Annotated in this window: 52 protein-coding genes and 1 tRNA gene (2 of these 53 cut by a window edge); 11 read left to right on the top strand and 42 right to left on the bottom strand. The window is 64.3% G+C overall.

Going from position 1 to position 57,671, the window contains the following annotated elements; all coding sequences use genetic code 11:
• Together hisD and ACSVIE_RS02090 are read right to left on the bottom strand one after the other, a co-directional pair.
• Positions 1–997, bottom strand: the 5' portion of a protein-coding gene (gene hisD, locus ACSVIE_RS02085; protein ID WP_442422861.1) for a histidinol dehydrogenase. Its footprint begins 368 nt before the window's first position; 997 of the gene's 1,365 nt are visible here — the first part of the coding sequence; it begins with the start codon at positions 995–997; its stop codon lies beyond the left edge, outside the window.
• 4 nt (positions 998–1,001) lie between these two features.
• A complete protein-coding gene (locus ACSVIE_RS02090; RefSeq protein WP_426007009.1) occupies positions 1,002–1,535 on the bottom strand; it encodes a hypothetical protein in 534 nt (177 codons plus the stop codon).
• A 133-nt stretch (positions 1,536–1,668) separates the two neighbouring features.
• On the opposite strand from ACSVIE_RS02090, the gene ACSVIE_RS02095 reads away from it, so the two are divergent.
• Positions 1,669–2,169 carry a flavin reductase family protein gene (locus ACSVIE_RS02095; protein WP_426007008.1) on the top strand — a complete coding sequence of 167 codons (501 nt, stop codon included), beginning with the start codon at positions 1,669–1,671 and terminating at the stop codon, positions 2,167–2,169.
• Between the two features lie 33 nt (positions 2,170–2,202).
• Here the strand turns inward: ACSVIE_RS02095 and dnaE are convergent, their stop codons facing one another.
• The 23 genes from dnaE to dinB all read right to left on the bottom strand — a co-directional run bounded on the left by dnaE (position 2,203) and on the right by dinB (position 29,633).
• A complete protein-coding gene (gene dnaE, locus ACSVIE_RS02100) occupies positions 2,203–5,760 on the bottom strand; it encodes a DNA polymerase III subunit alpha (protein ID WP_426007007.1) in 3,558 nt (1,185 codons plus the stop codon).
• A 58-nt stretch (positions 5,761–5,818) separates the two neighbouring features.
• A complete protein-coding gene (locus tag ACSVIE_RS02105; protein WP_442422862.1) occupies positions 5,819–6,745 on the bottom strand; it encodes an RluA family pseudouridine synthase in 927 nt (308 codons plus the stop codon).
• Positions 6,738–7,328: a signal peptidase II gene (lspA, locus tag ACSVIE_RS02110; RefSeq protein ID WP_426007005.1), complete on the bottom strand. Its 591-nt coding sequence runs from the start codon at positions 7,326–7,328 to the stop codon at positions 6,738–6,740. The genes ACSVIE_RS02105 and lspA overlap by 8 nt, the downstream gene beginning before the upstream one ends.
• 98 nt (positions 7,329–7,426) lie before the next feature.
• A complete protein-coding gene (locus ACSVIE_RS02115) occupies positions 7,427–8,125 on the bottom strand; it encodes a DivIVA domain-containing protein (protein WP_426007004.1) in 699 nt (232 codons plus the stop codon).
• Between the two features lie 158 nt (positions 8,126–8,283).
• On the bottom strand, positions 8,284–8,571 hold the full coding sequence (locus tag ACSVIE_RS02120; RefSeq protein ID WP_426007003.1) for a YggT family protein: 288 nt from the start codon (positions 8,569–8,571) through the stop codon (positions 8,284–8,286).
• A gap of 105 nt (positions 8,572–8,676) precedes the next feature.
• The gene (locus ACSVIE_RS02125; RefSeq protein ID WP_442422863.1) at positions 8,677–9,210 is read right to left on the bottom strand and encodes a cell division protein SepF; all 534 of its coding nucleotides are present in this window, start codon (positions 9,208–9,210) and stop codon (positions 8,677–8,679) included.
• An 85-nt stretch (positions 9,211–9,295) separates the two neighbouring features.
• Positions 9,296–10,057 (bottom strand): YggS family pyridoxal phosphate-dependent enzyme, encoded by a 762-nt coding sequence (locus tag ACSVIE_RS02130; RefSeq protein ID WP_426007001.1) that lies wholly within the window; start codon positions 10,055–10,057, stop codon positions 9,296–9,298.
• Positions 10,041–10,763: a polyphenol oxidase family protein gene (locus ACSVIE_RS02135; protein ID WP_442422864.1), complete on the bottom strand. Its 723-nt coding sequence runs from the start codon at positions 10,761–10,763 to the stop codon at positions 10,041–10,043. The genes ACSVIE_RS02130 and ACSVIE_RS02135 overlap by 17 nt, the downstream gene beginning before the upstream one ends.
• A gap of 26 nt (positions 10,764–10,789) precedes the next feature.
• Complete coding sequence (gene ftsZ / locus ACSVIE_RS02140; RefSeq protein WP_426006997.1) at positions 10,790–12,013, bottom strand: cell division protein FtsZ; 1,224 nt, start codon at positions 12,011–12,013, stop codon at positions 10,790–10,792.
• A 214-nt stretch (positions 12,014–12,227) separates the two neighbouring features.
• Positions 12,228–13,196, bottom strand: coding sequence for an FtsQ-type POTRA domain-containing protein (locus ACSVIE_RS02145; RefSeq protein WP_442422865.1), 969 nt, complete (start codon positions 13,194–13,196; stop codon positions 12,228–12,230).
• Positions 13,189–14,562: a UDP-N-acetylmuramate--L-alanine ligase gene (gene murC, locus ACSVIE_RS02150; RefSeq protein ID WP_442422866.1), complete on the bottom strand. Its 1,374-nt coding sequence runs from the start codon at positions 14,560–14,562 to the stop codon at positions 13,189–13,191. Before murC ends, ACSVIE_RS02145 begins: the two co-directional genes overlap by 8 nt.
• On the bottom strand, positions 14,559–15,677 hold the full coding sequence (gene murG / locus ACSVIE_RS02155) for an undecaprenyldiphospho-muramoylpentapeptide beta-N-acetylglucosaminyltransferase (protein ID WP_442422867.1): 1,119 nt from the start codon (positions 15,675–15,677) through the stop codon (positions 14,559–14,561). The genes murC and murG overlap by 4 nt, the downstream gene beginning before the upstream one ends.
• 10 nt (positions 15,678–15,687) lie before the next feature.
• Positions 15,688–16,986 carry a putative lipid II flippase FtsW gene (gene ftsW, locus ACSVIE_RS02160; protein ID WP_426006993.1) on the bottom strand — a complete coding sequence of 433 codons (1,299 nt, stop codon included), beginning with the start codon at positions 16,984–16,986 and terminating at the stop codon, positions 15,688–15,690.
• Positions 16,987–16,988: 2 nt separating this feature from the next.
• Positions 16,989–18,578: a UDP-N-acetylmuramoyl-L-alanine--D-glutamate ligase gene (gene murD / locus ACSVIE_RS02165; RefSeq protein WP_426006992.1), complete on the bottom strand. Its 1,590-nt coding sequence runs from the start codon at positions 18,576–18,578 to the stop codon at positions 16,989–16,991.
• On the bottom strand, positions 18,560–19,669 hold the full coding sequence (gene mraY, locus ACSVIE_RS02170; RefSeq protein WP_426006991.1) for a phospho-N-acetylmuramoyl-pentapeptide-transferase: 1,110 nt from the start codon (positions 19,667–19,669) through the stop codon (positions 18,560–18,562). Before mraY ends, murD begins: the two co-directional genes overlap by 19 nt.
• The gene (locus ACSVIE_RS02175) at positions 19,666–21,156 is read right to left on the bottom strand and encodes a UDP-N-acetylmuramoyl-tripeptide--D-alanyl-D-alanine ligase (protein ID WP_426006990.1); all 1,491 of its coding nucleotides are present in this window, start codon (positions 21,154–21,156) and stop codon (positions 19,666–19,668) included. Before ACSVIE_RS02175 ends, mraY begins: the two co-directional genes overlap by 4 nt.
• Positions 21,157–21,162: 6 nt before the next feature.
• On the bottom strand, positions 21,163–22,797 hold the full coding sequence (locus ACSVIE_RS02180; RefSeq protein WP_442422868.1) for a UDP-N-acetylmuramoyl-L-alanyl-D-glutamate--2,6-diaminopimelate ligase: 1,635 nt from the start codon (positions 22,795–22,797) through the stop codon (positions 21,163–21,165).
• Positions 22,798–22,899: 102 nt separating this feature from the next.
• Entirely contained in the window at positions 22,900–24,696 is a 1,797-nt protein-coding gene (locus tag ACSVIE_RS02185; RefSeq protein WP_426006988.1) for a peptidoglycan D,D-transpeptidase FtsI family protein, read from the bottom strand.
• Positions 24,697–24,738: 42 nt separating this feature from the next.
• The gene (locus tag ACSVIE_RS02190) at positions 24,739–25,389 is read right to left on the bottom strand and encodes a hypothetical protein (RefSeq protein ID WP_442422869.1); all 651 of its coding nucleotides are present in this window, start codon (positions 25,387–25,389) and stop codon (positions 24,739–24,741) included.
• Positions 25,386–26,384, bottom strand: a complete 999-nt coding sequence (rsmH, locus tag ACSVIE_RS02195; RefSeq protein ID WP_442422870.1) for a 16S rRNA (cytosine(1402)-N(4))-methyltransferase RsmH — start codon at positions 26,382–26,384, stop codon at positions 25,386–25,388. Before rsmH ends, ACSVIE_RS02190 begins: the two co-directional genes overlap by 4 nt.
• 164 nt (positions 26,385–26,548) lie before the next feature.
• On the bottom strand, positions 26,549–26,980 hold the full coding sequence (gene mraZ, locus ACSVIE_RS02200; RefSeq protein ID WP_426006986.1) for a division/cell wall cluster transcriptional repressor MraZ: 432 nt from the start codon (positions 26,978–26,980) through the stop codon (positions 26,549–26,551).
• Positions 26,981–27,803: 823 nt separating this feature from the next.
• On the bottom strand, positions 27,804–28,175 hold the full coding sequence (locus tag ACSVIE_RS02205; protein WP_426006984.1) for a DUF3040 domain-containing protein: 372 nt from the start codon (positions 28,173–28,175) through the stop codon (positions 27,804–27,806).
• Between the two features lie 240 nt (positions 28,176–28,415).
• Positions 28,416–29,633, bottom strand: coding sequence for a DNA polymerase IV (gene dinB / locus ACSVIE_RS02210; protein WP_442422904.1), 1,218 nt, complete (start codon positions 29,631–29,633; stop codon positions 28,416–28,418).
• A gap of 119 nt (positions 29,634–29,752) precedes the next feature.
• On the opposite strand from dinB, the gene ACSVIE_RS02215 reads away from it, so the two are divergent.
• Both ACSVIE_RS02215 and ACSVIE_RS02220 read left to right on the top strand, forming a co-directional pair.
• Positions 29,753–30,319, top strand: coding sequence for a hypothetical protein (locus tag ACSVIE_RS02215; protein WP_442422871.1), 567 nt, complete (start codon positions 29,753–29,755; stop codon positions 30,317–30,319).
• Complete coding sequence (locus ACSVIE_RS02220) at positions 30,316–31,410, top strand: polyprenyl synthetase family protein (RefSeq protein ID WP_442422872.1); 1,095 nt, start codon at positions 30,316–30,318, stop codon at positions 31,408–31,410. The genes ACSVIE_RS02215 and ACSVIE_RS02220 overlap by 4 nt, the downstream gene beginning before the upstream one ends.
• Before the next feature lie 79 nt (positions 31,411–31,489).
• Here ACSVIE_RS02220 and ACSVIE_RS02225 read toward each other — a convergent pair whose 3' ends face one another.
• The gene (locus ACSVIE_RS02225) at positions 31,490–31,843 is read right to left on the bottom strand and encodes an Rv2175c family DNA-binding protein (RefSeq protein WP_426006980.1); all 354 of its coding nucleotides are present in this window, start codon (positions 31,841–31,843) and stop codon (positions 31,490–31,492) included.
• Positions 31,844–32,105: 262 nt separating this feature from the next.
• Between ACSVIE_RS02225 and ACSVIE_RS02230 the strand changes: the two genes are divergently transcribed.
• Positions 32,106–33,449: a LysM peptidoglycan-binding domain-containing protein gene (locus ACSVIE_RS02230; protein ID WP_442422873.1), complete on the top strand. Its 1,344-nt coding sequence runs from the start codon at positions 32,106–32,108 to the stop codon at positions 33,447–33,449.
• Between the two features lie 79 nt (positions 33,450–33,528).
• Positions 33,529–35,625 (top strand): Stk1 family PASTA domain-containing Ser/Thr kinase, encoded by a 2,097-nt coding sequence (gene pknB, locus ACSVIE_RS02235; RefSeq protein WP_442422874.1) that lies wholly within the window; start codon positions 33,529–33,531, stop codon positions 35,623–35,625.
• Positions 35,626–35,681: 56 nt separating this feature from the next.
• Here the strand turns inward: pknB and ACSVIE_RS02240 are convergent, their stop codons facing one another.
• Both ACSVIE_RS02240 and ACSVIE_RS02245 read right to left on the bottom strand, forming a co-directional pair.
• Positions 35,682–37,085 carry a class II 3-deoxy-7-phosphoheptulonate synthase gene (locus ACSVIE_RS02240; protein ID WP_442422875.1) on the bottom strand — a complete coding sequence of 468 codons (1,404 nt, stop codon included), beginning with the start codon at positions 37,083–37,085 and terminating at the stop codon, positions 35,682–35,684.
• A gap of 72 nt (positions 37,086–37,157) precedes the next feature.
• On the bottom strand, positions 37,158–37,940 hold the full coding sequence (locus tag ACSVIE_RS02245; protein ID WP_442422876.1) for a lysophospholipid acyltransferase family protein: 783 nt from the start codon (positions 37,938–37,940) through the stop codon (positions 37,158–37,160).
• Positions 37,941–38,046: 106 nt separating this feature from the next.
• Here ACSVIE_RS02245 and ACSVIE_RS02250 point away from each other — a divergent pair, with 106 nt between their 5' ends.
• Genes ACSVIE_RS02250 through ACSVIE_RS02260 form a run of 3 tightly spaced genes read left to right on the top strand, consistent with a single transcriptional unit; the run spans position 38,047 to position 40,197 of the window.
• Positions 38,047–38,835: an alpha/beta hydrolase gene (locus ACSVIE_RS02250; protein ID WP_426006973.1), complete on the top strand. Its 789-nt coding sequence runs from the start codon at positions 38,047–38,049 to the stop codon at positions 38,833–38,835.
• On the top strand, positions 38,832–39,635 hold the full coding sequence (locus ACSVIE_RS02255; RefSeq protein ID WP_426006972.1) for an alpha/beta hydrolase: 804 nt from the start codon (positions 38,832–38,834) through the stop codon (positions 39,633–39,635). Before ACSVIE_RS02250 ends, ACSVIE_RS02255 begins: the two co-directional genes overlap by 4 nt.
• A complete protein-coding gene (locus tag ACSVIE_RS02260; protein WP_426006971.1) occupies positions 39,622–40,197 on the top strand; it encodes a hypothetical protein in 576 nt (191 codons plus the stop codon). The genes ACSVIE_RS02255 and ACSVIE_RS02260 overlap by 14 nt, the downstream gene beginning before the upstream one ends.
• 105 nt (positions 40,198–40,302) lie before the next feature.
• On the opposite strand, the gene ACSVIE_RS02265 is transcribed toward ACSVIE_RS02260, so the two are convergent.
• Positions 40,303–41,361: an ROK family protein gene (locus ACSVIE_RS02265; RefSeq protein WP_426006969.1), complete on the bottom strand. Its 1,059-nt coding sequence runs from the start codon at positions 41,359–41,361 to the stop codon at positions 40,303–40,305.
• Positions 41,362–41,548: 187 nt separating this feature from the next.
• On the opposite strand from ACSVIE_RS02265, the gene ACSVIE_RS02270 reads away from it, so the two are divergent.
• Positions 41,549–43,360, top strand: a complete 1,812-nt coding sequence (locus ACSVIE_RS02270; RefSeq protein WP_442422877.1) for an AMP-dependent synthetase/ligase — start codon at positions 41,549–41,551, stop codon at positions 43,358–43,360.
• Positions 43,361–43,438: 78 nt separating this feature from the next.
• On the opposite strand, the gene ACSVIE_RS02275 is transcribed toward ACSVIE_RS02270, so the two are convergent.
• Positions 43,439–46,834: a pyruvate carboxylase gene (locus ACSVIE_RS02275; protein WP_426006967.1), complete on the bottom strand. Its 3,396-nt coding sequence runs from the start codon at positions 46,832–46,834 to the stop codon at positions 43,439–43,441.
• Between the two features lie 303 nt (positions 46,835–47,137).
• Here ACSVIE_RS02275 and ACSVIE_RS02280 point away from each other — a divergent pair, with 303 nt between their 5' ends.
• Complete coding sequence (locus ACSVIE_RS02280) at positions 47,138–47,947, top strand: ParA family protein (protein ID WP_442422878.1); 810 nt, start codon at positions 47,138–47,140, stop codon at positions 47,945–47,947.
• A gap of 94 nt (positions 47,948–48,041) precedes the next feature.
• Here ACSVIE_RS02280 and ACSVIE_RS02285 read toward each other — a convergent pair whose 3' ends face one another.
• The 6 genes from ACSVIE_RS02285 to ACSVIE_RS02310 all read right to left on the bottom strand — a co-directional run bounded on the left by ACSVIE_RS02285 (position 48,042) and on the right by ACSVIE_RS02310 (position 52,617).
• Positions 48,042–48,635 carry a MerR family transcriptional regulator gene (locus ACSVIE_RS02285; RefSeq protein ID WP_426006965.1) on the bottom strand — a complete coding sequence of 198 codons (594 nt, stop codon included), beginning with the start codon at positions 48,633–48,635 and terminating at the stop codon, positions 48,042–48,044.
• A gap of 239 nt (positions 48,636–48,874) precedes the next feature.
• A complete protein-coding gene (locus ACSVIE_RS02290) occupies positions 48,875–49,378 on the bottom strand; it encodes a bifunctional nuclease family protein (RefSeq protein ID WP_442422879.1) in 504 nt (167 codons plus the stop codon).
• Positions 49,378–50,094, bottom strand: coding sequence for a transcriptional regulator FtsR (gene ftsR / locus ACSVIE_RS02295; protein WP_426006961.1), 717 nt, complete (start codon positions 50,092–50,094; stop codon positions 49,378–49,380). Before ftsR ends, ACSVIE_RS02290 begins: the two co-directional genes overlap by 1 nt.
• Positions 50,095–50,117: 23 nt before the next feature.
• On the bottom strand, positions 50,118–50,594 hold the full coding sequence (locus ACSVIE_RS02300; RefSeq protein WP_426006960.1) for an FHA domain-containing protein: 477 nt from the start codon (positions 50,592–50,594) through the stop codon (positions 50,118–50,120).
• 141 nt (positions 50,595–50,735) lie between these two features.
• Positions 50,736–51,122 (bottom strand): glycine cleavage system protein GcvH, encoded by a 387-nt coding sequence (gene gcvH / locus ACSVIE_RS02305; RefSeq protein WP_426006959.1) that lies wholly within the window; start codon positions 51,120–51,122, stop codon positions 50,736–50,738.
• 295 nt (positions 51,123–51,417) lie between these two features.
• Positions 51,418–52,617, bottom strand: coding sequence for an MFS transporter (locus ACSVIE_RS02310; RefSeq protein WP_442422880.1), 1,200 nt, complete (start codon positions 52,615–52,617; stop codon positions 51,418–51,420).
• Positions 52,618–52,787: 170 nt separating this feature from the next.
• Here ACSVIE_RS02310 and ACSVIE_RS02315 point away from each other — a divergent pair, with 170 nt between their 5' ends.
• Positions 52,788–53,234, top strand: a complete 447-nt coding sequence (locus ACSVIE_RS02315; protein WP_426006955.1) for a MarR family winged helix-turn-helix transcriptional regulator — start codon at positions 52,788–52,790, stop codon at positions 53,232–53,234.
• A gap of 64 nt (positions 53,235–53,298) precedes the next feature.
• Here the strand turns inward: ACSVIE_RS02315 and ACSVIE_RS02320 are convergent.
• The 6 genes from ACSVIE_RS02320 to ACSVIE_RS02345 all read right to left on the bottom strand — a co-directional run.
• A tRNA-Pro gene (locus ACSVIE_RS02320) sits at positions 53,299–53,375 on the bottom strand.
• 129 nt (positions 53,376–53,504) lie between these two features.
• Positions 53,505–55,055: a ribosome biogenesis GTPase Der gene (gene der, locus ACSVIE_RS02325; protein WP_426006954.1), complete on the bottom strand. Its 1,551-nt coding sequence runs from the start codon at positions 55,053–55,055 to the stop codon at positions 53,505–53,507.
• Positions 55,056–55,065: 10 nt separating this feature from the next.
• Positions 55,066–55,827: a lysophospholipid acyltransferase family protein gene (locus ACSVIE_RS02330; RefSeq protein WP_442422881.1), complete on the bottom strand. Its 762-nt coding sequence runs from the start codon at positions 55,825–55,827 to the stop codon at positions 55,066–55,068.
• Positions 55,817–56,530 carry a (d)CMP kinase gene (cmk, locus tag ACSVIE_RS02335; RefSeq protein ID WP_426006952.1) on the bottom strand — a complete coding sequence of 238 codons (714 nt, stop codon included), beginning with the start codon at positions 56,528–56,530 and terminating at the stop codon, positions 55,817–55,819. Before cmk ends, ACSVIE_RS02330 begins: the two co-directional genes overlap by 11 nt.
• Positions 56,530–57,636 carry a prephenate dehydrogenase gene (locus tag ACSVIE_RS02340; RefSeq protein WP_426006951.1) on the bottom strand — a complete coding sequence of 369 codons (1,107 nt, stop codon included), beginning with the start codon at positions 57,634–57,636 and terminating at the stop codon, positions 56,530–56,532. The genes cmk and ACSVIE_RS02340 overlap by 1 nt, the downstream gene beginning before the upstream one ends.
• Positions 57,637–57,639: 3 nt before the next feature.
• Positions 57,640–57,671 carry the 3' portion of a pseudouridine synthase gene (locus ACSVIE_RS02345; protein WP_442422882.1) on the bottom strand. 1,180 nt of this gene lie beyond the right edge of the window, so only the last 32 of its 1,212 coding nucleotides appear in the window; the start codon falls outside the window, past its right edge; the stop codon is at positions 57,640–57,642.

Below are 57,671 nucleotides of genomic sequence, written 5' to 3' on the forward strand. Positions count from 1 at the left end.
CACCCGATTGCGGACCCGACAGCGCTTCCAAGACACGCGCGCTGTGCCTGGTGGCCGCTGCCTGCCGCCGGAGTTCATCCACGACGGCGTCCGCCAGGTCCCCGGAGTCCGTCACCAGGACGGAGGCCGCCTTGGGATCGTGCTCCGCCTGGCTGATCAGGTCTGCCGCCACCAGAGCGGGCTTGGCTGTGGAATCGGCAAGAATGGCGATTTCGGTGGTCCCGGCCTCCGAGTCGATGCCCACCACGCCCTTGACCAATCGCTTGGCCGTTGCCACAAAGATGTTCCCCGGGCCGGTGACCACATCAACCGGCTCGATGGGAAGCCCGTCCTGTGACCCGGGAACGCCGTAGGCGAACGAGCCAATCGCCTGGGCACCGCCAATAGCGTAAACCTCGTCGATTCCCAGCAGGGCTGCAGCGGCCAGGATCGTCGGGTGCGGCAGGCCACCCCATTCCTTCTGCGGCGGGGACGCCAGCGCAATCGACTCAACGCCGGCAGCCACGGCCGGAACGACGTTCATGATGACCGAGGATGCCAGCGGCGCCAAACCGCCAGGGACATACAGGCCGACCCGGCCCACGGGAATCCAATTCTGGCTGACGGCGGCCCCGTCTGCCAGCGGCACCTCAACATTCGCAGGGCGCTGGCGTTCAGCAAACTGCCGGGCACGCTTGATGGACTCCTCCAACGCTGCCCGCACCTCCGGATCGATCCCGGCCAGGGCTTCGGCGAGTGCCTCTGCGGGGACCCGCGGGTGCGACTGGTCAACGCCGTCGAACTTCCTGGCGAGGTCGGTGAGGGCTGCGAAGCCGCGGTTGCGGACATCGGCGATGATGTCCAGGACCTTGCTTTCGGCATCCGCCATCGTTTGATGCTTCGCCCGGGGAACTGCGGCGCGCAGTTCGGCCAGCGAAAGGTGGCGTCCACGGAAATCGATGCTGCGGAAATCCAGGGACGATGCGGCAGGAACGGAAGTGTCCGAAGAAAGAGTCACGCCGCTATTTTACGGGTTTACCCGTAAGAACCCCGAACAACGCCAGGACGAACGTCACGAAGGCCACGGCACCGGGCCACAACGGAAGAACGGCGTACGACCTGAGCGTGAACCCATACTCGGCTCCGAGGGCAGGGTCTGGAGCGACGCCCCACACCACGGCGGCCAGCAGCCCCGTCAACCATGCAAGCACCGCACCGGCGGCACCACCGGCCACCGCAAATCCGAACCGTCGTCCTGCGCCTTGGCCCTCCAGCTTTCCATCCAGGGTGAGTCCGGCTGCACACCCGGCCACCAACATGAGGCCGGCCAGGACCAGATCCCGGGGCAGCCAGGAGTCGGGATTCGATGGGTTGCCCAGGTCAGGGTTTCCGGACACCAGATTCAGTCCACCCGGGGCAAGAACCCACCACAGCAAGCCTGCCATGACTCCTGCCGCGGCTTGGACCACGAGCCACAACATGTCCTTGGAGCGAAGCCTTCCCCACCGCTGTTTGGAATCGAAGGTGTGGGCAGCGGGGGCTACGGACTCGGTCATCACCCCACATTAACAAAGGTTTACGTGCCCACGGGAAAATGCGCAGCGACGTCCCTTCGAGGCATACGCTGGTTGAAAGACGCGCGATTGCCGAAAGACGCGCGATTGCCGCCCCACGCCCAGGAGGTCACCCGTGGACAGCGAAACACCCGGTTTCCAGCAGACGTTCAGGGAAATGTTCCGCCGCCATGCTGCCGGGGTGGCCATCATCACGGCCAACCATGACGGCCACCCCTTCGGTTTCACCGCCACATCCGTCGCGTCGCTCTCCGCGGAACCGCCACGCTTCACTTTCAACATGGCGCGAAGCTCCAGCTCCTGGCCCGCAGTGGCGAATGCCCAGTACATCGGGGTCCACATGCTGGGGTCGGAGAACCAGGCCCTGGCCGACCGGTTCGCCCGCACGCGGGACCGCTTCGACGGCGACCACTGGGAGCCAGGGCCGCACGGCGTCCCCATCCTGAAGGATGTGGCCGGGTGGCTGGTGGGCAAAATCCAGATGCGGCTATCGTTCGAGAACAACGCCGTGGTGGTGGTTGAAGTGGTGGGTGGCCAGGTTGGAGGCGTTGCCGCTCCCCTGCTGTACCACAGCGGCGCCTACAGCCAGCCCGCGCCCCTGGACTACGAGATCTGACCACACGGGGCCGGCCGGTGTACCGCCCGGTCGCTAGTGGTCCAGGCAGGCCGGGCCCAGCAGGACCTTCAGGTCGCCAAAGAGTGAGGGGCTGGGGTTGACGCGCATGTGCACGGGCAGAGCCATGATCTCCATCTTCGTGTCACCCATGAGCTTGAGCCGGACCTCGGAGTTACCGCGGTGGGTCCGGAGCACATCACGCAGATCCGTGACCACGGCTTCGGTGGCCTTGAACGTCGGAATCGTGATCACCACAGGTCCGTTGACGCTTTCGCTCAGGTCGGGAACGGACAGCTCCATGCAGTTCAGCGTCACGGCGCCGTCATCCCTGCGCTGCAGACGGCCCTTGACCACCACGATGAGGTCCTCGGCCAGGACCGAGGCTATGGGTCCGTAGACCTGTCCGAAGAACATGACCTCCATCGAGCCGCCCAGATCCTCGATCTCGGCCCGCGCATAGGCGTTGCCGCTTGCCTTGGCGATCCTTCGGCTCAACGAGGTGATCATGCCCGCAATGGTGACGATCGCGCCGTCGTGCGGTCCATCCTCGGCGATGATCGAGGTAATGGACTGTTCCGCATGCTGGCTCAGGACGCCCTCGAGTCCTTGCAGCGGGTGGTCGGACACATACAAACCCAGCATGTCGCGTTCAAACGAGAGTTTGTCCTTCTTCTCCCACTCGGGGAGGTCCGGGATCTCGGTGCTCAGCGAGGCCTCGGGCTCCTGGTCCTCAAACCCGGCGAAGAGGTCGAACTGGCCGATGGCCTCGTTCCGCTTCAGCGTGATGACGGAGTCGATGGCTTCTTCATGGATCATGGCCAGTGCACGGCGGTGGTGGCCCAGCGAATCGAAGGCGCCGGCCTTGATGAGGGATTCAATGGTGCGTTTGTTGCACACGATCGCCGGAACCTTCATCAGGAAGTCCTTGAATGAGGTGTACGCGCCTTCGGTCTGCCGGGCGGAGACCATGGCCTCCACGACGTTAACGCCCACGTTCCGGATGGCACCCATGCCGAAGCGGATGTCGTCGCCCACAGGCGTGAAGTTCAGGGAGGATTCATTGACGTCCGGCGGAAGCACCGTGATGCCCATGCGTCGGCATTCATTGAGATAGATGGCTGACTTGTCCTTGTCATCGCCTACCGACGTCAGCAGCGCGGCCATGTACTCGGGCGCATAGTGCGCCTTCAAATAGGCCGTCCAATAGGAGATCACGCCGTAGGCTGCCGAGTGCGCCTTGTTGAAGGCGTAATCGGAGAACGGCAGCAGGATGTCCCACAGCGTTTTGACGGCTTCCATGGAGTAGCCGTTGTCCTGCATGCCCTGGGAGAAGCCGGCGAACTGCTTGTCCAGCTCGGATTTCTTCTTCTTGCCCATGGCACGGCGGAGAATATCTGCCTGGCCCAGCGAGTAGCCCGCAAGCTTCTGGGCCACGGCCATAACCTGTTCCTGGTACACGATCAGGCCGAACGTCCCGCCGAGGATGTCTTCCAGCGGCTCGGCAAGCTCGGGATGGATCGGGACCACGTCCTGGATCCCGTTCTTGCGCAGCGCATAGTCCGTGTGCGCGTTGGCGCCCATCGGGCCGGGACGGTACAGCGCCAGCACGGCGGAGATGTCTTCGAAGTTGTCCGGCTTCATCAGTTTGAGCAGCGACCGCATGGGTCCGCCGTCCAGCTGGAACACGCCGAGGGTGTCTCCGCGGGCGAGGAGTTCGTAGGACGCCGCGTCATCCAGGGCAAGGTTTTCAAGGTCGATGTCGATACCGCGGTTCATTTTGACGTTTTCCAGGGCGTCGGAAATGATCGTCAGGTTCCGCAGCCCCAGGAAGTCCATCTTGATCAGGCCCAGGCCCTCGGACGTGGGGTAATCGAACTGCGTGATGACCTGGCCGTCCTGGAACCGGCGCATGATCGGAATGACGTCGATGATGGGGTCGGAGGACATGATGACGCCGGCCGCGTGGACACCCCACTGCCGCTTCAGCCCCTCGATGCCAAGCGCGGTTTCGAAGACTTTGGCAGCCTCCGGGTCCGTGGCGATCAGTTGCCGGAAGTCGCCGGCCTCGCTGTACCGCTTGGCCTCGGGGTTCTGGATGTCCGCCAACGGAATGTCCTTGGCCATCACTGCAGGCGGCAGCGCCTTGGTGAGCTGCTCCCCCATGCTGAAGGGGTAGCCCAGCACCCTGGAAGAGTCTTTCAGCGCCTGTTTGGTCTTGATGGTGCCGTACGTCACGATCATGGCCACGCGCTCATCACCATATTTCCTGGTGACGTAGTCAATGACTTCCGAGCGCCTGCGATCATCGAAGTCGACGTCGAAGTCAGGCATGGACACACGGTCCGGGTTGAGGAAGCGCTCGAAGATCAGGCCGTGCTGCAGCGGATCAAGATCCGTGATGCGCATGGCGTAGGCAACCATTGAACCGGCACCGGAGCCTCGGCCGGGCCCTACCCGGATGCCGTTGTTCTTTGCCCAGTTGATGAAGTCGGCGACGACCAGGAAGTAGCCCGGGAAGCCCATGGAGGTAATGACCTCGAGCTCGTAGTCCGCCTGCTTGCGGACAGTGTCCGGGACGCCCTGGGGATACCGGTAGGCCAGCCCCTTGTCCACTTCCTTGACCAGCCAGGATGTCTCGTCCTCACCGGGCGGGCAGGGGAAACGGGGCATGTAGTTGGCGTCAGTATTGAAGGACACATCGCAGCGCTCGGCAATGAGCAATGTGTTGTCACAGGCTTCGGGGTGGTCCCTGAAGAGCTCCCGCATTTCCTGCGGCGACTTCAGGTAGTAGCCGCTGCCGGAGAAGGCGAACCGCGAACCGCCTTGGTCGTAGGTGGGCTCCAGGAGGGTCGACCCGGACTGGATGGCCAACAGTGCCTCGTGGGCTTTGGCATCGTGCTCGTGGGTGTAATGGAGGTCGTTCGTGGCCACGAGGGGAAGGTTGAGATCCTTGGCGAGCCTCAGGAGGTCGCCGGTGACGCGCCGCTCGATGTCCAGCCCATGGTCCATCAGCTCGCAAAAGTAGTTCTCCGCGCCGAATATGTCCCGGAACTCGGCTGCGGCTTCCAGCGCTTCGCGGTATTGGCCCAGGCGAAGCCGGGTCTGGACCTCTCCTGATGGGCAGCCGGTCGTAGCGATAAGACCCTCGGAGTAGGTGTTGAGGAGTTCCCGGTCCAGCCGCGGCCATTTACCGAAGACCGAGTCGAGCGAGGCAATGGAGGATGCCCGGAACAGGTTCCGCATGCCTACGTTGTTGTAACTGAGCAGGGTCATGTGGGTGTACGAACCACCGCCGGAGACATCGTCCTTGCGCTGGCTTTCATCACCCCAGCGCACACGCTCCTTGTCACCGCGTGCCGTCCCCGGCGTAACGTACGCCTCTACGCCGATGATGGGTTTGATGCCTTTGTCAGTTGCCTTCCGCCAGAAGTCGAAGGCGCCGAAAAGGTAGCCGTGGTCCGTCGTGGCCAAAGCGGGCATGCCCAGGCGCTCGGTCTCATCGAAGAGTTCACCCAGGCGGGCCGCTCCATCCAGCATGGAGTATTCGGTATGGGTGTGCAGGTGGACGAACGAATCATTGCTGGAACTCACCACGACAGTCTACCGTCCGGGCAGGACGACGCCGTGGACCGGCAAGCCGCGAGCCAGCCTAGGCGGTGCCACTCGCCAGCAGGTCAAGAGCGTACTGGAGGTCGGCTGGATACCCGCTTGTGACTTCCACCCAATCACCGGTCCGCGGGTGGTTGAAGCCCAACTGCCGGGCATGGAGCCATTGGCGGGTGAGCCCCAGGTTGGCAGCGAGGCGGGGATCCGCGCCATACGTGAGATCGCCGGCACAGGGATGCCTGAGCGCCGAGAAATGAACCCGGATCTGGTGCGTGCGGCCTGTCTCCAGATGGACCTCCACCAGGGTGGCTTTTCCGAACGCCTCCAGGACCTCGTAGTGGGTCACAGAGGGCCGCCCGTCCTCGATGACGGCAAACTTCCAGTCATGCCCGGGGTGGCGGCCGATCGGAGCATCGATGGTTCCAACCAGGGGGTCCGGGAGCCCTTGCACCACCGCATGGTAGACCTTGTCCACCGTACGTTCCTTGAAAGCCCGCTTGAGGACCGTGTACGCATCCTCGGTCTTGGCCACCACCATGACCCCGGACGTCCCGACGTCGAGCCGGTGCACGATGCCTGCGCGCTCCGGTGCGCCGGAGGTGGAAATGCGGTAACCGGCACCGGCAAGGCCGCCCACCACCGTGGGACCAACCCAACCTGGCGAAGGGTGTGCAGCCACTCCCACCGGTTTGTCGATGACCACGAAATCGTCATCGTCCAGCAGGATTTTAAGGCCTTCCACAACTTCCTCCACGACTTCCAAGGGATCCGGCCGCTCGGGAACCGTGACATCCAGCACAGAGCCGGAAACGAGCTTTGCTGACTTGCCCAGGGGAACTCCAGCGCTGGTGACATGTCCCCCGGCAATCAGCAGGGCCGCCGCCGAACGGGAAATATCCAGCAGCTTGGCGAGCCCTGCATCCGCCCGGGAACCGGCGAGGTCCTCCGGCACCACTAGCCGGTTACTCACCGGAACGCTCCTCCGTTGCGCCTTTCGCGGTCTTTGGTTCGGCAACATGCCGGGTGCCGTCCATCCCGACCCCGCGCAACGTCAGGAGGCAGATGATCACCACACCGGACACGACGGCGGAGTCGGCGATATTGAAGATCGCGAAGTTGGGCAACTGGATGAAGTCCACCACATGGCCCATGGCGAAGGAGGGTTCACGGAACAGGCGGTCGGTCAGGTTGCCCAGCGCGCCACCCAACAGCAGACCAAGGGACAGCGCCCACCAGGCGGAGCCGAGCTTCCGCAGCTGGAAAAGGATCGCTATGGACACCGTGGCCATGACGATCGTGAAGATCCACGTCACGTCCTCGCCGATGGAGAAGGCGGCACCGGAGTTACGGATGTAGTACCAGTGCAGCAGCGGTGGCAGAACCGGGATCCGTTCACCCTCCGTCATGGTGCTCGTCACCCACAGCTTGGTCACTTGGTCGAACGTGTACGCAAAGACAGCAAAGGCAGCAAAAAGCCAGAGCATGGCCGGGCGCCATTTTCGTTGGGCTGGAGGGACGGGCCGTGGCTCGTGGCCGGAAAGTTCGTCGGTCATGGCGCTTTCATTCGTGGAACCTGGAAGACTGCTGCTGGGCATTAACAACAAAAGCCGGTGGCCGAGGAGTCCTCAGCCACCGGCTTTCAGAATACTTGCTAAACGTCCGCGGTTGCTTCGCCCACCTCGGGAGCGGCAACGGAACCACGGGCGTCAAGATCGCGCAGCTGGCCTTCGATGTAGGCCTTGAGGCGGGAGCGGTAGTCACGCTCGAAGCCGCGGAGCTGCTCGACCTTGCGTTCCAGGACGGAGCGCTGCTGCTCCAGGGCGCCGAGGATCTTGCGGGACTTCTCCTGGGCGTCGTTCACCAGGCTGGATGCCTCGATCTGCGCCTCGGCGATGATCTTTTCCTTCTGCTGGGCACCATCGGCCACGTGCTTGTCGTGCATCTGCTGCGCCATGGCCAGCAGACCGGCAGCGGACTCTGCAGAAGCGGTATGGCCGTTGTTGGCGGCCGGTGCCTTGGCAGCAGCGGCGGCAGCCGCAGCCTGCTCGGCTTCCTTCTTCTTGGCAGCCTCAGCAGCCTTGGCCTCGGCTTCAGCCTTGGCCTCTGCTTCCTTGTCCACCTTGACGGGCGCGGGAACCTTCTCGACGACCGGAGCCGCAGCCGTTGCCGCAGGCACTGCCGAACCGGCTTCGCCGAGCTTCTTGCGAAGTTCGTCGTTCTCCTGGTTCAGGCGGCGCAGTTCAACCACGATCTCATCGAGGAAGTCGTCTACCTCGTCCTGGTCGTAGCCTTCGCGGAACTTGGTCGGCTGAAAGCGCTTGTTGACAACGTCTTCTGGCGTCAAAGCCATCTGGTCACCTCGTTGGTCTAGTTAGTCAGGAGGCCTTCCGGCCGTTCAAAACTACGGTACCTAAATATCATCTGGTTCCTCCAATTCAACACCATCGTGTTGATTTGGAGAATTTGCGGTCCGGGGACCCGTGGATGGTCCCGTTTCCGACGGTGGAGCTAGGCCAGGCTGTTGGTCACAGCCATGGCAATGCTGACGGCAATGATGAGGATCAGGAAGCCCAGATCCAACGAAATCCCACCCAGTTGCAGGGGCGGAATCAGACGCCTTAGCCGCCGAAGCGGCGGATCTGTGACCGAGTAGACCACGTGGGCTGTTACCAAGGCCACACCACGGGGACGCCACTGACGGGCAAACATCTGCACCCATTCAAAGATCAGCCTGATGATCAGAGCAATGAAAAACAGCAACAACACAATATAGATAAGGCCGAAAACAATGCCCACGAGTTAGCTCAGATCTCCCACTTGTTCCGGAATGCCGATCGGTCCCTACTATTGCAACACAGATGCCAGGCGGGTTGGCCCGCCTGGCATCCGTGAAAGATCTTTTCAGCTCTGGTTGAAGAAGCTGGCCTGCGACTCGCTGGCCTTCTTGTCGTCCCCGATGACCTCCACATAGGAGGGAGACAGGAGGAAGACTTTGTTGGTAACGCGCTCGATGCTGCCGTGGAGACCAAACACCAGGCCGGCGGAGAAGTCCACCAGTCGCTTGGCGTCGGCCTCGCCCATGTCCGTGACATTCATGATGACCGGGATTCCGTCGCGGAAGCTCTCGCCGATCAGCTTGGCGTCATTGTAGGACCGGGGGTGAACGGTGGTGATCTGCCTTAGGCCGGAGGCGTCTTCGCGGCTTGACGCCGCACGCTTGATGGGTGTCACGGGAGCGCGGTATTCCTCTTCGGCGTCTACTGTGGGCATTTCACGGACAACTTCCCGGACGGGTGCCGGCGCACGGCGCTCTTCCCGTTCCTGCGTCTGGGGGCGTTCTTCGTCTTGGTGGGCGACAGCCTGCTCAGATTTGTAGTGATCATCGCCATCGGCGAGCCCAAGATAGATCATTGTCTTGCGCAGAGCGCCAGCCATGGTGCACTCCTATCGTTTCTGCAGTAGGCGGGCCGCCATGACTTGACGTGTTGGAACCCCGGCCCGTCATTCCAATACTTTGACGCTACCCCACCGCAGGACGCGAACCGAGAATATCGGAGCCAATTCTCAGGTGTGTCGCTCCGGACCCGATGGCGGCTTCCAGGTCCTGGCTCATGCCGGCGGAGACAGCGTCAGCGGACGGGTACTCAGCTCGCAAATCCGCAGAAATACGGGCCAGTTTCCCGAACGCCGCCTCGGGATCGCCTCCCAGGGGCGCGACCGCCATCAGGCCGGCAAGCACCAGCCCGTCGGCCGCCGTAATCTTTTCCGCCAGGGCCAAGACCTCGGAAGGCTGCGCCCCGCCCCGATGCGCTCCGGCGGAGTCGTCCAGATTCACCTGGATGAAGCAGCGGAGGTCAGCGCGGCCGGTCTCTTCCTTCTCCCGACGCACCGCTTTGGCCAAGGCGTCAACGAGCTGTGGGCGGTCTATGGACTGGACGGAATATGCATACTTGGCGACGGTTTTTGCCTTGTTGGTTTGCAGCTGCCCGATAAAGTGCCACCGCACGTCCAGGTCAGCCAGCTCCACGGATTTCGCGGAGGCCTCCTGATCGCGGTTCTCGCCGACGTCACGGACGCCCAATGCAGCCAGCCTGCGGATATCGGCGGCCGGATGGAACTTGGTGACCACGATGAGGGCGGGGACATCGGAACGTCCCGCTGCGGCGGTGGCAGCGGTGATCCGCTGCCGGACAGCCTCAAGCCGCCCGGCGAGTTCGGCCGTGCGGCCATCGTCCGCCGGGCCGTCCACAAGGGCCCGCGTTGCCTTATCCTTGCCGGTCATGTGTCCATACCAATCCTGCGAACCGACCGGTCCGGGAGTCCCGGCGGTAAGAAAAAAGACCCTCGTGTTCCAGAGTGCACTCCCCTGAGTAAAGAACGTCCACGCCCGAGGCTGCCAGTTGCGCACGCACGCCCGCGGGAAGATCCAACGCAGGGGTTCCCCACGATGTCTCCGCCCAGGATTCAGGCACGGCGGCAGACACCTGCTCCCGCAGGGCTGCAGGAACTTCATAGCACCGCCCGCAAATGGACGGGCCAAGCCAGGCTGTGATGTGCCGCGCTCCGAGGTCCCGCATCCTGTCGACAGCGGCAGTCACCACCGCAGAGGCAACCCCGGGACGTCCGGCATGGGCGACCGCAACAGCCGGGGCATCGGTTTCCGTGGACCCCACAAGGACCACGGGCACGCAGTCCGCAACCATCACCGACAAGGGCTGGACCGACCCGCCCGCCGCATCCGCAACGGACACCATGGCGTCGGCAGTAGGACCGGCACCCCAGTGGTTGATCACGGCCACGCTGTTGCCGTGGACCTGGTTCATGTACTGGAAGGTGCGGCCTCCCAGGCCCGCGGCCTGTTCCACCTGCGCCCTGCGCGATGCTACGTCGTCCGGGTTGTCCCCCACGTGAAGGGCCAGGTTCCCGGCGCGTGCGTCCGTGAAGGCAACAGACACGCCGGGACGAACTTCATTGCGCCACCAAAACACCAGGTACTGACTCTCCGGTTGCTTGCTTACTTGAGGAAGTCGGGAACATCGAGGTCGTCAGAGCGGTTGCCCGTCAGGTCCGGCTCCACGACTGCCGGAAGGTCCACGTCGAACCCCGAATCAGCGGGCAAGGCCGCCGGGCGCTGCTGGCCCCAGTTGCTCAGGCCGGCTGCACCGATGCCCGCGGTGGCGTGCTGGGGAGCTGCGGCATTCGACGGAGCCGACGCCGGCGCTGCGGGACGCTCAGCGGCCGGTACCGGGTTCTGGGCAGGACGCGACTGGTCCATGGACGGTGACGTTGCCTTGACGTCGTCGAATCCGGCCGCGATGACCGTGACCCGGGCTTCATCACCCAGGGCGTCGTCAATGACGGCACCGAAGATGATGTTGGCTTCGGGGTGGGCGACTTCCTGGACCAGGCGGGCGGCTTCGTTGATCTCGAAGAGGCCAAGGTCCGAGCCGCCCTGGATGGACAGCAGCACACCGTGGGCGCCGTCAATGGATGCTTCAAGCAGCGGCGAAGCGATGGCAAGTTCCGCAGCCTTGACGGCACGGTCTTCGCCCCGGGCAGAGCCGATACCCATGAGGGCAGAACCCGCCCCCTGCATGACGGACTTGACGTCGGCAAAGTCAAGGTTGATGAGGCCGGGGGTGGTGATCAGGTCGGTGATGCCCTGCACGCCGGAGAGCAGGACCTGGTCAGCGGAGCGGAAGGCGTCCAGGACGGAGACGTTGCGGTCGCTGATGGAAAGGAGCCGGTCGTTGGGGATGACGATCAGGGTGTCGACTTCGTCGCGGAGGGCATCGATGCCGGCTTCTGCGGATCCTGCGCGGCGGCGGCCTTCGAAGGTGAAGGGACGGGTGACGACGCCGATGGTCAGGGCACCGAGCGAGCGGGCAATGCGCGCCACGACAGGCGCGCCACCGGTGCCGGTGCCACCACCTTCGCCTGCGGTAACAAAGACCATGTCTGCGCCGCGGAGAACTTCCTCGATCTCATCGGCGTGGTCTTCGGCTGCCTGCTTTCCGACCTCGGGGTTGGCGCCGGCCCCAAGGCCGCGGGTGAGCTCCCGGCCGACGTCGAGCTTGACGTCAGCGTCACTCATGAGCAGCGCCTGCGCGTCGGTGTTGATGGCGATGAACTCGACGCCCCGGAGGCCGACTTCGATCATTCGGTTGACTGCGTTCACGCCACCGCCGCCGATGCCGACGACCTTGATGACGGCCAAGTAATTCTGCGGTGCTGCCACGTTTCGTGCCCCTTGCTTGTGTCCTATTGCGAAACTGATCGAGTCCAACTTGAATCCTTGGACCTTAACCCTCTAGTTGAAGGTTATAGTTATGTCAAGTAACTCTACAGCGACGGTATTTCCTCTGCTTCGCACATGCAATGACCGCTTGCGCGTGTCGCTGGAATCCGCGAAATAAGGCGTCCGCCGCACTGAAGCCACCCTCCACAACCACCTATTTGGTGAACGGATGCCGTGGCACGCTCACGTCGTAAATACTGACGGGAACCTTGGGATCCTGCGGCATCTTCAACAATGCCTCCAGGGCCTTTGCCTTGGTTTCCCTGTCGTCGGCATTGCCCCACACTACCGTCTTTCCATCCACAAGTTTCAGCTCCACGGCATCCGGTGACGCGGCCGAAGCCGTGGACATCCTCGCCAGGACGTCCGCAGGCAAGGTGTCCAGGACGGCCGCAATGGCTTTGAACAGCTCGGTATTGGTTGCTGCCGCGCCATCGTCGATCAGGGGCAGGGCCACCGACGCCTGGTCCTGTGTCACTCCGAGCTGGACGCCGTCGACGTCCACCAGCACAAAGGAGCCGCCCTGCTTGAGCAGCGCCACGGGAACCCGCTCGTGGACATGAACCAGCAACTCCGACGGCGGCCTGGCCTCCATGGTTGCCGACCTCACCTGGACCAGCGGCTTCAGCAGGGTATTGATTTCGTCCTCGGTGACCTGCGGAAGGGGCTTGCCTTCCAGATCGCCGAGCGCTTCCTGGACCGCGTCGGGAGTCAGGAGCTTTGTCCCGTCCACCGTCACCGTCCGGACAGCAAGGACAGGAGAATAGACGGCACCGGTGATCAGCAGGGCAACCAAAGCAGTTACGACCGCGGCCGTCCATACCACCAGGCGCCGCTGCCTGCGCGCCTTCGGCTCGGGAAAGGCTATGACGTTGCCGGCCGGCGGAACCGCAGCTTTGGCGGGTTGTTTCGCCCCGGGACGTGGAAAGGACCTCACGGCCTTCGCTTTTGCCTTGGGCGGAGCCTTCCGTTCCGGTTCAACGGAGCGCTCGGCGCTGATCACCCCCTCCTCGGGGGATCCACCCCCGGGCACGGAACTCCGGGAGGCCTGGCCGGGGGTGCCGGTCTTTCCGCCGCCTGCCGCGGCCCGCGGCTTGAACGTCGGCTTGCGGGTACTAGCCACGAAGGGCCTCCACAATCACCGGCCCGTAGGCGGTCACATCGCCCGCCCCGACAGTCAGGACAACATCGCCATCCCGGGCCGCAGCCACGACGCCGGCTACCGCATCATCGGCAGCCACGAGCCTTCCGTTGGAAAGCCGGTTTGCGATCAGGTCGCTGGTGACCCCCGGGATGGGGTCCTCACGGGCGGGATAAATGTCCAGGACAAGGGCCGTGTCCGCCAGGTCCAAGGCAGATGCGAACTCGGCCGCGAACTCACGCGTCCGGGAAAACAGGTGGGGCTGGAAGAGGACATGGACCTTGTTGCCGCCCGCCACCGACCGCGCTGCCGACAGTGCCGCGCGGACTTCGGTTGGATGGTGCGCATAGTCGTCGTACACGCGCACTCCCCCGGCCTGGCCCTTCAGTTCAAACCGCCGGGATGCCCCGGTGAAGTGGCCGAGCGCGGCCGCAGCCTGGTCCGGGGCCACCCCCAGCTCCAAGGCCACGGCGAAAGCAGCCGCCGCATTCAGCGCATTGTGGCGGCCGGGAACCTTCAAGTCCAGTGCGTACCGGCCACCGGCGGCCTCTACCGAGACGGAACCCGGGCCGTCGTCCTTAAGCCGCACGCCGGCGTCGTCCGCTGTCCCATACGTGAGCACGCGAGTGGTTCCCTTGGCCGCTGTGCGCTCCGCCAGGGCCCGCGCCCCGGGATCATCGGCGCAGGCAAACAGAACACCGTCGGGCGGCAGGAGCGCTGCGAAGTCATCAAACGAGGCGAACACGGCATCGGCCGTACCGTAGTGGTCGAGGTGGTCCGCTTCGACATTGGTGACCACCGCGATGGACGGTTGGTAATTGAGGAAGGAGCCGTCTGATTCATCGGCTTCAGCCACGAAGATGTCCGAGGCGCCATGGGCGGCGTTGACGCCGAGGGCCGGGACGTTGGCACCGATGGCGAAGGACGGATCAAGCCCCGCCTGCTTGAGGAGGACCGCAACCATGGACGTGGTGGTGGATTTGCCGTGGGTGCCGGCGATGGTCACTACCCTGTGCCCGGCCATGGTGGCAGCCAGCGCCTCTGAGCGGTGCAGGACGGGCAGGCCCGCTGCGCGCGCAGCGGACAGTTCCGGATTGTCATCACGGATGGCCGAACCCGCCACCACGGTTTGGGCGTCCTGCAGGTTGCCGGCGTCGTACCCCACGGCGATCCTTGCCCCGGCCGCGGCAAGGTCCTGCATGACAGGAAGGTCCTTGCCGTCCGAACCGCTGACGGGCACGCCGCGGGCCACCATGATCCGGGCAACGGCAGACATGCCCACACCGCCGATACCGATGAAATGGACCCGCCCCAGCGAGCCGAGGGATGCAGTGTTGTGGTGCGTCATGCTGATACCGCTTCCAGTACAAGATCAGCCATCCGCTGATCGGCGTTTCTGATGCCCAGGGCCTCGGACTTCCGGGCCATGTCCTCGAGTCTGCCCGGGTCCGACAACAGGGGGACCACGTGGGACAGGATCCACCCGGGTCCAAGGTCCTTGTCGTCCACCAGCAGCGCTCCCCCGGCGGCGACGAGGGATGCGGCATTGAGCGCCTGCTCGCCATTGCCGACCGGCAGTGGAACGAAGACTGCCGGTACTCCCACAGCCGCGACCTCGCTGACTGTTGCGGCTCCGGCGCGGGCCAGGAGGACATCCGCAGCGGCGTAGACGGTATCCATGGCGTCCACGTATTCCACCTGCCGGTAGCCTTCCGCGGCCAGGAGGCCACCTTCGGCGTCGCGGACGGCTTTGCCTGTTCCGGTGATGTGCAGCGTCTGGATGCCTGCTTCGGCCAGCGCGGGGAGCGCTGCAGCTATGGACTTGTTGATGCTCAGGGCACCCGACGATCCGCCCGTGACGATCAACGCAGGACGGTCCGTGCGAAGTCCCAGGGACTCCTTGGCAGCTGCTGCCGCCGTGCGGCGGTCAAGGCCGGATACGGCGCGGCGCATGGGCATGCCGACGTGCCGGGCGCCTTTGAGCCTGGTCTCCTTAAACGCCACGGCCACGTGGCTGCTGAACCTTGCACCGACGCGGTTGGCAAGGCCCGGGCGGATATTGGCCTCGTGGATGACGATCGGGATCCTTCGCTGGCGGGCGGCCAGGTACATGGGTGTGCAAACGTAACCCCCCACGCCCACCAGGACATCCGCGGCGGCATCGTCCAGGATGCGTCCCGACTGCTTGATGGCACCCGCCAGGCGGCCGGGGAGCCGGAGCAGGTCAGCTGAGGGCCGTCGGGGAAAGGGCACCCGGTCGATGGTCGCCAGCTCGTAGCCGGCGGCCGGGACCAAGCGGGCCTCAAGACCCGACGGCGTGCCCACGGCCAGGAGGGCAGCATCCGGGCGCTTGGTCTTGATGGCCTCGGCAATGGCCAGCAGCGGACTGACGTGGCCCGCGGTGCCGCCGCCGGCGAGGACAACCGACAGGGGTGCGGATGGCTGGTGCGGAGTTGAAGTCATGAAGTGCTGTTTACGCTTTCGTGGCGGTCTTGGAGGAACGGCGCGGAAGGAAGCGCGGCCGTTGTTGGGGAGGAAGCTGGGCCCGGGCCAAAGACAACACTACGCCCACGCCGCACAATGACATCACCAGGGCGGACCCGCCGGAAGATATGAAGGGCAGCGGTACCCCGATGACCGGGAGGAGCTGTGTGACCACAGCCATGTTCATGCTGGCCTGGCCGAGCAACCACACCATGATGCCACCGGCAAGTGTCCGCTGGAACGGATCAGTTTGGCGGACCACCACACGGAAAATGGCGATCCCAAGAATCGCGAAGAGGGCCAGCACGACGATCGTGCCCACCAGGCCCAGTTCTTCGCCGATGATCGCGAAAATGAAGTCGTTGTGGGCTTCCGGCAGCCAGTTGTACTTCTGCCTGCTCTGCCCCAGCCCCAACCCTGTCCAGCTGCCCTGGGCCAGTCCGTACATGCCGTTGGTCGACTGGTAGCTGAAGTCCGAATCCGCAGTACACGCATCGTTGTCCACGCCCAACCACGCGGTGACACGGCAAATGCGGTTGGGACTGATCGCTGTCATGGCGGCCGCGCCAACAGCACCCAGCAAACCTGCGACGGCCAGCATTTTGGTGGGAACGCCGGCAAAGTAGAGCGTTGCGGCAACGATGGCGGCGATGACGATGACTGTTCCGAGGTCGTTGCCTGCCATCACCAACCCCATGACCAGTCCCGCGCCGGGTATAACGGGGACGATCACATGCATCCACCGGTGCAGGTAGTTCACTTTCCGGGCCAGGACGGCAGCGATCCAGATACACAGCACCAGCTTGGCGATCTCGGAGGGCTGCAAGGTGATGCCGCCGAAGTCGATCCAGTTCTTGTTGCCGTTGACGCGGCGGCCAAACACCTGGACCATCACCAGCAGCACAATGGTTGCTCCAAGGGCCCACCACGACAACTTCTTCATCCAGTTCACGTTGGTGCGCGAGATGACGTACATGCCCACGAGGCCCACCACACCGAACACCGCCTGCTTCAGGGCATCGGCGTACGGCGACTTGCCTTCGGAAATGGCTTCAACGCTCGATGCCGACAGCACCATCATGACGCCAATGGCAGTCAGGGCCAGCGCACAGCCAAGGATGAGGTAGTACGTGGAGTTGTTGGGGGCCTTGCTCTTGCCCTCAAGGCTCTCCCAAAAGCTCCGGACGTGTCCGCGGAGCCCGCTGCGCTGCGTTCGGGCAGCCGGCGAAGCCTTGGCTTTCCCTCCCCCGGGGTTCTTTCCGCGGGTGCGGGTGGGCGTGCTGACCATTGTTACTCCTCGGTGGTCTGTGCCTGCCCTTCCACGAGCTCGCGAACTGCCTGGATGAAAGCATCGCCACGGTGAGCGTAGGAAGAGAACTGATCCATGGATGCAGCCGCCGGAGCCATAAGCACCGTGTCTCCCGGCGCTGCGACGCTGGCTGCCGCCGCCACGGCCTGGGCCATGACGGTCTCGCCATAAATCGGCGAGGACGCGTCACCGGCTGCGGTCTGCACCTTTTCAGTGTCGCCCTTGGGCTGGGCTATCACGGGGACATCCGGCGCGTGTCGCTGGAGGGCTCCTTCCAGGGCCCCTGTGTCCGTACCAATCAGCACCACGGCTTTGAGCCTTGGGGCGTGTTCCTTGACGAGGTCGTCGTAGTTGACGCCCTTGGACAGGCCGCCGGCTATCCACACCACATTGGTGAAAGCCGAGAGTGCTGCCGAGGCCGCATGCGGATTTGTCGCCTTGGAATCGTTGATCCACAGTACGTCGCGGTGCTTTGCCACGAGCTGGATGCGGTGGGCACCAGGCAGGTAGTTGAGCAGGCCCTGCTTGACGGCGGCCGGCTCCACTCCGTAGGCGCGGACAAGGGCAGCCGCGGCCAAGGCGTTGGCCACCATGTGCCGCGGAGCCACCGGTCCGAGGTCGGACATGGCAGCAAGCTCAGCGGCGGAATCCTTGCGCTCGGCAATGAACGCGCGGTCCACCAGCAGACCTTCCACGACGCCAACCATGCTGATGGCGGGCGTATTGGTGGTGAAGGCGACGGCACGGCAGCCTTCCACGACGTCCGCGTTCTCCACCATCCGTTCGGTTTCGATCTGCTCGGCGTTGTAGATGGCAGCCTTCTGCGTGTTCTCGTAAACCTTGGCCTTGTCCGCCAAGTACGATCCGTAGGAACCATGCCAGTCAACGTGGTCCTCGGCAACGTTAAGGCAGACGCTGGCCACCGGCGACAGGGAATGGCTCCAGTGAAGCTGGAAGCTGGAGAGCTCCACGGCAAAAGCGTCATACTCCACGGGGTCCCGCAAGGCATCCAGGATCGGCGTTCCCACATTCCCCACGGCGATGGCCTTCAGCCCCGCCGCCTGCAGCATGGACTCAGTCATGCCAACCGTGGTTGTTTTGCCATTGGTTCCGGTAATGGCAAGCCAGTCCGCCGTCTTGCGGCCGGCCCGCTGCCGCAACCGCCAGGCCAACTCCACATCTCCCCACACTGCGATGTGCTTTCGCTTCGCCGCGGCGAGCAATGCCTGGTCAGGGCGCCACCCTGGGGAAGTGACCACAAGCTCCGGCAGTTCGCCGTCGATGAGCGGCAAACGGCTAACGGCAGCCTCGCCGAGGAGCACGTCCACCGCACCCACAATTTTCAGGGTGTCGGCCTGGGCTTCAGCCTTGGCCGTGGTGGCGGCATCCACCACCACCACCCTGGCCCCGAGTTCGATCAGGGTGTCGGCAGCGGCGAATCCCGAGACACCGATGCCCGTGACCACCACCCGGAGGCCCCTCCAGTCAGCATCCCAGCTGGTGAGGTCCTTGAGGCGGTCAGTTGAAGGAGACGTCGATTCCGGGCCCTGGTTCACAGCAGCACCACCCATTCAGCGTAGAAGATTCCGAGACCTGCGGCGACGAACAGTCCGGCAAGGATCCAGAAACGGACAACGACCGTGACTTCCGCCCAGCCTTTCAACTCAAAGTGGTGCTGGAGGGGAGCCATTTTGAAGACCCGCTTGCCCCCGCTGAGCCTGAAGAAGCCTACCTGGATGATCACGGACAGGGTGATCAGGACGAAGAGGCCGCCGATGAAGGCGAGCAGGAGTTCGGTGCGGGACAGAATCGCGAAGGCGGCAACGGCGCCGCCGATGGCCAGCGATCCGGTGTCGCCCATGAAGATCTTTGCCGGTGAAGTGTTCCACCAGAGGAAGCCCACCAGGGCCGCGCTGAGGATGGCTGCCAGCAGCGCCAGGTCCATGGGGTCGCGCACCAGGTAGCAGCCGCTGCCCGCCTCACGGGGTGAGCCACAGGCCTGGTTGTTCTGCCAGATGCCCATGATCGTGTACGCGCCGAACACCATGATGGAGGCACCGGCGGCCAAACCGTCCAGGCCGTCGGTGAGGTTCACGCCGTTGGTGGTTGCCGTAATGATCAGGTTGGACCAGATGACAAACAGGATGGCGCCCAACACGGTCCCGCCGAAGGCGAGGTCAAGCCATGGGATGTCCCGGACCAGGGAGATCTGGGTGGAAGCGGGCCGCAGTCCGTCCTCGTTGGGGAACTGCAGGACCAGCACCGCGAAGATGATGCCCACGGCTGCCTGCAGGATGAGCTTGGCCCTGGCGTTCAGGCCCAGGCTGCGTTTGTTGGAGATTTTGATGTAGTCGTCCAGGAACCCTACGAAGCCCATTCCCACCATGAGGAAAAGCAGCAACAGGCCGGAAGCCGACGGCCCCGGAGAGCGCGGGTTCATCATCCACATGATCAGGTGCGTGACGAAGTAGGCCACCAGCACCGCGGCGACCACCACCGTTCCGCCCATGGTGGGCGTGCCGCGTTTGGTGTGGTGGGACGTAGGTCCGTCGTCCCGGATGAACTGCCCGTAGCTCTTGGCCACCAGGAACCGGATGAACAATGGCGTGCCGATCAAGGCCACCAACAGGGCGACGCCCGCGCCGATCAAAAGTGCAATCACAGGAGCTCGTTCCCTTCGCCTGCGGCATCTCCAGCCGCGTTTTCCCCGGCGGACTGAGCCCGTGGAGCCAATGCTATCCGATCCCCCAAATGCCTCAGGCCTACGCCGTTGGACGATTTGAAGAGGACAAGGTCACCGGGTTGAAGCTCGCGCTGCAGGAGCTCGTAGGCTTCGTCCGCGGTCTCAGTGAACGAGCATTCATCTCCCCAGGAGCCTTCCTGGACAGCGGAAACGTAAAGTGCCCGTGCCTCGCGTCCCACCACCACGAGCCTGGAGATGTTCAGGCGTACTACCTGCGTCCCCACGGCCGTGTGCTCGCGGATGGAGTCCTCCCCCAGCTCAAGCATGGCGCCAAGGACCGCCCAGGTTCGCCGGCCCTGTCCGAGGTCGGCCAGCGTACGAAGGGCTGCCCGCATCGATTCGGGGTTGGCGTTGTAGGCATCGTTGATGACGGTGACTCCGTCGGGACGTTCCGTACGTTCCATGCGCCACCTGCTTGCGGCCGACTGGGTGCTCAGCGACGCTGCAATATCGGACACGGGGATCCCCGCCGCGAAGGCGGCTGCCGCCGCAGCCAGCAGGTTCGTCACATGGTGTCCCCCGATCAGGCGGCTCCGCACCGGAACAGCCGGGCCGCCGTCGGGAAGTACGAGGTCGAAGTCAGGGTGCCCTTGGGAGTTGACCACCACATTGCGGGCTTCAACGTCCTCGTTGGTTCCCGGTGAGGCGGTGAAGCCCAGCACCCGGGCCTTTGTCCGGGACTGCATGGCTGCCACCCGCGGGTCGTCCATGTTGATGACTGCCGTACCGGTTTCGCTCAACGCTTCCACCAGTTCACCCTTGGCCTTGGCAATGTTCCCGATGCCGCCGAATTCACCGGCATGCGCAGAGCCAACCACCAGCACTACACCGATGTCCGGCTTCACCATGTCGGCCAGGTACTTGATGTGGCCGATTCCGGTGGCGCCCATCTCGATCACCAGGAAACGGGTGTCGGCGTCGGCGGCAAATACGGTGAGGGGAACTCCCACTTCGCCGTTGTAGGAGCCCTGCGGTGCCACGGTGGCGCCAGCAGTGGACAACACCCCGGCCAGGAGATCCTTGGTAGTGGTCTTGCCTGCGGAACCGGTGATCCCCACGACAGTGAATTCTTCACTGCGCCGGGCGCGGTCGGCACGGATCCGACGGACGGCCTCTGCCGCGATGGCTCCCATGGCCAGCACAGCGTCATCGACAATAACGGCCGGATACGGTTGGCCTTCGGCGTCGGTGGCCTCACGCTCGGCCAGGACCAGGACGGCGCCCCGGTGGAAGGCTGCGTCGATGAAGTCGTGGCCGTCGGCGTGTTCGCCGGGCTTGGCCACGTACAGGGACCCGGGAACCGCCTCCCGCGAGTCAGTGACGACGGACGTGGGAACAATATCCCCGGCTCCCGTAAGGCGGCCATGGGTGATGTCGGCGATTTCCGCCGCTGTAAGTGCAATCATCTCGGTTCAGGACTCTATCCGCTGGTCCGGGGAAACGCTGAATCCCTTGGATGTCAAGGCGGCCCGGAGTTCCACCCTGTCGTCGAGGGCCAGGTTGACGCCCTTCACCTCTTGCCACACTTCATGGCCCCTCCCGGCAACAAGAATCGTGTCCTTCCCGGTCGCAAGGTCCACTGCCAACCGAATGGCCGTTTCGCGGGGATATGACTCGATGATGTCGGTGCTGAGGCCGTCGGCCTCACAGGCTGCGTGCGCGCCTTGCAGAACCTCCGCACGGATGGACGCGGCGTCCTCGTCGTGGGGATCGTCATCGCTGACGATGACGACGTCGGCCAGGCGCGCCGCGATCGCCCCCATCGTCGGCCGCTTGCCTTGGTCACGCTGCCCTGTGGCACCAAACACGACAATCACGCGGGACCCTTGTTCGGGTGACCTGACGGCCTTCAGTGCCCGGGCCAGGGCATCGGGATTGTGGGCGAAATCAACCACGGCGGCCGGAGCGGTCGACACAAGCTGCATCCGTCCAGGCACGGCCACAGTGAAGGGATCATGGGCATCGAGGGCGGTCTGCAGCTCCTCCACAGCAACACCTGAAGCCAGCACCATGATGGTTGCCAGGGCTGCATTGGCCACGTTGAAGTCGCCGGGAAGACCGGTGTGTACCCGGAGCACAGCGCCGTCGCGGTGCCGAAGCTCAAAATCAGTGCCAAGGCCGTTCGGGGTTGGCACTGCCACCTCCCAGTCCGCGCCGCTGCCCGGCACCGAAGCAAGGGTAGTCAGGGGAATGGTGGCCTCGCCGGCCAGGCGGCGACCCCACTCGTCGTCCACGGTAACCACCGCGTGGCGGGCCCGGGCGGAGGTAAAAAGTTCGGCCTTGGTCCGGAAGTATTCCTCCATGCTGCCGTGCAGGTCCAGGTGGTCCTGGGTCAGGTTGGTGAACCCGGCGACGTCGAACTTCACGCCGTCAACCCTGTGGAAGGAGATCGCGTGGGAGGACACCTCCATGGACGCCGCGTCCAGGCCCCGCTCCCTCATCAAAGCCAGAAGGGCGTGCACCTCCGTGGACTCCGGCGTGGTGAGCAGGCTCGGGATCGGCGCCCCGCCGGCCAGTATCTCGATGGTTCCGATCAGCCCCGGCGTCTTGCCCAGCGCCCGCAGCAAGGAATTGATGAAGTAGGTGGTGGTGGTCTTGCCGTTGGTTCCGGTCACACCAAAAAGCGTGGGGGCTCCGCCGTCCTTGGGCTGGCTCCTGTAGATCAAGGCTGCCAGATGCCCGACGGCGGCACGCGGCTTGTCGACGATCAGCACCGGTACGGGCTGGTCACCTGCCAAAGCAAGCTGGCGCGCACCGTCGTCGTCCGTCACCACCGCGACAGCACCGGCGTCGACGGCCTGTGCCACGAAGTCCGCGCCGTGGCGCGATGCACCCGGAAGGGCCATGTAGAGGTCACCGGGCTCCACTGTTCTGGAGTTGAGGGAGATGCCCGTCACTGCAGTGCTGCCATCGGAATCCGGCAGCACGACGCCAAGGCTCGCGGCAATGTCCGCCAGGGGCACGGCAGCCACGGATTCCGGGCGGAAGCCCGCTCCCTCCGCTTCCGGCTGCATGGAGTTGGAAGCGGCCTCATTGTGCTCTGACACGTGGTTCTCCGTTGATGCTCGGTGGAACGACCGGCCTTGGCCAGCAGCGCCAAGTCGGTAGTAATGGTTCTAAAGATCGGCCGAAACAGACGCCCAAAAAGCTTACTTGACGAACTGCGGCAAGCGCGCGGGCGTCCCCGTGGACGGTGCCACGTTGTAGGTGCGCAGCACTTGGGCCATGACCGAACGGAAAACCGGCCCGTTGGTGATGCCGTAGATGCTCCCCTTGGGCCGCTGCAGCACGACCTCAACGATGAACCGGGGGTCGTCCATGGGAGCCATACCCACCATGGACGCTGTGTAGCCGTCGAATCCCGGCAGGCCATCCTCACGGGGAGCCTGGGATGTTCCCGTCTTGGCCCCCACACGGTATCCCTCGATCGCGGCGTCCTTGATCTGGCCCTCCGTCACCGCGCTCTCCAGGATGTCGCGTACTTGCTGTGCCGTTTCCTGGGAGACCACCTGCCGGCTGTCCTTGGCGGGAACCTTCTGTTCCTCACCCTCGGGCGTGATGTAACTGTCGATCAGCCGCGGTTGGAGCATGACGCCGTCGTTGGCGATGCTTTGGTACGCACGGACCGTCTGCAGGGTGGACTGGGAGACGCCTTGTCCGAACAGCACCGTGTACTGCTGGCGGTCGTCCCATTGATCCGGTTTGGCGAGGATGCCGGTGGCTTCGGCGGGCAGTCCGATGTCGGTCTGCTCGCCGATTCCGAACTTCTTTAACCAGTCGTAGCGCTGCTGCTTGGTGAGCCTGCTGCCTGCCATGACGGTGCCGGTGTTCATGGACCACCCGAGAATGCCCGCGAGGGTCCGTTCCTCCGTGCCGTGCTCAAAGGCGTCCGTGAACGTTTGACCGTCGATGGTGTAGGAAGACGGGATGGTGAAGTGGTCCAGGGGGCTGGACTTGCCTTCTTCGATCACGGCGGCGGCAGTAATCATCTTCTCCACGGAACCGGGCTCGTAGGCAGCGGTCACTGCCCTGACACCGCGGTCCTTGGCATCCACTTTTCCGGGGTCGTTTGGATCCGGTGCATTCGTGTCCGCCAAGGCGATCAAATTGCCGGTCTTGGCGTCCATCACCACAATGACGCCCCACTCGGCGTTCAACTTGTTGACTTGGCTTTGGATTGCCTGCTGGGCGAAATACTGAATGTCCGTGTTGATGGTCAGCTTGACGTCCGTGCCGTCCACGGCTGGTGTCAGTTCGTCAGTGGCCACCGGGATGCGGAGGCCGTCGGCTCCGATCTCAAAAACGCGCTTGCCGTCGACGCCCCGCAGGCGTTCATCCTGTGTCTGTTCAATTCCGGCCTGTCCTGTGGTGCCGTCTTGGAGGAAGCCCACTACACCGCCGGCCACGCTGCCGTTGGGATAAACGCGCTTGCTCACCCCCTCTGCCGAGACGCCCGGAACGTGCAGCTTGGAGATCCGGTCCTCCAGCTCGGGCTTCACGTCCTTGGCAACCACGAAGTACTTCTTGTCGCCGGTCAGTGACTGCCTGATCTGGGCAGCGTCGGCTCCCAGGAGCGCCGCCAGCTCCGTGATGCCCTGGTCCCGCGAAATGGTGTCCACTTCCTCAGTGGCCTCGTTGTAGCGTTTGAACTCCGTTGTAGCTGTGTTGAGGACCTGGTCAACCACAATGTTGTAGCGGATCACGCTGCTGGCAAGCACCGTTCCGTTGGCGTCGACGATCTCTCCGCGCTCTGCCGGAAGGCTCTGGGGCCGCAGGCGGCTTTCGAGCGCAGCTTCAGCCATGCCCCCGACATCCAGCCCCTGGACCATGAAGAGCTTGCCGCCGACCACCAGAAGCAACGTCAGCATGATGCCAAGGCCAACCCGGAGCCGCTTCCTCGCCGCCGGCACCTTCGTTTTCTTCGATTTGCCGGGATTCTGCGCCACAGTGATTCCTTGCTGCTGACCTTGCTTCGGTGGATTGATGAACTACTGCCCCGGCTCCTTTTGGGTGGGCGCCGGAACCGATCCGCCGTGCAGTTCCACCGTGGGAGCTGCCGCCGGAGCCGGAGGTGTTGCCGCGGGAACGGACGGAGCCGACGGTTGGGCCGGTTTAAGGTTTTCCAACGGATCCTTGGTAGTTACCGAGGGAACGACGTCAAGCTGGCCTGCCACGGCCGGCGGGGCAATCAAGGCTGAGGGGTTGTCGCCCTTAACAGCAGGGGTTGCCTTGCCGGTCACCGTCATGGTCTCCAGATCAATCTGGCCCTTGACGGTTGACTGGACCATTCCCAATTCTGCAGCCTTGGCCGCAAGATTCTGGGGAGCCTCAAAGTTCTGCTTTTTCTGTGTCAGGTCCTGGTTCTCCTTGTTGAGCGTTGCTGCCTCGGCTTTCAACTGCACCAATTGGTACTGGGCCGTGGAGACCGAAATATTCAGGACGAGGACTGTCAGCAGGGCAAGCGCCAGTACGGAGAAGCACAGCACCACGAACGGTGTGCGCTTGCGCCCGGGAGCCGACCTGACGATCGAGAGCGGGGTGCGCGCCTTCTCCGCGGCCGGCTTGGCCACGGGCGACGGCAAGGCCCTTGCGGTGTTTCCTGCCACGGAGGGCAATGTCTTGGCTGCGGCGGTGCTCATGCGACTCTCCTTGGCTTGATGCGCTCTACGGCCCTGAGCCGGGCAGATGCCGCACGGGGGTTTTCGGCTATTTCTGCTGCCGTAGGCACTTCAGTGCCCTTGGTCAGTGTCTTCAGTTCGGGTTTGTGCTCTTCCAGTTCCACCGGGAATCCCAGGGGAGCCGAGGATTTGGACCCGGCCTGGAAGACGGACTTGACGATCTTGTCCTCCAGCGAGTGGTAGGACATCACCACCACCCGCCCACCGAGTGCTGTGGACGCAACTGCTGCAGGAATCGCGCGCTCCAGCACGTCCAGTTCCTCGTTGACCTCGATCCGCAGGGCCTGGAAGGTGCGCTTTGCCGGATGTCCGCCACTCTTGGCCGCACCGGCGGGCACGACGCTGCGGATTTGTTCCACCAGCTCACCCGTGGTGGCGAAGGGCTTCAGGTCTCTGGCGGCAACGATCCTGGCGGCGATCCGGCCCGCGAACTTCTCTTCGCCCCACTTGCGGATGATCCGGACCAGTTCTTCCTCGCTGTAGGTGTTAACGACGTCAGCGGCCGTCTGGCCCCGGCTCGTATCCATCCTCATGTCCAGCGGCGCGTCGTAGGAGTAGGCGAAACCACGCTCCCGTTCGTCCAGCTGCAGGGACGAGACGCCCAGATCCATGAGGATCCCGTGGACTGCCCTGATGCCGAGGTCGGCCAGGACGTCCTCGATCTCGTCGTAGACGGCGTGGACAAGGTCAGTCCGGTCTGAAAACGGCTCCAGCCGGGCCCCGGCCAAGGCCAGCGCCTCCTCGTCGCGGTCTATGCCCACCAGATGGAGGTCCGGAAATCTCTGAAGCATGGCCTCGGAGTGCCCGCCCATGCCCAGGGTGGCATCGATCGCCACGGGCGTTTCGCCGCGACTGCGTGCAGCTTCGAAGCCGGGTGCGAGGAGATTGATGCAGCGGTCTTTCAGGACGGGCACGTGGCGCTCAGATGTGGGCTTTGCCGGATCCTGCTCTTCCACGCTGCCTCCTCTTTCCTCAATCGCTTGCATGGCGTTCTTGAATCGGATCCCCATCCGCGCCTGTCGTCCGGCCGCCTGGCTCCGGGGAAGGTGAGCCAGGGTGGCAGTCCGATGGGCGGCTGGAGGTCCCATCCAAGAACCGGGGCAGCGCCCCCTCTGTCCGGTTATAGGAACCCGGGCAGATTGTCGTCATCGGTTTCCGAGAAGGCTGCTTCCTTCTCGGCGAGGTACTCGTTCCAGGCCTGGGCGTCCCAGATCTCGGCGCGGGTGCCGGCACCAATGACCGCCAATTCCCTGTCAAGACCTGCGTAAGCCCGGAGCGCGGGAGGAATGGTCACGCGCCCCTGCTTGTCAGGTACCTCGTCAGAGGCTCCGGACAGGAAAACCCGGATGTAGTCACGAGCCTGCTTGGAGGACAAAGGAGCCTCCCGCATGGATTCGTGGATACGCTCGAATTCCCGCTGGCTGAAGACGTAGATGCAACGCTCCTGGCCCCTGGTGAGGACCAGCCCCTCGGCAAGCTCCTCGCGGAACTTGGCTGGAAGGATGATGCGGCCCTTCTCATCGAGACGCGGGGAATGGGTGCCAAGAAACACCTGCCCACCGCCCCTCAATCAAGGTGCCCGCACATACCCAACGATGCCACTACCCTCTTATGTGCTCCACTTTACTCCACATTGCCCCACAGTCAACGCAGGATCGGGTGTTTCGCCCCCACTCTTGGTGGCATCAGGCCCGGAATCACGCGGATTGCGGCTGTGGGGAGGAAAGTGGGGCACGGGGAGGGCCGCGGGTGGCGAAAAGCTCCACACTGCGGCCCCGGGGAAGGCCGGCGAGGACGGAGGGCGCAGCCAAGGGAGGGAAGTGGAGCAGGTGGAGGAAGGTGGAGCAGGTGGAGGAAGGTGGAGCAGGTGGAGGAAGGTGGAGCAGGTGGAGGAAGGTGGAACAGGTGGAGGGAAGTGGCAGCCTCTGGGGGTGGCGTGGTCAAGGACACTGGAGGCCGGGAACGACCGACCGGTCACGCCCCGTTCAAGTGATGCTGCGTGTTAAACAAAAAAGACCCGCCTTAAACACAAAAGACCCGGCGCGGGTCTCCAGGGGCAATCAGATCCGAGCAGGCCAAGCTGAGTGGATACGGGAAGGCATCTTTACCGACGGTACTTAACCTGTGCACGGAAGAAGTGCCTTCCAGCAATGCATCGGCAGGGCGCCCGGGATGGGCGTTGGAATGGGAGCAGGGGCGCTGGACCTTTTCCAGCTTGGGCATCACCACGTTCTGGCTTGGGCGTCACCACGGAACCGTCACCTCGGAACGGTCACCACGGAACAGAGGCTTCGGGCACGGATGAGGAACCGGGGGCACCGGCGTCCTGTCAGCAGTGGGAGTCCGCGCGCAGGCCTGCACGCCGGCTCCGGAGCTTAGGTGTCGTCCCGGCGGCGTTCGTCCCAGCGTTCTTCAAGGTTGCTCATGAAGGAACTCTTGGTCCTCGCCTTGCCTGGCTTTCCGCCGCCGCGGGACTTGCCAAAGGCCGCGCCGCGGAGAGTGGCGAAGTAGACGCCCGCCCCCATGACAACGAAGCCAAGCACGCCCACGAAGATCTGCTGGATCGAGACTCCGACCAGCAAAAGCAGGATGCCGGCAATAGCGCCCAGCACACCGATGATGACATGCCTGGTGGACCAGCTGCGGATGGGATCCGAACCCATGGTGTTGGCAAACTTCGGATCGTCCTCGTGAAGCTGCTTTTCAAGTTGCTCAAGCAGCTTCTGTTCGTGCTCCGAGAGGGGCATCGCGACCTCCTTTAGTCAGCCAGCGTCTGGACGGAACGCGGCCTGTGCGTCTCTTTCCCAAACGATCGGGCGTTGCCAGACGTTCCCGGAAAATCATGACCTTGTGGCAATCATTTTCCGGGCCGACTGTTCAGGAAACAGCTGTCCAGACGATCTAAATATCTGTACTAATTAGGATAGTTTGTCGCGGGCGGTTCTGAAAGACAGCCGGAAGGCCCCGAAGGGGTGTTATGGGACACGTCACGGACCCTCCTGTGGCTTGCCCGGCTCCAGCAGCCGGGCCGGAAGGAGCGTTTCGGAGCCAAACCGTTCAGCCACCCGGTCCAGAGCCTGTTCAGCGGCCCTCCAGTTGTCGTCCCTGCGGTCGAGGCTGAGTTGCAGGGATGTCTGTCCTGCGTGCTCCAACTGCTCGGCGCGGACACCCACCAGGCGAACAGCCATGGGCCGCGAACCCAACGACTCCAATAACTGGACAGCAACCTGGTAGATCAGCTGCGCACTGTCCATGGGCGTCTGCACGGTCTTGCTGCGTGTCACGGTGGAGAAATCGGCAAAGCGGAGTTTGAGGGCAACAGTCCTGGCAAGCATTCCGGAGCTCCGCAGCCGTGCGGCCGTCCTGTGCGACAACCTGAGCAACTCCCGGTGCAGCAAAGCGTCGTCTGCGGTGTCCGTGGAGAAGGTCTCTTCCGCACCGATGCTCTTTTCGAGCCGGACGGGGGTGACCGGCCTGGGGTCTATCCCCAAGGAGAGCCGGTGGACATGCTCGCCGCCCGCACCCAGGACTTTCCGCAGGGAAGCTACCGGCGTGGCGGCGACGTCCGCCACGGTGCGGATGCCCAAACGGGCGAGGACCTCCGCGGTCTTTCCACCCACCCCCCAGAGCGCGTTCACCGGCAGGCTGTGCAGGTAGGGAACGGTGTCGTCGGCGTCGATCATGAGGATCCCGTCCGGCTTGCACCTCGTGGAGGCGATCTTCGCCACGAACTTGGTGGCGGCGACGCCGACGGATGCCGTGATGCCAAGCTCCTTCCAGACCGTTCGTCTGATCAGGTGGCCTATGTCCAGGGGCGGTCCAAGCCGACGGATGGCTCCGCCCACATCAAGAAAGGCCTCGTCCACGCTCAGGGGTTCCACGAGGTCGGTGATCGAGGAGAAGATCTCCATGATCTGCGCGGAGACCTCGTAGTACAGCTTGTGCCGCGGATTGATGATCACTGCCGAGGGGCACCGCCGCATGGCGATCGACATGGGCATGGCCGACTTGACCCCTGTAGCCCTGGCTTCATAGGAGGCAGACAGGACTACGGAGCGTTCGGCCGGGAAGCCCACGATCACCGGCTTGCCGCGCAGATCCGGGCGGTTCCGGAGCTCGACCGAGACGAAGAAAGCGTCCATGTCCACGTGCAGGATGCTGGTTCGGCGGAGCTTCCGGAGGGCGTCTCCGGAGACGGGTGGCACTCCCTGCGCTCCGCCCGACGCGCCACCTGATGCTTCCTGACTCACAACGGCAATACTATGCCCGGTCACTGACTAAACTGGAGGCACAGTCCGGCGTCAGCCAGAGGAAGGATACCCCTGTGAAGCCCTTTCGAACTCCTCCATCCCGAGGTTTCGCCCTGCTCGCAGTGAGCATCGCGGTCGCAGTTTCCGCATGCACACCCTCGCCGGGCGGTTCGGCTGCACCCAGCCCGTCAGGGACCACCAGCACCTACTCCTCCGTGTCCCCTTCCCCGTCCGGCACTGCCACAACGGCTCAAACCACGCCGCCGGAAGGCTCGGCATCCCCGGTTCCGGGTGCCACCGCAACCGTGGGCGCCTTGGTGCCGGGATTTCCGGAACAACTGATTCCGGTGATGCCCAAAACGTCGGTCCGCTCCAGCAGCGTGGACAAGAACGCTTCCCCCGCCACCGTTGCCCTCGTGGGTACGGTCAAAGCTCCCCCGGAAGGAGTGGTGGACTACTACAAGGCATCCCTCGAAGCTCAGGGGTTCAAGGTTGTTCCGGGCCAGGAAGCTGTGGGAAACGTCACGTCGATCGATTTCATCAGGGGTGACGGCGAGACCGTCAATCTGTCAGTGCGGCAGAAGGAAGGCGTTTCCACGTTCACCATCGGAGCCAATGTGGCCGCCGGGTCCGTCAAGTGACCCGGAACGAACAACTCCACACGGAGCAGGGCCGGTTCATTGCCGGCGTCTCGGAGGAACTCACAGGATTCCTTGAGGCGCAGCGGGAGCTCATGGCGACGGTGTCCCCCGACGTCGACCCCCTGGTTACCTCCATTTCCACCTTGGTCACCGGCGGGAAACGGTTGCGCGCCCAGCTTTGCTACTGGGGTTGGAGGGGCGCAGGAGGCGCGGCAGGCGATCCCCGCATCTTCACCGCCGGGTGTGCCCTCGAACTCTTCCAGGCCGCAGCCCTGATCCACGACGACATCATCGACCGCTCCGATACACGCCGTGGCGGACCCAGTGTCCACCGTCGCTTCAGCCAGCTTCACGAGGCCAGCGGCTGGGCACTGGACAATGATCGTTTTGGCCACGCGGCAGCCATCCTCACCGGCGATCTCTGCCTCTCCTTCAGCGAAGAGGCCTTCACCCGCATTGGCAGCCGTGCCGCCGCAGGAACAGACGCCCGCCGCATCTTCAACCTGATGAGGGCAGAGGTCATGGCAGGGCAGTACCTCGACATCCTGGAGGAAGTGGCCGGACCGGTCCGGGATTCCAAAGGCTCGGTCGACCGGGCCAGATCCATCATCAGGTACAAGTCGGCCAAGTACTCCACCGAACACCCGCTGGGGCTGGGTGGTGCCCTTGCCGGAGCCCCGCACGACCTCCTGGACGCTTACTCGCGATTCTCCCTTCCCCTGGGCGAGGCATTCCAGATGCGGGACGACGTCCTGGGTGTCTTTGGCGATCCTGAAACCACTGGAAAGCCGGCCGGGGACGACCTCCGCGAGGGCAAGCGCACCGTCTTGGTGGGGTTCGCACTGAACATGGCCTCCAACGACCAGGCCGCCTACCTCGATGCTGCCCTGGGCAAGCCGGACCTCAGCGAAGAAGAAGTGGGCGATATCCGGCGCATCATGGTGGACTCGGGAGCACTGGACGCCACCGAGTCGCTCATCGCCGATTTGAGCAACGAGGCCTTTGCGGGACTGGAACAGCTTCCCCTTGAGGAATTGCCTCTGACGGCTTTGCGCCACCTGGCGGAAGCCGCGGTGAGCCGCGCGGCCTAAGCAGGCCAGCACTGGAAACATGACGACGGCGGTCAAGAACCGCCGTCGTGCTTGTTAATTTCGGTGGGAGGAAGACCTGTTACCAGGCCAGGGACTGGGCCCGGCGACGGATTTCTGTCTTACGCCCTTCACGCAGCGCATCAATCGGACGTCCGCGGAGTGATTCATCGGCCGTAAACAGCCAGGTGATGAGTTCTTCGTCGTTATAACCGGCGTCGCTGAGGACGGCGATGGTTCCCTTGAGGCTGTCCACCACGTGCCCGTCCTGCAAAAACAGCGCGGGGATCGAGCGGATATTGCGCTCTCCGCGGCGGATGGCCACCAGGGCCCGCTCGTCCAGCAATCCATGGACTTTGGTGACGGTGACGCCCAGCAGTTCGGCGACATCCGGCAACGGCATCCAGTCAGAAACAAGGCTTTCTACATTACTCACGGATCAAGGTTGCCACGCCTGCCTGCCACTCGCCTAGCCGGACGACGACGGCGGTTTGGGCCCTGGCGCCGAAAAGCGCCTTTTGCATTCGCATAATTACCGCCCGGATTTACGAACATGGCGAATTGTTGTGCCGATGGGATAAGTGTGAGAGATTCACATTGATCACTCTTGCACCATTGATAACATCTGTAACATTGGCAACACTGGTAACAGCGGTATCATCCCAACTCCCCCGCTGCCGAGATGAGGACACAATTCCATGACCACGCCCCCCTCGACGAAACGAACCATGAGCATGCCGGTCATAGCGGCAACCACGGCTGCGCTTCCTGCTGTGGTCCTGTCCTCGCTTGCCTTGGCCCAGCCCGCAACAGCCGCGCCGGCCCCACAGCCGCGGAAGATCCCGGCAACCCTGGCAGCCGCCATCCAGGCGCAGGCAACGCAGGCCGGAACCGTTATTCCGGCCCAGGCAGTTGCCTCCGCCCTTCCCGCCGCCCTGCGACCCATGGCCCCCGCGGTGCCGGATACGTACACGATCGTCCGGGGCGACACGGTCAGCGCCATCGCCAAGCGTTTCAACCTTGATACCGGCGAGGTCCTCCAGCTGAACAAGCTGACGCCCACCACCTTGATCTACCCCGGACAAACCCTGAAGCTCAAGGGCTCCGCTCCGGCCGCCCCGCAGCAGCCTGCCGCTCCCGCGCCTGCTCCGACTACCGGTGCCGCCACCTACACTGTGGTCTCCGGGGACACCCTGGGAGCGATCGCTGCACGCCACGGCGTCCCCCTGTCCAGCATCTTCAGCTGGAATGGACTCAACGGCAGCTCCATCATCTATCCCGGGCAAAAGATCAAGGTCAGCGGCGGCTCCTCAACTCCGGCAGCGCCGGCACCTGCACCCGCTCCGGCGCCCGCACCCGCACAGCAGGCCGGCTCCGGGACGTACACCATCAAGGCAGGCGACACCCTGAGCTCCATCGCTTCCCGGCATGGGGTCACTTTGTCCGCCCTGATGGCTACGAACAACAACGTGACTGCCACGACCGTCATCTACCCGGGCCAAAAACTCACCATTCCGGGGACTTCCTCCATCCAGCCGGCCGGTGAGACCAAGCCACTTGTTCCCAGCTCATTCCTCGGCTTCACCTACCCGCCCGCTGTTGTCAGCTCCGCCAATGAGAACAAGGCCCTGCTGAACGCCTCGCCCGTACCCAGCCGCGCTGAAATGAAGACCATCGTGGCGGACACGGCCCGGCGCATGGGGGTCAGCCCGTCCCTGGCACTGGCCTTTGCCGAACAGGAGTCCGGCTTCGACCAGCGTGCAGTCTCCCCCGCGAACGCCATCGGCACCATGCAGGTCATTCCGTCGTCCGGCCAATGGGCCTCCGATCTGGTGGGCCGCAAGCTCAATCTCCTGGACCCCTATGACAACGTGACTGCGGGGGTGGCCATCATCCGTGCCCTCATCGCCACCAGCAAGGACCTGGATACCGCGATCGCCGGTTACTACCAAGGCCAGTACTCGGTCAGCAAGTACGGCATGTATGACGACACCAAGCGCTACGTCGAATCGATCAAGGCCCGCCAGCGCACCTTTGGCTAAGCCGTTAACCTACCCGTGGACGAGGCCCGGATCCCCCTGTGGATTCGGGCCTCTTCCCTGCCTCGATTAGGATCGTAGGGTGCAAGAACCACTGCAGGACCACCTGATCGGGACCACCGTGGACGGCCGCTACGGTGTCCGTTCCCGTCTCGCGCGGGGTGGCATGTCCACCGTCTACCTGGCGACCGACCAGCGCCTTGAGCGGGACGTTGCGCTCAAGGTCCTGCATCCACACCTTGCCAATGACCACACCTTCCTGGAACGCCTCAGCAGGGAGGCGAAAGCCGCCGCGAGCCTCTCCCACCCCCATGTCGTGGGTGTGCTGGACCAGGGGGAAGACGGCCACATCGCATATCTGGTCATGGAGTACGTCAAAGGCCGGACCCTCCGCGATGTCCTGGATAAGCAGGGTGCGCTCCCCCCGCGCCTGGCGCTGGCGCTGATCGATCCCGTCGTGGAAGGCCTGGCGGCTGCGCATTCGGCCGGACTGATCCACCGGGACGTGAAACCGGAGAACGTCCTCATCGCCGATGACGGCCGTATCAAAGTGGGCGATTTCGGGCTGGCACGTGCCGTCACCGCAACCACCAGCACCGGAGCTCTGATAGGGACCGTGGCGTACCTGGCCCCCGAACTGGTCCTCGGCAAGGCAGCAGATGCCCGCAGCGACATTTACTCCGCCGGCATCATGCTCTTTGAAATGCTGACCGGAAAGCAACCCTATGCCGGCGAAACCCCCATCCAGGTCGCCTACCAGCACGTGAACTCAATGGTGCCCCGCCCGTCGGAGGTGGCGCCCGGCCTGGCGCAGGACCTGGACGAACTGGTCCAGTGGTGCACGGCTTCGGATGCCGAAAACCGGCCCGTGGACGGAGCAGCCCTTCTGTCGGAGCTGCGCCATATCCGGACCACGCTCAGTGACGCCCAGTTGGACCTCCGTCAGCCGTCCTACAAGCCGCTCTCCCCCGCCGGTGCCGGCCCCGTAGCGTTTGCTGCCGCCACTCACACTGGCCATGGCGCCCGGCAGACGCAGGAGCACCCTACCGAGGCAATTGCCACCACCGCGTCACCCACGGAGTTCATTTCCCATCAAAGCAACCCCACCACCGTGATGGGCACGGCCGGCGGGACGGGCTACCGGGAGCCCGGCAACCGCATCGCGCTCCCACCCGCCGCTTATGACGAACGCCAGCCAGGCAAGCGCGAACTCAAAAAACTTGAGCGTCAACGCGCCAAGGACCAGGCCCGCGCCGCGGCGACACCTGTCAGGCCCCTGCGTGAAGGCAACCCCCGCCGGCGGGGCCTTATCTGGACCTTGGTCATCGTCATCCTGGCGCTCCTGGCCGGCTCGGCCGGATGGTTCTTCGGCATGGGGCCGGGATCGCCGGGCACCGTCCCCGAGGTCAAGAACAAGACCGTGGCCGAAGCCCAGCAGTTGCTCCGGACAGCAGGGTTCCAGTCCGAGCCACAGGATGTGTTCGACGACGACGTCGAGGCTGGTCTGACGGTCGGAACCCAGCCGGAAGCAGGATCGGTGGTCAGGAAGTTCCAGCCCATCACCCTGTACGTTTCCAAAGGGGCGCAGCTGTTCCCGTTGCCGGACCTCGCCGGGGTGACCCTCGACCAGGCAAAATCTGCGTTGAACGCCGCCGAAATGGCCTTGGGAAACGTCACTGAGGCGTACGACGACAAAGTACCGGCCGGCGTCGTCCTGTCTCAGGACCCGGCCAAAGGCACGGAGGTACGGCACGGCACCCCGGTGGCGCTGGCGGTGTCCAAGGGACCACAGCCCCTTCCCGTCCCGGACGTGCGGGGCTTGCCGCAGGACGCCGCCGTCAAGGCGATCCAGGATGCCGGGCTCAAGGCTGTCATAGCTCCTGAGACCGTCAACGACAAGTCGGTCCCCAAGGGGTCCGTAGTGTCCCAGACGCCTGCCAATGGAACCTTGGTGCGCGGCGAATCCGTCACCCTGACCCTCTCCAAGGGACCCAGGATGGTGAAGGTGCCCAGCTTCATCGGCAAGCAAGCGGACGACGCCGAAAAGGAACTGAAGAAGCTGGGCTTCGAGGTCAGGCTGAACGAGATCCTGGGCGGATTCTTCGGTACCGTCCGCGACCAAAACCCGGTGGACAAGGAAGTTCCAGAAGGTTCCGTCATCACCCTGACGGTGGTCTAGAACGAGCAAAGAGGCGGCCCGGATATCACCGGGCCGCCTCTTTTTTGCGTGGGCGTTTACCGCTTGGCAAGCGCTCCTGCCACGAGGAACGCCATCTCCAGTGACTGCATGTGGTTCAACCGCGGATCACAGACCGACTCGTAGCGGTCCAGGAACGCGTCCTGGTCGATGGGGTCTGCGCCACCCAGGCACTCGGCGACGTCGTCGCCGGTCATCTCGACGTGCAAGCCGCCCGGAACGGTTCCCAGGGAGTGGTGCACCTCGAAGAAGCCGCGGACTTCGTCAATGACGTCGTCGAAGTTCCTCGTCTTGTAGCCGTTGGGCGAGGTGACCGTGTTGCCGTGCATGGGATCGGTGACCCAGAGGACCTGCGCACCGGAGTCCGTGACGCGTTCGACGACGGCGGGCAGCTTCTCGCGGATGTTCCGGGCGCCCATCCGGGTGATGAACGTGAGGCGTCCGGGTTCGCGGTTGGGGTCCAGCTTGTCGATCAGGCGCAGGGCGTCATCGCCCGTGGTGGTGGGGCCGAGCTTGACGCCGATCGGGTTGCGCACGCGGGACAGGAAGTCCACGTGGGCGTGGTCGAGTTCGCGGGTGCGCTCCCCGATCCACAGGAAGTGCGCGGAGGTGTCATAAGGCAGGCCAGTACGGGAGTCGATGCGGGTCAGCGCCCGCTCGTAGTCCAGCAGGAGGGCTTCGTGGCTCGCGAAGAACTCGACGCGCTTGAGGGCTTCGAAGTCCGCCCCGCACGAATCCATGAACGAGATAGCGCGGTCAATATCGCGGGCCAGCGACTCGTAGCGCGCATGGGCCGGGTTCTCAGTGAAGCCCTTGTTCCACTGGTGGACCAGGCGAAGGTCCGCGAAGCCACCCTGCGTGAAGGCGCGGATGAGGTTCAGCGTGGAGGCGGAGGTGTGGTAAGCCTGCAGCATCCGGCCGGCATCGTGCGCCCGTGATTCGGGGGTGAAATCGTAGCCGTTGACGATGTCTCCGCGGTAGGCAGGAAGCGTGACGCCGTTGCGGGTTTCATCGTTGGAGGAGCGGGGCTTGGCGAACTGGCCTGCCATGCGTCCCATCTTGATGACGGGCATGGCTGCACCGTAGGTGAGGACGACCGCCATCTGCAGGATGGTTTTGACCCTCGCACTGATTTTGTCGGCCGTGGCGGCCTCAAAGGTTTCCGCGCAGTCGCCTCCCTGGAGCAGGAAGGCCTTTCCCTGTGCTGCAGCGGCCAGGCGCTCACGAAGGACATCCACTTCTCCGGCGAAGACCAGGGGCGGGACCACGGAGAGTTCCTTCACCGAGGCCTTGAAAACTTCGGCGTCAGACCACGTGGGCTGCTGGGAGATCGGCAGGTCGCGCCAGGCATCCAGGCCGGGATAGTTCGCAGCGCCGCTCTGGGCAGTGCTGGCGAGGGGGTCTGCTACGGATGGTGCGGTGTTCGCGGTTAGCTCAGTCACCCTACAAGAGTAGTAGCCCCGGCGCCGGTTGGGGCACTGCGGGCGTAACTGATCCGGCCGCAGGCGTCACAGTCACCCGGCTTTGGTTCCGTTGTCCCTGGGCTCGTCCCTGTCATCGGCGATGTCCGTGGCGGCTTCCTGGGCGGCTTCGATTTTCTCTACCGGTTCCGGGCCCTTGCCGGCCAACCTGGCCTTGACCACCGCGGCGTATTCGTCCACGTATTCCTGGCCGGACAACCGCATCAGCTCGTACATGATTTCGTCGGTGACGGCACGCTGGATGTGCCTGTCTTCCTCCATCCCGTAGTAGCGGCTGAAGTCCAAAGGCTGCCCGAAGATCAGGCCGATGCGCCGGATGTTTGGGAGTCGCTTTCCGATGGGCTGGACTTTTTCGGTTCCGATCATCGCCACGGGAACAACCGGCACCCGCGTCTGGAGGGCAAGCTTGGCCACTCCGACCTTGCCGCGGTAGAGCCGGGCGTCCGGGCTGCGGGTCCCCTCCGGGTAGATCCCCAGGAGCCCCCCGGAGTGCAGGACGTCCTTGCCTGCCTGCAGTGACATCTCGGAGGCCGCGCCGCCGGAACGGTCCATCGGGAGCTGGTTGCTCAGCCTGAAAAAGAGCGCTGTGAGCCTGCCCTTGATGCCCTTGCCGGTGAAGTACTCGGACTTCGCCAGGAAAATCACGGGCCGGTCCACCATCAGGGGCAGGAAGATCGAGTCCGAGAAGGACAAATGGTTGGAGGCGAGGATGGCCGGCCCCTGCCCAGGGACATTGTCCAGTCCCTTGACCCATGGCCGGAACAGCAGTTTGACGATGGGACCAAGGAAGATCCTCTTCATGACCCAATAGAACACGGTGGTCCTCCCACGGCGGAGTGCTGGCATATTCCGGGCTACCGGACAGTATTCACTGCAACCCTACTTCAGTGTGAAATGTCGGGAACAGTGACACGATGGTGCCATGACGGAAAGCACTCCTCCCGCAGCGCCGCTCGCCTTCCACCATCCCGGACACGGCAGCAATGCCTCCACCGGCATCGCCATCTGCCACGGATTCACCGGCAGTCCATTGAGCGTGCTGCCGTGGGCTGAGCATTTGGCTGCGCAGGGTTTCGCCGTCTCCGTCCCCTTGCTCCCCGGACACGGCACCAGCTGGCACGACCTGGCGACAACGCGCTGGCAGGACTGGTACCGGACGTTCGAGCGCAGCTACCTTGAGCTGGCCGGACAGACAGAGCACTGCTTTGTGGCCGGGCTTTCCATGGGCGGCGCGGTAGCACTGCGCACGGCGTCCCTGCACGAGGTTTCCGGCCTGGTCCTGGTCAATCCCGGGCTCAGTTTCTATGACCGCCGGGTCCGGTACGTTGGTGCCCTGAAGTACATCATGCGCACCACAACTCCCATCGAGGAGGAGAAACCGACCGCTGCCCCCACCGAGGACGGGGACTACTCCAAGACACCTTTATCATCCGTGCACGAACTCAAGAAGCTGTTCCGGCACGCTGCCCGTGCCCTGCCAAAGGTCCAGGCGCCGGCGTTGGTCTTCAAGTCGGCCGTGGACGGCGTTATTCCCCCCACCTCCCTGGCCTTGATCAAAAAGCACCTGGACCCCTCCCGCCTGGAGGTGGTCACTCTTCCGGAGAGCGGCCATGTTGCCACGCTGGACGTGGACGCGCCCACGATCTTTACAGAATCCACCCACTTCTTCCGCCGTCACGCCGCAGACAGAGTAGCCTCGGAGTCATCATGAAAACACGTCCTGACCCGTCACCCTTCCTCAGCGCCTGGTCCGGTTCGGGGGCCCGCGTGGGTGTGGTGATGTCGCATGGGTTCACGGGGAGCCCGCACAGCGTGCGGCCCTGGGCCGAACATCTGGCGGCAGCAGGCTATGCGGTCCGGCTTCCGCTGCTGCCGGGGCACGGAACCACGTGGCAGGACATGTCCCGTCGTTCCTGGCGGGAATGGCATCACGCGGTGGATGCTGCCTACCGGGAGCTTGCAGCGGAGTGCGACTACGTCTTCGCTGCCGGCCTGTCCATGGGTGGCACCCTCGCCCTGAGGATCGCCGCGACGCGCCCCGTGGCCGGCACGATCGTGGTGAATCCGGGCCTTGTCCTGGACGATCCCCGTGCCGTGATCGTGGCTGCCCTGAAGTACGTCGTGAAGACCACGCCGGCGATCGCCAACGACATCCTCAAACCGGACCAGGACGAGGGCGCCTATGCACGGACCCCAGTGGCAGCAGCGCACCAGTTGAAGCTGATGTACAAGGACACAGCCGCCATCCTCCCCCGCATCAGCTCTCCGGTCCGCGTCTTCAAGTCCACGGTGGACAACGTCATCTCGCAGGCGAGCCTTGATTTTCTCCGCGCGAAGGTCAACGCGCCGGTTGACATCTCCTACCTGAAGAACAGCCATCACGTGGCAACGCTGGACAACGATGCTCCGGAGATCTTTGCGGGCACCGTCCAGTTCATCCACAAGACCATGGCCGCGCTGACCGGCGTCGAGACCTCCCCCGCAAAGGAAACAGCCAGTGAACAGGCCTGACTCCAACTCACCGGACCAGAGCGCCAACAACGACGACGACGATGCGGTCTGGCTGGACCTGGTGGCACGACTGGAAGCTACGGATTCCGGTCCCGGTCCGGGCTCCGCTCCAGATGACGCCACGGCGTCAGATGCGGACGGCACTCCCTCTGCCCCGACGCCGGCACCGGGTGCCGGTGACCGGCCCAAAGCCTTTCGGGACTTTGACCCGCTGGGCCTGGCTGCCCCGGCAACCACGCCCGCCTCAGCGGAAGCTGCTGCCGTCCCCGCGGAGGAGCAGGGCCGCCCATCCGGGCCACGGGATTTCGAGGTGGACGACGACGATGACGGGTTCGTCCCGGAAGAGCCCCCGAGCCTGGCCGGCACCGAGCCGCTCACCATGCTCGCCTGGCTGGGCGCTGTGGGGGGTCCGCTTGCTTTGCTGTTCACGGCCATGTTCTGGCGTTCGGCGCCTCTGGCTGCCATCCTCGGGATCGTGGCGGCATTCGTGGCCTCGGTGATCTACCTGATCATGCGCCTCCCGCACGAAAAGGACGAGGACGACGACGGCGCCCGCATCTGAGGCGCGGATCCGCACCCCGGCATACCCTTCCGTAGCAGGACCTCCCGGGGTGCTGCCGTCGGCGCGCTGAGGTGCCAGGCGGCGGGGCGTCAGGCGACGCAGGCGTCAGTTGTGGGCCCGGCCGCTGACGCGCGAGAGGTCGGCGGCACCGATCATGCCCGCCCGGGGACCCAGGGCGGCCAGCTCGATCCTGGCCATGGGACGGAAGCCCCGTCCGGTCAGGTTCTTGGCGAAGGCTTCCCTGGCGGGGCCGGCCAGCAGTTCGCCGGCGTCGCACAGCCCTCCCCCGATCACGAACATGCCGGGGTCCAGGGAGGCTGCGAGATTGGCCAGGCCCAGCCCGAGCCATTCGCCTTGGTCGGCCAGGAGTTCCCGGGAGGTGGCATCTCCCGCCAGGGCTAGTGCCGTCACGGCAGCGCCGGTGATGTTGTCGGCCGTGCCACCGGCCTTGGCAAGTAGTGCCCGGCCTTCAGGGGAGTTGGTCCGTACCAGTTGGCGGGCTTCGCGCCCCAGGGCATTGCCGGAGGCATACTGCTCCCAGCACCCGCGGTTGCCGCATTCACAGCGGTGGCCGCCGGGAAAGATGATCTGGTGCCCGAACTCGCCGGCAACGCCGTACCGGCCACGTTCCACGCGACCGTCCAGAACCATGGCCCCGCCAATGCCGGTGCCCAGCGTGATGCAGACCAGCCGGCTCTCCCCTTGCCCGGCGCCGAAACGCCACTCCGCCCAGGCGGCGGCGTCGGCATCATTGGTCAGGAGGACCGGGCGCCGGAGGAGGTTCTGCAGGTTTTCCCGCAGGGGCTCGTTGCGCCAGGCGAGATGCGGACTGAAAAGCACCGTGCCGCCGTCGAGGTCCATCCACCCGGCGGCACCGATGCCGACCGAAGCGATCCTGTGCACGCTGCTGAGCTCTGCGACAAGTTCCACGATGGTTTGCTCCACGGCGCGGGGATCCGAACCCGGAGTCGAACGCCGGGCCTCCGCCAGGACCCTGCCGTCGGCGTCGACGACGCCGGCCGCTACCTTGGTGCCGCCGATGTCGATTCCAATGGCCAGGCCCCTCCGACCGAGATGGCTCCTCCTGGCAGCCCAGGGAACGTCCTTCCGGGCGGCGACGGGAGGCTTGGGCCGGGCGCGGAAAGTGGACCGAAGTGGGGGCATCCCAACATCCTATTCGGACCGCCCGCTCCAGACTTCATCCTCCGGCGAAGATGGCGCCAAGTTGCCCGGAACGCCCGCCAATCCGTAAAGTTACCCGCCAGTAGGTGAAATAGGACACACCTCCGCGAGTGGGCATACTAGAGTGGAAGCAGCCCCCTCGTGGCCCGTGGATATCAAAGGAGCTACCGTGCGTGAAATCAGTGTTCCTCCCCTCGTCAATGTCGCCCCTGAAACCAACATCACGGACCTCCTGGTCCGGGAAGCTGCCAAGCCATCCAACCCGGCGCTCTTTGCCAAACTGGACGCCAACGGCCAGTGGCAGGACATCCGTGCCAGCGATTTCCTGGCCGATGTCACCGCACTCGCCAAGGGCCTGATGGCCCATGGCGTAGGAGCCGGCGATCGGGTGGGCATCATGTCCCGGACCCGCTACGAGTGGTCGTTGGTGGACTTCGCGATCTGGCATGCCGGTGCGGTTTCCGTGCCGATCTATGAAACCTCGTCACCGTCGCAGGTCGCCTGGAACCTCGGCGACTCCGGCGCCGTTGCCGCTTTCGGCGAGGCAGCCCATCACGAGGACATCATCAGGCAGGCCGTGGCCGCCGAAGACATTTCCTCCGTGACCAACGTGTGGCAGTTGGAGGGCGCAGGCCTTGACGCCCTGCGTGCCGCCGGAGCCGGCGTCACGGATGAGGAACTCGAAGCCCGCAGGTCCGCCGCCGGTCTCTCGGACCTGGCCACCATCATCTACACCTCGGGAACCACCGGCCGCCCCAAGGGCTGTGAACTGACGCACGGCAACTTTGTGGAATTGTCAGAGAACGCCAGGGCCGCGCTGGGCGAGATCATCAACGAGTCCGCCAAGACCATCATGTTCCTCCCCCTGGCCCACGTATTCGCACGCTTTATCTCCGTGCTGGCCGTGGCCGGCGGTGTCAAGGTGGCGCACACTCCGGACATCAAGAACCTCCTCGCGGACCTCCAAAGCTTCCAGCCCACGTTCATCCTCGCCGTTCCACGCGTCTTCGAGAAGGTCTACAACTCGGCGTTGACCAAGGCCGAAGACGGCGGCAAGGGTGCAATTTTCCACCGGGCCGTGGACACTGCCATCGCGTATTCCAAGGCACGCCAGGCCGGATCGGTGGGCCTGGGCCTCAAGGTCAAGCATGCACTGTTCGACAAACTGGTCTACGGCAAGCTGCGGGCAGCCATGGGCGGCCATGTAGCCCACGCCGTCTCCGGCGGCGGTCCCCTGGGTGAGCGGCTGGGCCATTTCTTCCAGGGCATCGGTCTCCAGATCCTGGAAGGCTACGGCCTGACCGAAACCACGGCGCCGGTGTCGGTCAACACGCCGTCGATGATCCGGATCGGAACGGTAGGTGCACCGCTTCCGGGCAACGCCGTGAAGATCGCCGACGACGGCGAGATCCTGGCCAAGGGCGTGTGCGTCATGCGCGGCTACTACAAGAGGGAAGACCTTACGGACGAGACATTCATCGATGGTTGGTTCCGCACGGGAGACATCGGCGAACTCGACAGCAACGGCTTCCTCAAGATCACCGGACGCAAGAAGGAAATCATCGTGACTGCCGGGGGCAAGAACGTGGTTCCCGCGCAACTCGAGGACCAGATCCGCGCCGACGCGCTCGTTTCCCAGGTCCTGGTGGTCGGAGACAACCGTCCGTTCATCGGCGCCCTGGTCACCCTCGACGAAGAAGCGCTTCCGGGATGGCTGGAACGGCACGGGTTGCCCGCCGGCACGCCCCTGACGGAAGCCACGGGCCACCCCGTGGTCAAGGCCGCGGTCCAGGACCTCATTACCAAAGCCAACCAGTCAGTGTCACAGGCCGAGGCCATCAAGTCCTTCCGGATCGTGCCATCGGACTTTACCGAGGCCTCCGGCCACCTCACGCCGTCCCTCAAGGTCAAGCGCGCCCAGGTCATGAAGGATTTCGACACCGTGATCGAGGAAATGTACTCCGCTCCCCGGGCTTCCTAGGCTCCTGCAGCCGGGTACCCGCAGCAACAAAAGAACCCCGCCGGGAAACTTCCCGGCGGGGTTCTTTGAGTTCGATCGCTAGCCGATCACCAGCAGCAAGTCGCCACCTTGGACCTGCTCCACGGCGGAGATAGCCAGGCGCGAAACCGTGCCTGCCACCGGAGTGGTGATGGAGGCTTCCATCTTCATGGCCTCGATCGTGGCCACGGTGTCGCCGGCCTTGACCTCGTCGCCAACCTTCACGGTGACCGTGACGGCTCCGGCGAACGGCGCGGCAACCTGCCCCGGCTGCGCGGGATCGGCCTTCTCTGCCGCCTTGACGTTGCTCACCACGGAGCGGTCGCGGACCACCACCGGGCGGGACTGGCCGTTGAGCGTACACATCACGGTGCGCATGCCCTTTTCATCAGCTTCGGAGACGGCTTCCAGCTGCGCGATGAGCCGGACGCCCTTCTCGAGTTCGATGATGTGCTCGGCACCGCGCTGCAGGCCGTACAGGTAGTCGCGGGTGTCCAGCACGGAGATGTTTCCGTAGGTCTCGACACTCTTCTGGTAGTCCTTGGTGGGGCCGGCGAAGAGCAGCCGGTTCAACGTCTGCTGGCGGGTCTTGGAGTCCGCCTTCAGCGCTGCACTGTCCTCGGCACTGATTTCGACGTCGCGCACCTTGATGCTGCGGCCTTGGAGGGCCTTGGTACGGAACGGCTCGGGCCAGCCTCCGGGAGGATCACCCAGCTCGCCGGACAGGAATCCGATCACGGAATCGGGGATGTCGTAGTTCTGCGGATTCTCGTTGAAGTCGGCCGGATCGGCATTGAGGCCCACCAAGTGCAGGGCGAGGTCGCCCACCACCTTGGACGACGGCGTCACCTTGACCAGTCGGCCCAGGATGCGGTCAGCCGCCGTGTACATGTCCTCGATCGCTTCGAACTGCTCCCCCAGGCCGAGGGCAATGGCCTGCTGGCGGAGGTTGGACAGCTGTCCACCGGGAATCTCGTGCTTGTAGACACGGCCTGTCGGGCCCGGAAGACCTGACTCGAACGGCGCGTAGACGCGGCGGACGGCTTCCCAGTACGGCTCAAGGGCGCCTACGTTCTCCAGGCTGAGGCCTGTGTCGCGCGGGGTGTTGGCCAAAGCGGCAACGAGCGCGGAAGCTGCCGGCTGGCTCGTGGTGCCGGCCAGCGACGCTGCGGCGACGTCGACGGCGTCGACCCCCGCCTCAACGGCTGCGAGCAGCGTGGCGAGCTGGCCGCCGGCGGTGTCATGGGTGTGCAGGTGGACAGGCAGGTCGAAGCGCTCACGAAGAGCAGAAACAAGCTTGGCCGCGGCAGCCGGACGCAGGAGGCCTGCCATGTCCTTGATGGCAAGGATGTGGGCTCCGGCGTCCACGATCTTCTGCGCGAGGTCCAGGTAGTAGTCAAGCGTGTACAGCTTCTCTTCCGGGTCAAGCAAGTTGCCCGTGTAGCACAGGGCGACCTCTGCAACAGCAGTCCCCGTAGCACGGACGGCGCGGATGGCCGGGGCCATCTGGTTGACGTCGTTGAGGGCGTCGAAGATACGGAAGATATCGATGCCGGTGGCCGCGGCTTCGTTGACGAAGGCTTCCGTGACCTCTTCCGGGTACGGCGTGTAGCCCACCGTATTGCGGCCGCGGAGAAGCATCTGGATGCAAGTGTTGGGCAGGGCCTGGCGTAAAGCAGCCAAGCGGTCCCAGGGATCCTCGCCCAGGAAGCGGAGCGCGACGTCGTACGTTGCACCACCCCAGGCCTCCACGGACAGCAAATCGGGCAACAAAGCCGTCACGGCCGGGCCGGCGGCCACGAGGTCGCGGGTGCGGACGCGCGTTGCCAGGAGCGACTGGTGCGCATCGCGGAACGTGGTGTCCGTAACAGCCAGGGCATCCTGCTCACGCAGGGCCTTGGCGAATCCCTCCGGACCAAGCTGCTGAAGACGCTGGCGTGAACCCGAGGCGGGCACGGGCCCGTCGATGACGGGCAGCTTGCTGGCGGGGTCCGACTGGACCGTCAGTTCACCGTTGGGCTTGTTCACCGTGACATCGGCAAGCCATGTCAGGAGCTTGGTGCCACGGTCAGCCGAGATATGGGACTTGAGCAGTTCCGGGCGCTTGTCGATGAAGTCCGTTGCCACATTCCCGGCATTGAAGTCCGGATCCGCCAGCACAGCCTGGAGGAAGGGGATGTTCGTGGAGACACCACGGATACGGAACTCCGCGAGGCCACGCCGTGCACGGGCGACCGCGGCCGGGTAATCGCGGCCGCGGCAGGTCAGCTTGACCAGCATGGAGTCGAAGTGCGGGCTGATCTCGGCACCGGAATAGACGGTACCGCCGTCGAGCCGTACACCGGCGCCACCAGCGGAACGGTAACCGGTGATCTTTCCAACATCGGGACGGAAGCCATTGGCGGGGTCTTCCGTGGTGATACGGCATTGGAGAGCGGCGCCCTTGATCGAGACGGTCTCCTGGCTCAGGCCAAGGTCGGCCAGGGTCTCGCCGGAAGCGATGCGCATCTGCGCCTGGACCAGGTCCACATCCGTGATTTCCTCCGTCACGGTGTGCTCGACCTGGATGCGGGGGTTCATTTCGATAAAGACGTGCTGTCCGGCACGGGCGCCCTCGGTGTCCACGAGGAACTCGACGGTCCCGGCGTTGACGTAGTTCAGTGCCTTGGCAAATGCCACCGCGTCCCGGTAGAGGGCTTGGCGGATGTTGTCGTCAAGGTTGGGAGCCGGGGCAATCTCAACCACCTTCTGGTGGCGGCGCTGCAGCGAACAGTCGCGTTCAAACAGATGCATGACGTTGCCTTCGGCGTCGGCCAGGATCTGTACCTCGATGTGGCGTGGACGCAGTACGGCCTGCTCGAGGAACATCGTGGGGTCACCAAAGGCCGCATCAGCCTCGCGCATTGCGGACTGCAGGGCCTCCGGGAGCGCCTCGCGGGTTTCAACGCGGCGCATGCCACGGCCGCCGCCGCCCGCGACGGCCTTGGCGAAAATGGGGAAACCGATCTCGTCCGCGGCAGCGATCAGTTCGTCCAGGTCCTTGGACGGCTTGCTCGACTTCAACACGGGGACGCCGGCCTTGCGGGCCGCCTCCAGGGCAGCGACCTTATTGCCGGCCAGCTCCAGCACCTCGGCCGGCGGACCGACGAAGGTGATGCCTTCGGCTTTGGCGGCACGTGCCAGGTCTGGATTCTCCGAGAGGAACCCGTAGCCGGGGTAAATGGCGTCGGCGCCGGCTTCCTTGGCGACGCGGACTACCTCCTCAACGTCCAGATAAGCGCGGACGGGGTGGCCCACCTCGCCGATCAGGTAAGCTTCGTCGGCCTTCTGCCGGTGGATCGAGTTACGATCCTCGTGCGGAAAGACAGCAACGGTCTTGGCGCCCAGTTCATAACCAGCGCGAAACGCCCTGATCGCGATTTCTCCGCGATTGGCCACCAGAATTTTCGAAAACATACTTCTCCTGCATCATTGCGGGTGGATCGGTCGGTGGTCACAGTGTGTAGTCTCGCCAGCATCAAACACAAATCTTTGTGGCAACCATCACAAAGTAATCGTCATGTGCCTTGTATATGCGTGCGCGCGACCCCTCAGCCGTGCTAATACGCAGCATCTTCCCATCTGACCGTGGCGCGTAGAAAGCGGGAAACCGGGGTGGGGCCACTTATGATGTTGAAGGGGCTTCGGCAAGCCCCTGGCTCCGATCCGGAGCGGAAAACAGCGCGATACGGCAACCGGCGTTAGGTTTTGGGTTTTCAAGTGCAAGTAGTCAGCATCAGCAGCCTCAAAGGTGGAGTGGGAAAGACCTCCGTGACAACGGGTCTGGCGTCCGCGGCCCTCGCAGCCGGAATTCCCACCCTGGTGGTGGATCTCGATCCCCACGCTGATGCAACCACCGCGCTGGGGGTACAGCCCGGCAGCCAGCTGGACATAGGCCGCATGCTCAAGAGCCCCCGCAAGGCGAGGCTGCCGGAGAATGTGGCCGGCAGCAGCTGGGTCTCCAACGGCTCCAGCGACGGTAAGCTCGACGTCGCAGTCGGGTCTGCATTCACCGGCATCTATGACCGCCCGGACCTGGGTCGGAGGGACTTACGGCGCCTTTCCGCCGTCCTGGCAGGCACCACCAGCTACGAGCTCGTCCTGGTGGACTGCCCACCCTCCCTCAATGGCCTGACGCGCATGGCCTGGAGTGCCAGCGACCGCGTGGTCCTGGTAGCTGAGCCCGGGCTGTTCTCCGTGGCGGGAACAGAACGGACCATGCGTGCGATCCAGCTGTTCCGCCAGGAGTTTGCCCCCAACCTCGCCCCGGCAGGCATTGTTGCCAACCGCGTGCGCACCGGTTCATCGGAACATGCTTTCCGGCTTGCCGAGATGGAATCGATGTTCGGTGAGCTGCTGCTGTCCCCCCACATTCCCGAGCAAGCAAACTGGCAGCAGATCCAGGGTGCAGCCCACTCTGTCCACCACTGGCCCGGGGACTCGGCCAAGAACTCGGCAAAGCTCTTTGACGACCTTCTGCAGAATCTGCTGGGGGGCAAGTCCGCCGTACGGGACCGCCGCCAGCGCTGACATACTGCTCCACCAACAAGGAAGCCGCCCCGGCAAGGAGGCGGCTTCTTCGTTTTATGGGTGACCTTCTACGTTTCCAAGCATCAGGCAGTACCTAGCTGATGCGGCGAGCCACCCGTCGCTTGCTCAGTTCGTCGTCGGGAAAGGACTGTTCGGCCGCGTGTTCACTGGGGAGCTCGGCAAGGCTTCCTTCAACTTCCCGCCATACCCGGCCCACCGCGATGCCGAACACACCCTGGCCGCCCTGGACGAGGTCGATGACCTCATCTGCAGAAGTACATTCATAGACGCTGGCGCCGTCGCTCATGAGGGTGATCTGTGCCAGGTCCTCCACTCCCCGCTCGCGAAGGTGCTCAACAGCGGTGCGGATCTGCTGGAGGGAGACGCCGGTGTCCAGGAGCCGCTTGACCACCTTGAGGACGAGGATGTCCCGGAACCCGTACAGGCGCTGCGAACCGGATCCTGCAGCTCCACGGACGGCCGGCTCCACCAGGCCGGTCCGGGCCCAGTAGTCCAGTTGGCGGTACGTAATGCCGGCGGCTTTGCATGCAGTAGGACCGCGGTAACCCGCGTCCTCGTCCAGCACAGGAAGGTCCTCAGTGAAGAGGAGACCTTGGGCGCCGGTAACGGGCGCAGCAATGCCGGTCGAGGCCTGCTTCAGCTCGCCTGCTTCGCCTTTCGGACTCACGTGACCTCCTTGTTGTCAGTTCCCTTGGGGACGGTGCGTGACCACTGCTTACAACGCCGAAATTCAGGCATGTAATTCCCACAAGTCCGCTTTTTCCAGTGTGACTTGCGTGGGCAGTGTATGCAACGGGAACTCGATATGTTCGACGTTAGGCCCGCACGGCCCCGAGGTCAAAGACGTTGGCGCTGAAAAAGTGGCGTGTCGAAAGTTTCACCCTCAACTTTAGGCTTAGGGTGCGCTCAGCCCTCGAAATCTTCCGGTTCCACGTCGTCCAGAAACTCGCGGAACCGCCGCATTTCGCGCTCTTCGTCCACGCTGGCAGCAGGCTCCGAGTCCTCACCTTCATCGTGCTCGGTGATCCGGACCCCGGCCTCTTCCATCACGGCATCGGCGCACCAGATCCGGCACTTGGCCCGCAAGGCCAGGGCCAGCGCATCCGAAGCCCGGGAACTGACCACCGTGCCGTCGTCGAACTGCAGCTGCCCGTAAAAGATGTTGTCTTCCACGGCCACTATGTTCACACTGATGATCGAGTGGCCCAACGACTCGACCACGTCTACCAGGAGGTCATGGGTCATGGGACGCGGCGGTACGACCCCCTGCTGGGCCAGGGCGATCGCACTGGCCTCCGGTGTGCCGATCCATATGGGCACATGCCGCTCCCCCTTCAGTTCCCTGAGCAGGACCAAAGGCTGGTTGGAGGGCAGTTCTATCCGGACACCCACAATTTCGACTTCAATCATCAGCTGTCCATCCGGGAGATACGGTCGTGGACGAGCGCCCTGTGCAGTGTGAGGCAGAGGTCGCTGATTTCCCGGGCGGCCTCGGCTGCGCGGGATTGTGACGCGGCATCCTTGCGGGACATCAGTGGTGCCACCGCCCGTTCCACCAGGCCGAACTCGCGGTCCGCCGCCGCCTGGAACGGGCGAAGGTGCCGGGGTTCCAGCCCGTGCCCCTCCAACTGGACACAGGCGCGGGCTACCTGGAGGGCATGCTCATCGAACTTGCCACCGACGTGGCTGATCAATCCAAAACTCAGCAGCGACTCCAGCAGCGGGACGCTGGCGCCGGATTCGGCCCGCAGCTGCTCCTCACTCAGGGCCCGTGCGCGCCCTTGGATCTCGGCCGCCATTTCGGCGGACACTATCCGCGGTGAAACCGTTACGCCGGGCGGAAGGTTGTCCGGACGCTCCCCCCGGTCTATGGCATCCAGATAGTCCTTGATGACCTTCAACGGCAGGTACTGGTCCCGTTGGAGTGCCAGGACAAAGCGCAGGCGTTCCACGTCGCTGTCGACGTACTGCCGGTACCCTGCAGGGGTCCGCTTGGGATTGATCAGGCCTTTTTCTTCCAGAAAGCGGATTTTGGACGCAGTCATTCCGGGGAAGTCATCGCTCAGCTGAGCCAGGACTTCCCCGATATTCAGGACCTGCGGTCCGCGACGGTCGGGCTGGGCCATTGCCACAGGCAAGTACCCCGGGGTCAGGCTTGGCCCGCAGGGCGGCGGGAGCTCAGGTAGTAGGTCAACCGGAACTTGCCGATCTGGACCTCGTTCCCACTCTTCAGCAGCACGCGGTCGACGCGGTCGTGGTTGACATAGGTGCCGTTGAGGCTGCCCATGTCCACGAGCTCAAAACCCGCCGGAGTACGGTGGAACTGCACATGCTTGCGTGAGACGGTGACGTCGTCCAGGAAGATGTCCGCGTCCGGATGCCTGCCCGCCGTGGTGGTATCCGCGTCCAGCAGGAAGCGGGCTCCCGCGTTGGGTCCGCTGTGGGCGATAAGCAACGCCGACTCAGGGGGCAGCGCATCCACGGAGGCCCGCTCTTCGGGTGCCAGCCGGGGCGCAATGCTGGGCTCGTCCCACGTTGGCGTGATGCTGATCGAGGTGGTCTCCGACGTAGGCTGTTCTTCCGCGCCGTTCCCGATATTGGCTTGGTTCTGTTCGCCGCCAACCATGGAATTTCCTCCTCATCCGCCGGCGGTTCCAAACTCCGCCGGCCACTTCCGCCTCCCGGTACCGCCGGGCAAATCGGTAGCTGGCCCGCCTTTCTGCGCTTCCCGCTCGAGGAATTGCCAGGCCGGGCGGGCCAGATAACTTTAGCCTACCTGCTGTTCGTACTCCGATGCACTGAGCAGGGAATCCACTGCTTCACCATCTGCAAGCTTTACTTCAAAAAGCCAGCCGTCGCCGTACGGGTCGGAGTTGATAAGCGCCGGATCCTGGTCCAATGAGTCATTCCGGTTAATAACCTCGCCCGAAAGGGGCGCATAAATGTCACTGACGCTCTTAGTGGATTCAACCTCGCCCACCACCTCATTGCCGGTGATCCTGGTACCAGGCTCAGGCATTTGCGCGTAAACGACGTCTCCCAGTGCATCCTGCGCGAAATCAGTGATGCCTACGCGGACAACACCGTCGGCATCGGGAGCGGAAACCCATTCGTGCTCTGCGGTGTAGGAAAGATCGGCTGGAATATTACTCATGGGTGGCCTTTCATCGGAACATTTACGGACCTCGACGGCGGCCCGGGCATCCGGCCACCGCTGAAAGTATAGGCATAATTCCCCACCGTGCCGCAGGGTGTGCCGGCTTATCGCACAACACCGTCAACCGCGCCCCAAAGCCGGCAATTCCCTGGCCGGAATTACCCCGCCGCATGAAAGCTTCCGCTGAAAGTGCCCTGCGCTGGCGGCGCCGCCCGCTCCGCAGATAAAAAAGGGCACTGCCCGCCATGGATGCTTCCACAGCGGGCAGTGCCCTTTTGCCGGCGTAGCGTCGTCAGGCGACGATTGCCTCCCGGGGTTCGCTGTCGGCGTCGGCCTGTACTGCGGAAGACCGACGCCGGGCTGCGGCAGCTGCGGCCACCATCACCAGGAGCGCGGCGACCGTAATGCCGGCGCCCGCCCAAATGGGCGAGGTGTAGCCCAGCCCAGCCGTGATGGTCACCCCACCCAGCCACGCACCCAGGGCATTACCCAGGTTGAAAGCACCAATGTTGGCACCGGAAGCCAGCGTGGGCGCCGTGGAAGCGAAGTGCATGACACGCATCTGCAGGCCGGGCACGGTGGCGAAACCGAAGCCGCCCATCAGGGCCAGTGAGAACAAGGTGGCAATGCTGCTTGAAGCGGTCAGGGCGAAGAAGACCAGCACAGCAACCAGACCGGCGAGGATGACCACCAGTGAAGTATCGAGGGCCTTGTCCGCCGCCTTGCCACCCAGGACGTTGCCCACGAAGAGTCCACCGCCGAACAGTACCAACAACCACGGAACAGCGGCGGCGTCAAAGCCCGATACCTCGGTCAAGGTGAATGCGATGTACGTAAAGGCCCCGAACATTCCGCCGAAACCGAGGATCGTCACCAGGATGGACAGCCACACCTGTCCCGAACGGAAGGCACCAAGCTCGCTGCGCAGGCCCTGCGTGGGAGCAGGCCCCGTTGCGGGAACCATGAGGGCAATCCCCAGCAGGGCTACCACGCCGATCACCGTAATGGCCCAAAAAGTGGAACGCCAGCCAAAGTGCTGCCCCAGGAGCGTTCCGAACGGAACCCCCAGGACGTTGGCGGCAGTGAGCCCGGTGAACATGATGGCAATGGCTCCAGCCCTCTTATGGGCGGGGACCATCCCGGCGGCCACGACCGACCCGATGCCGAAGAAGGCGCCGTGGCACAGGGCGGCGATGATACGGCCGATCAGCATGGCTGAGTAGGTATCGGCAACAGCCGAGAGGAAGTTGCCGGCAATGAACAGGACCAGCAGGCCGATCAGGACGGGCTTCCGGGGAAGCCGGGTCACGGCAGCTGTCACCAGAAGGGCACCGACGGTCACGCTCAAGGCGTAGCCGGAGATGAACCAACCGGCCGCGGCTTCGGATACGCGGAAGTCGGCGGCGACCTCGGGCAACAGGCCCATGATCACGAACTCGGTAAGTCCGATGCCGAATCCGCCGAGGGCAAGGGCAATCAACCCTGCAGGCATGGTGAAACTCCTTGGGATACGGGTTCCTCGAAAACTGGAAGTGCGCCCGCCGGAACCGTAGAATAATAGTTGCAGACGCTGCATATATAGTTGCACACGCGTGGTATTTGCGCAAGCAACTACTTTGCGGTCTGCTCACACCACCCACTGAAGGCAGGAGCACAGCACACATGGGCATCAAGGATGACGCCGTGGAAGTACGGGCACAGGGATGGCGCACCCTCGCTGCCCTGCACGGGAGCATCGAAGCGGAACTGGAGAAGGCCCTCCAGGCGTCCAGTGAGCTCTCGGTTGTTGAGTACACCGTGCTGGATGCGCTGAGCCGGCAGGACGGCTGGCACATGCGCATGCAGCAACTGGCCCGGGCCACCGCACTCTCCAGCAGCGCGACCACGCGGCTGGTCAACCGCCTGGAAGACCGCGGACTCCTGACCCGCATCCTGTGCGCCGACGACAGGCGCGGCATCTATACGGAGCTCACCGCGGCAGGACAGAAGCTTCTCCTCGACACCAGGCCCGTCCACGACGAGACCCTGGCGGGCGCCCTTGCGGCCGCGGAGCAGGTTCCCGAACTGGAGCCACTGGTCCGGGCCCTGGGTGCACTGCAGCATGCCTAGGCGCACCACTGGGGCTTAAACGACCAAAGGCCGGAATTCCGTTTCCACGGAATTCCGGCCTTTATGGTCGGGCTGACAGGATTTGAACCTGCGACCCCTTGACCCCCAGTCAAGTGCGCTACCAAGCTGCGCTACAGCCCGCTGGTTCCGCCGTTCTCCGCCTGGGATTTCCTCCCTAAGCAGTCCGGCCGAACCACCTCCAAAAGCTTACACGACGTTGGAGGGTGCTTGTGCCATCAGAGCAAAAGTCTGCTGTGATGCCCGTCTCACTTAGCGTTTGCGGCCCCGCTTTTCGCGGACACGCATGCTGACCTCGATTGGAGTTCCTTCAAACCCGAAGGTCTCGCGGAGGCGGCGGGTGATGAAACGGCGGTATCCGGGATCGAGGAAGCCAGTGGTGAACAGCACAAACTTCGGCGGACGGCTGGAAGCCTGGGTGCCGAACAGGATGCGGGGCTGCTTGCCACCACGGACCGGGTGCGGGTGTGCTGCCACCAGTTCGCCCAGGAACGCATTGAGGCGGCCGGTGGGAATCCGGCGGTCCCAGCTTTCCAACGCCCTGTCCAGGGCGGGAACCAGCCGGTCCTTGTGCCAACCGGTCTTGGCCGAGATGTTGACGCGCGGAGCCCAGTCAACGTGCGCCAGGTCCTGCTCGATCTCACGCTCCAGGTAGCGGCGACGTTCATCGTCCAGGAGGTCCCACTTGTTGAATGCCAGGACCAGCGCGCGGCCGGACTCGATGGCCAGTTGCAGGATGCGGACATCCTGCTCGCTGAGGACCTCGTCGACGGCCAGGAGAACGACGGCGACCTCCGCCTTTTCGAGGGCAGCCTGGGTCCGCAGGGAGGCATAAAAGTCCGCGCCTTGTGCCATGTGCTGGCGGCGGCGGATCCCGGCTGTATCCACGAACCGCCAGGTGCGGCCACCGAGTTCGATGAATTCGTCCACGGGGTCGCGGGTGGTGCCCGCCAAGGGATCCACCACCACGCGCTCAGATCCGGCCAGCTTGTTCAGCAGCGAGGACTTGCCAACGTTGGGGCGGCCGATCAGCGCAATGCGACGCGGGCCGCCGGAACGCTCCACGCCCTCGACCTGGGAAAACTCGGGCAGGGTGTCCATCACCTTGTCCAGAAGGTCCGCCACACCACGCCCATGGAGTGCCGAGACGGGATAGGGCTGGCCGAACCCAAGGCCCCACAGGGTTGCCGAGTCGGCCTCCTGTGCAAAGTCATCGACCTTGTTCGCCACCAGGATGACCGGCTTCTTGCTGCGCCGGAGCATCTTCATGACGGCCTCGTCGGTTGCCGTTGCACCGACCGCGGAATCCACCACGAACAACACCGCATCAGCAAGTTCCACGGCCATCTCGGCCTGGTCAGCCACGCGGGCGTGGATGCCCTTGGCATCGTGCTCCCACCCGCCGGTGTCCACGAGCGTGAAGTTGCGCCCGTTCCACCGCGCCGAATACATGACGCGGTCGCGGGTTACGCCCGGGGTATCCTCCACGACGGCCTCGCGGCGGCCCAGGATGCGGTTGACCAGGGTGGACTTGCCGACGTTGGGCCGGCCGATGATGGCCAGCACGGGATCGAGTTTGAGGGGACCTTCTTCCCCTTCGTCCTCATAGTCACCGCTGAGCAGCGCTGCGTCGTCTTCGTCAAGTTCGTAGTCGTCCAGGCCCGCCCGGAGGGTGGCAGCGCGGAGTTCGGCTTCTTCGTCGTCCAGGGCAGCCAGGTTTTCAGCCACCTGGTCGGTGCCTGCGGGCGTGTATTCGTCGTCGCCGGCTCCGTGGAAGCCGGACTTTTGAGTCGTATCGCTCATTGCACTTTCCTTAGTGGTGGTCTGCCGGCAACCCGGCTACTGCTGGTGGGCGCTGTTGTTGCGCGGCCTCCGCGGGCGCACCCGTGGAAGGAAGGTTTTGGCCGGTGGCCAGGACGGCGTCCCGGACGTGTCCGGCCAGGGCGTCCCGGATCGCCGCGGACGCCCTGTCCATTGAAGCACGGCCCGGTTCGCCCTTCCGGCGCTGGACGCTGAGGGGTTCACCGAAGCTGACGTACAGCTTCCGGCGGGGCCTGGGAACATGGTCACGGTGCTCGGCGCCCTGGCGGGTGCCCAGGATGGCAACAGGGATGACGGTCGCCCCGGAGTTGAGGGCAAGCCACGCGACCCCCGGGCTGATGCTTTCCGCTGAGCCGCTCCCCCGGGTACCTTCGGGCAGGATCCCGACGCAACGGCCGGCGTCCAGCAGTTTCTTGCCGGTATGCAGTGCGGCCCGGTCACCGGAGCGGTCCACCGGGATCTGGCCCGACCCACGCAGCACTTTCCCGAGGAATCCCCTGAACATCTCTTTCTTGACCAGGATGTGCATGGGCCGGGGCGACGCTCCGAACATCACGGGACCGTCCAGGAAGCTGATGTGGTTGCCGGCGAAGATGACGGGGCCTGCTGCGGGGATATTGGCCTTGCCCGTGACCACGGTGCGGTACACCACATGGTCAAGGAACCAGCCGACCGGCCGGCTCCAGACGCGGGTCCATGCCGCGGGCACGGCAGGTGGTGAAACAGCGCCCGCCGGCGTTGTCCTAGTCGCCATAGATGACCTTGCTGACGATCGCGAGGGCCGTTTCCACCGTCTCGTCGAAGGTGAGGTCGGAAGAATCCAGTGTCACTACACCGTCGGCAGCCTGCGTGAAGTTAACGACGGTGGAGTCCTTGGCATCGCGGTGGATGACTTGGGCGGTGAGCTGTTCCTTGCTTTGGGTGCCGCCCAACTGGATACCACGACGGCGGAGCCTGGCTTCCTCGCTGGCGGTCAGCAGGATCCGGACTTCGGCATGCGGGGCGACGACGGTGGTGATGTCCCGTCCCTCCACCACCATGCGGTGGTGGTGCTGGTCGATGAACTGCCGCTGGCGGCGGATCAGTTCCGTCCTGGCACCCAGCGTTGTGGCTACGGCGCTCACGGACGCAGAAATCAACGGATCCCTGATTTCTTCGGTGATATCCGTGCCGTCCACGGCCACGTACTCCACTGCCGTACTGGTGCTGATTTCCAGGGGCATGGTTTTGGAAGCCTGTTCAACAGCGGCACCGTCGTGAAGGTCCACACCAGTCTTGAGGCAGTACCACGTCAGGGCACGGTACATGGCACCGGTATCCAGGTAGGCAAGCTTCAGGCGCCGGGCAACTTCCTTGCTGACACTGGACTTGCCGGATCCGGAAGGACCATCGATCGCGATGACCAACGGCTTACCGGGCCGGGCAACTGTTTCCGGACCAAAAAATTCACGTGTCATTACTGCAGTACCCGCCATCCGCGATCGGTCAAGGCTTCAACAAGGAGGTCGTGCTTGCTGGGCAGCACGGAAAGCTCCACCATGCCCACGTTACGGCCTGAGGAGTGGTCCAGGCGGAGGTCTTCCACATTCACGCCGATTTCACCGATCTCCGTCAACAGCCGCGCAATCTGGCCGGGGCGGTCGTCCACCAGGATCGTGAGCCACGAGTACGCCTGCGGGGGTCCGCCATGCTTGCCGGGAATGCGCGCCTGGCCTGCGTTGCCTTCGCTGATCAGCTGGGCAAGGTCAAGGCGCGCCCCTGGGGCAAGCGGTGCTTCGAGGGTCCCGATCAACCGGTTCAGGTCCTCCCGTACGCCATGCAGGATGGTGACCACCTTCTCCGCGTTGCCGCCCAGGATCTGGACCCAGAGGGTAGGGTCGCTGGCGGCGATGCGGGTGGTGTCACGCAGCCCGTTACCGGCCAACGACAACGCATGCAGCGGCGTCCCCTGCAGCCGGCTGGCCAGGAGGGACGACATGATCTGCGGCAGGTGCGATACCAGGGCCACGGCTTCGTCGTGTTCGTCGGCCGTGAACTGGGAGACAATGGCACCCAGGTCTCCCGCGAGCGACCTGGCAAGCTGCAGGGCATCTGCTCCGGTTTCTTCGGAGGGACAAACCACCCACGGCATGGACGTGAAGAGCTCTCCGCGGGCTGCCACTGGCCCCGACTTTTCGCGGCCTGCCATGGGGTGGGTACCAACGTAGCGGGCAAGGTCCACTCCGCGTTCGCGGAGCTGGCCTTGGATGGCCGCCTTGACACTGGCGATATCCACCACCACCGACGCCGGGTAGTCCGCAAGGGCCTTCTCCACGACGTCGGCTGTAACATCCGGCGGAGCCGCTACGACGACAAGCTGCGGCTCCGCGTCCAGCTCAGCCAACGGACGGCCTGCTCCGATATCCACGGCCACGGCCTGGTTGGTGGGCGAAGGGTCGTAAAGGTATACGGGAACGCCGCGCCCGCGCAGGCCAAGGCCAATGCTGGCACCCAGCAAACCCGTACCGAGAACCACCACCGGGCCATCAAGATGGCCGCGGCCGTGGGTGCGGAATGCCGACATGCCCTAGAGCCCCACAGCTGCCATGAGGTGGCCGA

The organism is Paenarthrobacter sp. NCHU4564 (assembly GCF_052156435.1).
Lineage (GTDB): Bacteria > Actinomycetota > Actinomycetes > Actinomycetales > Micrococcaceae > Arthrobacter.

What these genes read in the sequence shown, in the direction of transcription:
- ACSVIE_RS02090 (WP_426007009.1), bottom strand. Translation starts at nt 1,535, where the DNA reads ATGACCGAGTCCGTAGCCCCCGCTGCCCACACCTTCGATTCCAAACAG.
- lspA (WP_426007005.1), bottom strand. Translation starts at nt 7,328, where the DNA reads ATGACCGACGAACTTTCCGGCCACGAGCCACGGCCCGTCCCTCCAGCC.
- ACSVIE_RS02115 (WP_426007004.1), bottom strand. Translation starts at nt 8,125, where the DNA reads ATGGCTTTGACGCCAGAAGACGTTGTCAACAAGCGCTTTCAGCCGACC.
- ACSVIE_RS02125 (WP_442422863.1), bottom strand. Translation starts at nt 9,210, where the DNA reads ATGGCTGGCGCTCTGCGCAAGACAATGATCTATCTTGGGCTCGCCGAT.
- ACSVIE_RS02130 (WP_426007001.1), bottom strand. Translation starts at nt 10,057, where the DNA reads ATGACCGGCAAGGATAAGGCAACGCGGGCCCTTGTGGACGGCCCGGCG.
- murC (WP_442422866.1), bottom strand. Translation starts at nt 14,562, where the DNA reads ATGACGCACCACAACACTGCATCCCTCGGCTCGCTGGGGCGGGTCCAT.
- murG (WP_442422867.1), bottom strand. Translation starts at nt 15,677, where the DNA reads ATGACTTCAACTCCGCACCAGCCATCCGCACCCCTGTCGGTTGTCCTC.
- ftsW (WP_426006993.1), bottom strand. Translation starts at nt 16,986, where the DNA reads ATGGTCAGCACGCCCACCCGCACCCGCGGAAAGAACCCCGGGGGAGGG.
- murD (WP_426006992.1), bottom strand. Translation starts at nt 18,578, where the DNA reads ATGGGTGGTGCTGCTGTGAACCAGGGCCCGGAATCGACGTCTCCTTCA.
- ACSVIE_RS02175 (WP_426006990.1), bottom strand. Translation starts at nt 21,156, where the DNA reads ATGATTGCACTTACAGCGGCGGAAATCGCCGACATCACCCATGGCCGC.
- ACSVIE_RS02190 (WP_442422869.1), bottom strand. Translation starts at nt 25,389, where the DNA reads ATGAGCACCGCCGCAGCCAAGACATTGCCCTCCGTGGCAGGAAACACC.
- ACSVIE_RS02205 (WP_426006984.1), bottom strand. Translation starts at nt 28,175, where the DNA reads ATGCCCCTCTCGGAGCACGAACAGAAGCTGCTTGAGCAACTTGAAAAG.
- ACSVIE_RS02230 (WP_442422873.1), top strand. Translation starts at nt 32,106, where the DNA reads ATGACCACGCCCCCCTCGACGAAACGAACCATGAGCATGCCGGTCATA.
- ACSVIE_RS02250 (WP_426006973.1), top strand. Translation starts at nt 38,047, where the DNA reads ATGACGGAAAGCACTCCTCCCGCAGCGCCGCTCGCCTTCCACCATCCC.
- ACSVIE_RS02255 (WP_426006972.1), top strand. Translation starts at nt 38,832, where the DNA reads ATGAAAACACGTCCTGACCCGTCACCCTTCCTCAGCGCCTGGTCCGGT.
- ACSVIE_RS02265 (WP_426006969.1), bottom strand. Translation starts at nt 41,361, where the DNA reads ATGCCCCCACTTCGGTCCACTTTCCGCGCCCGGCCCAAGCCTCCCGTC.
- ACSVIE_RS02275 (WP_426006967.1), bottom strand. Translation starts at nt 46,834, where the DNA reads ATGTTTTCGAAAATTCTGGTGGCCAATCGCGGAGAAATCGCGATCAGG.
- ACSVIE_RS02290 (WP_442422879.1), bottom strand. Translation starts at nt 49,378, where the DNA reads ATGATTGAAGTCGAAATTGTGGGTGTCCGGATAGAACTGCCCTCCAAC.
- ftsR (WP_426006961.1), bottom strand. Translation starts at nt 50,094, where the DNA reads ATGGCCCAGCCCGACCGTCGCGGACCGCAGGTCCTGAATATCGGGGAA.
- ACSVIE_RS02300 (WP_426006960.1), bottom strand. Translation starts at nt 50,594, where the DNA reads ATGGTTGGCGGCGAACAGAACCAAGCCAATATCGGGAACGGCGCGGAA.
- gcvH (WP_426006959.1), bottom strand. Translation starts at nt 51,122, where the DNA reads ATGAGTAATATTCCAGCCGATCTTTCCTACACCGCAGAGCACGAATGG.
- ACSVIE_RS02310 (WP_442422880.1), bottom strand. Translation starts at nt 52,617, where the DNA reads ATGCCTGCAGGGTTGATTGCCCTTGCCCTCGGCGGATTCGGCATCGGA.
- ACSVIE_RS02315 (WP_426006955.1), top strand. Translation starts at nt 52,788, where the DNA reads ATGGGCATCAAGGATGACGCCGTGGAAGTACGGGCACAGGGATGGCGC.
- der (WP_426006954.1), bottom strand. Translation starts at nt 55,055, where the DNA reads ATGAGCGATACGACTCAAAAGTCCGGCTTCCACGGAGCCGGCGACGAC.
- ACSVIE_RS02330 (WP_442422881.1), bottom strand. Translation starts at nt 55,827, where the DNA reads ATGGCGACTAGGACAACGCCGGCGGGCGCTGTTTCACCACCTGCCGTG.
- cmk (WP_426006952.1), bottom strand. Translation starts at nt 56,530, where the DNA reads ATGACACGTGAATTTTTTGGTCCGGAAACAGTTGCCCGGCCCGGTAAG.
- ACSVIE_RS02340 (WP_426006951.1), bottom strand. Translation starts at nt 57,636, where the DNA reads ATGTCGGCATTCCGCACCCACGGCCGCGGCCATCTTGATGGCCCGGTG.